Source organism: Streptomyces sp. NPDC055254 (genome assembly GCF_053606025.1).
The window spans coordinates 1-50316 of sequence record NZ_JBSGQV010000047.1; the positions used below are offsets into that span (position 1 = coordinate 1).

Below are 50316 nucleotides of genomic sequence, written 5' to 3' on the forward strand. Positions count from 1 at the left end.
CAGTCAAATCCTCCACCAGGACAGTGTTTTGCAGCTCGCGAGCCCCGGTCATCGACCGGGGCTCACCTGCTATTACGCCGAAAACGGCACCGCCGAACGCGCCTGCGTGGAGAAGCTCAACCGGGTACGGCATCGAGTTGTCGACCCCGCCCGCACTGATTCGGCGCCGAACATAGCTACGCCCCCGACGCGTCCGCCGAGGGCGTAGCTGGCCACTCCCGGCCGCCTGGGGGGCAGGGCTGGGAGGGCCGCATGTGGTTCGGGTCTGATGCCCGATTCTCCCAAGATCACACAATGTAGGATACAGCCAACAGACTTTCGATCATGGCTGCCCCAGCGTGGACAGGTGCCGCGCTCCGTACCACCCTCCGACGACGTCCTCGCGCGTCGGCGCCGCATTGGGGCCCGAATCAGGGCCGCCCGGGAGCACCGCAATCTGACTCAGGAGCGGGTGGCGAACGAAATGGGGATGGACCGGCCGTCGTACATCCTGGTCGAACAGGGCAAGGTCAGTCCCATGCTGGACACTCTCCTCCGGATCTCCGACGCGCTCGGCGTCCCGCTCTCCGACCTCGTACGCGAGTAGCCCGGCGTAAGCGGAGCCTCGCGTTCAGGTTCGGCATGGGCACCACCGTACGGGCTGGTAGCGATACCGAAATGTGCATCCTGGCCAACATCGCAGCTCAACCCTTCCGCAAGGGAGCCTCGACCAGCGGCGCCCGATGTGAGTAGCCCCGGCCGGAAGGGGTGTAGCCGGCCGGGGCTGAGGCGGACTGTCTCTACAGTCAGCAGTTGCAGCAGGGCACGCTGAACGGCTGCTTCGTCACGTGATTCACCATGACGATCGTGCCGATGCCATGGCAGTTGTCGCACGGCGTGATGCCGCGGCGGCGCGCCGCTTCTTGGACGGTCGTCGTGAAGTACTCGACGACATGGGCCTGTTCGGGGTCGGTCCAGTCTTCCCGCATGGTGCCTCCTTGACGATGCAGGCCCCAACGGTACGCGGGGGGCGCAGAGTCGGGAACTCCATCAGACGGTTGTCGGCGTTCCGTCCGCTTCCGCCGCAGCCCTGGCAGGCGCCAGCGTCGCGGATCTGCCCGGTCTCCGGGTCCTGGTAGAGGGTCCTGCCCGCGCCGCCGCAGTTCGTGCAGTTGGCGCTCATGCTGAATCCGATCATGTGACTCTCCTGGGTGGTTGCTTCCCGGCAGGGTGGGAGTTCAGTGGGCGGAACCGATGACGACGGCGGCGAAGGCGGCGGCCATGGCGACGATGATGAGGACGTGCTTGGCAAGGTCGCTCACTGGCCGGCCGCCTGTACGTTGGCGGCGGCGGTCGTGAACTCCCGGCCGTCGGCCTTCCTGATGTACGCGATGTCGGTGACGCCCTCGGCGATGACGGCCATGAGCTCGCCCTCGACGCCCGAGGCGATGTCCCGGACCCGCTTGCGGAGCAGCCCGTGAGGTTGGTACTCGTGCACGTCAGCCATTGGACGGCTCCTCGCCCGTGGGGCTGTTGAAGCGTTCGAAGCCGGCCTGCGCGCGGTCGAGGAGTTCGGGGCTGGGCTGGTGCACCGCGGCGAAGCCGACGCCCGGGCTGTCCGGGGTGTCGAGGCTCCATACGCCGCGCGGGGTGGGGGTCGTCACGGGGTGCTCCCTACCGTCGTCAGCGGGTGGTGTGACCAGGGTGGAGGCACGACAAGGCCCCAACTATCACGACTTGTTGATAGTTGGGGCCAAAGCCTGACGCTACGTTAGTTACCCAGCCAGTTGCCGTACGAAAGGAACGAATCAGGGAGCTGCCGACGTGCAGCCTCCAGCCCCGCGTACGTCTCCCGGACAGTCTGGTGATAGCGGGCCTGCTGCGGAGCCGCCTTCCGCGCGGACAGCAGGTTCTTGAACGACGCGTCGAGATCGCCCGTCCACATCTGCGCCCGCGCGAGCTCCGCAAAATGGTGCGACCGGCGGGACTTCGGCCAGTCCTCCGGGATGCGGACCTCCCGGCCCGTCTCGGCGGCCTGCCCATACTCGTCCAGCTCGGCCAGGACCGAAACGCGGTGCACCGCGACGTTCGTCGGGCCGAACGCGAGCCAGTGCACGCTCACAGCCTCGCCAGTGCCGGCCGCGATCCGGTCGGCCTCGTCGAGGTGCCCCTCTGCCCGGCCCGCGTCCTTCGACCGGCCCGCCATCACTGCGGCGCCGAGATGCAGCTGCCCGGTGACGACGTCCCGCTCTCGGCTCGGCTCGGCCTGCGCGAGCGTACGCAGCCCGAGGCTCACGAGGCGCTCACCTGTGCGGTACTCGCCGTCGCGGAGGTAGGTGAGGGCCCGCATGTAGCGGTACATGCCGCCGAACACGGCGTCGGAGCCGCGCTCTGCGGCCCAGTCCATGCGGGCCAGGGCCAGTGCCGCGAGGTCGTAGTAGCCGAGCTTCGACGCGACGTCGTAGGAGGTGCGGTACAGGCTGGCCAGCAGTATCCACCGGTCCCGGCCCGGCGCCGTGTGCGCGGCCGTGGTGGCCTCTTGGATGAGCCCGGGGAGGCTGGCGGCGGTCTGCTTGATCTCCCCGGCTCGGACCGCGACGAGGAGACTCTCTGCATCGTCGGCCAGGAGCTGGTGGGCGCGGGGGGTGATGTCCGGGTCGGCGCCGAGGTCGTAGACGTCGAGGGCCTGGCGGATGGGCCGGATCAGGATGTCCAGCTCGTCGGCGCGGAGTTCGGTGGCGTACGGCTGGCCGGTGACCGTGGCGACGTCGACACGGAAGGCGCGGGCCACGGCGGCGATCAGGTGCGGGGACGCCGGGATGACGCCTTGTTCGGTCTTGGTGTAGGTGCTGTACGGGACCTGGGCCAGGTCCGATACGGCTCTTTGCGTGAGGTGGCGTTCCAGGCGCAGGCGCTTCATGCGCGCGCCGGTGTGGTCGTGAGGTAGAGAGTGCATACTGGCTCCCAGTTCTGACTCGACACCAGAACCGTACCGGTACACGACAAAATCGCCCCCTCCCAGCCCGCAGGCTGAGAGGGGGCGTTGTGCTGTGCGGTGGTCAGGCGGGCATGAGCTCGCGGATCGCCGCGGTGATCCGGCGGGCCAGGTAGACGTGACCGGCGTCGGTGGGGTGGACGGAGTCGCCGCCGATGTAGCCCGCGACGAGCCCGGCCGTGATGAACGGGCCGTGCGTGGCGACCAGGGCGCCGGCTGCGTCGTAGCAGCCGCCGGTGATCGGCGAGATGAACGGGATCGCGGCCGCCGCGGCCTGCAGGCGCAGCGTCGTGTCGGTGTTCGTGAGGGACGCGCCCGGGGAACCGGTTGGCGCCCAGCAGCCGATGACGTACATCTCGCACGCGGGCAGCCCGGCCTTGAGCGCCGCGTAGAGGCTGCTGGCCGCGGTACCGATGGCGCCTTGGTCGCCGGCGGAGTCGTTGTACCCGGCCCAGATGATGAGCCGGGTCGGATTGTGGGCGATGACGTCGGTGGCGGCCCGGTTGCCGAGGGTGGTGGTACTGCCCGCGGTGATGTACCCGGTGGAGCCCAGAGCCTCATTCCAGGCGTCGTTGCAGCCCAGGAGCTGGGCGACGCGCGGGAACCAGGTGCCCTGGCCGCTGCCGGCGTTCATGTCGCTGCCGCCCGGCAGGCTGTCACCGAGGACCATGATGCGGCCGCCCCGGGATGGTACGGCCCACATGGTCGCGGTGGGGGGGAGGAAGATCCCGCCGAACGGCACGGTGGCGAAGTCGATCCGGATCACCCGCGCGGCGGCCGAGCCGAGTTCGATCGTCAGCAAGTGCGTGCTGCCCGGGGTGGTGCCGCCGAGGGGCTGCATCTGCTCAGTGACCCGGCGGCCGTCGACCCACAGCCGGTAGTGAGCGGCCGTCTGGTGGTTGACACGTACTTGGAACGTCTCGGCGTTGGTGCCGAACTCCAGGCTCCACAAAGCCTGTGAGCTGCTGAGTGCGCCGCGGGTGTTCGGGTAGCGGCTCGTCGGTAGAACGTAGGTGGTGCCTGGGGTGCCGGTGCCGTTCTGGAAACTGGTGGCGCCGCGGTAGGAGAACGGGCCCGTGACGTCGCTGCCCGTCAGGGCCACGCCGGGCGGGGACCAGCGTAGGTAGCCGGGGGAGGGGGTGCTCGTCTGTGCGATGCCGATTACCGGGGGCGTCCCCGCGTACAGGGATTCGGCGAGGACCGGATCCGGTAGGTCCCGCCGGCGCCAGGCCGTGGCTACCGGTCCGGCCGGCCCGGTAGCGCCCGTGGCGCCGGTCTCCCCCTGGGGCCCGGGCGGGCCTTCGACCGGGGTGTACCCGGGCTGCGCCGGGTCCGCGTCGATGATGCTCGCGAGGTTGATCGGCGCGCCCGCCGGGAGTTCGAACACGCGCCTCCGGTAGGGCCGCCCGTCGATGCGTTCTTCGACGACCCAGTACCGGCCTGTTGCGGGCTCGACGCCGGCCGCGTCCGTTGTGACGAGGGGATGCGACAGCACCCCGGCGACGAGGGCCACCGTGCCGGACCCGGTGAGGATTTCGCCGTCTGCCGCATCGGTCCATACGGCTGGGAGGGTCGAGAAGACCAGGCGCCCGCTGGCTGGCTGCTGAGTCGCCGGGTTCGTGTAGGTGCCGGTCACGGACCGGGTGGGCTGGGGCATGACGGCCTCCTACGGGTACTGGCGCCGGGCCGGGTCCAGCGCGGCGGTCGTGGGCTGCCCAGATGGCGGCGGCGCGCTGCCGCGGCGGCAGACCAGCGCGTCCGGGTCATCGGCGGGCGGCTGGAGTGTGTAGCCGTCGGGGCAGGGCTGTCCGTCGCGGCCGTCCGCCCCGGGCGGGCCTTGCTCCCCCTGCGGTCCGGCCGGGCCCGGAACTCCTTGCGGTCCCGGGGGGCCGGTTGGGCCGGCGGTGCCGACGCCGGGCGGGCCCGTGGGTCCGGCGGCGCCGGGACTTCCCGACGGGCCGGGCGGGCCCGTCGGCCCCGGGGACCCGTCGGCGCCGTCGGTCCCCGCGGGGCCGCGCTCGCCGCGCGGTCCCGCGGGGCCCGCCATTCCATGGCCCGGCTCACCGCGGCTCCCCGGGGGCCCGGCGACCGGGGACGCGCCGAGCCGCTGCACCTGCGCGGCCAGCTGGTCACGGGCCTCGTTCGCGGCGCGGAGGTCGTGGCCCAGGCCCTGCATCAGGATGACCAGGAACGCGAACCCCGCCAGGGTGAGCGCGGCGACCGCGGCGAACGCCAGGTCCGTCCGCCGGTGCTGCCGCGCCCGCACCGCTCCGTGCCTCATGCTCCGGCCCCCCGCGCGTTGAGGTACACGGTGAGGAGCAGCATCAGCACCGGCGCGATGATCGCCGTGAACGCCAGGCGCCGGTCGGCGGCCCGTCGGTCCGCCAACTTCTGTGCGTCTTGGCGGGCCGTGTCCGCTTCCTGCTCGCGCGCGGCCTCGATCGTCTTGACCCGTTCCAGGATCACAGCGGCCTGCCCGTCGCGGGCGGCCTGCTCCAGCTGGTAGCGCTCCATCGAGACTTTGCTGTCGAGCCGCAGGCCCAGCTCTCGGAAATCCTCCTTCAAGTCCTGGCGGACGTCTTCGAGGCGACGCATCACCTCGCCGAGAGTCGGGTCGTCGGCCACGCCGGTAACCCGCTCAGACGGCGGTCGGCCGGGGTGCGGGTGCGGCCGGCGCGACGGTCTCGGTGATGCCGGGGCCCTCGGTGCCGCCCGAGGTCGCCACGGCGGTGAGGACGGCCAGGACCGCGGCGAGACCGCCGATGGATGCAGCCTGGCCCCAGTCGACGTCGAGGATGCCGAGCTGGTCGGCGCCGATGGCACCGATGGTGCCCTGGGCGAAGGTCCGGATGGTCCGCTCAGCGGTGGCCTTCCAGAATGCAAGGGTGAACATGGGGTGATCTCCGATCAGTTCAGGCGGGTGTCCATTGCCCGGCGCGCACGAAGCCGTGCAGGCCGCAGCAGGACCACAGCAGGGACGGTTCGAGGTGCAGCGGGTCGCGGGAGATGAGGGTGTGCGTGCTAGTTCCTGCGGCCACCCAACGGCCGGAGACCGTGCGGTCCGCAGGCACCTCGGCCAGCGCGGCACACCAGTGCCAGAACACCGGGGCGGGGTAGCCGGCCAGCCAACCGAAGTAGATGTGTCCGTCAGCTTGGCCATCCCGGTCATCTCCAGGCCGGGCCAGTCCGTGGGCGGGGTGCTGCGGGGATGGCCCATCAGCCGACGGTCGGGGTTCCGGTTACGGTGACGTCCACGTCGATAACCGCGGCCGCGATGGCGCGCTCTACCGCGGCGACGATCGTCTCGGTGTCGACGTCGTCGCGCTGGCCGAGCAGACCAGCGAGGGTCTGCACGGTGGCGGAAAGACCGGCGAGCTGCGCCTTGACGTTGGTGAGCTCGACATACAGGACGTTGTGCCGGGCGTCGGAGTATCCGAGGATGTCGGCGGCCGAGACCTGCCGACCGTCAGGGATCTCGATGCGGTGGGACCAGAGGTCTGCGGGCGTGGGCATGTCGTCCTCCTCGGACGGGGGGTCGGTGGCGCCGGGCGACCAGGACGGCTCGTGCTCCAGCCGCTCGGCGACATCCGCACGGAACTGGGGCATGGAGAACGCCGGGTCGATCTTGCGGCGGGTGGCTTCCTTGTGGCCGATCACACTGTCGGCGGACCAGCCGTGGAAGCGGCAGTGCGCGGCAGCCCAGCGGACCGCTTGGTCGTACTGATCGACGGGGAACGGATCGTCGCCGTCCCCCTCGTTCTCGATCTCCAGGCCGTAGAAGTGCCTGTTGCCGTCGATCGGCTCCGCGGCGTCCGGCCGGGGGTGCACCGCGTCCTCGTTGACCGCGGCGTCGAAGGCGTTGCGGGCGATCGTGCCGGCGTGGTTCGCGCGGCCGTGGCCGACGAGGTAGGTGCGCGCGGACTTGGCGAGCATGGCGTGGCAGACCGGGCCGGGTAGCTCGGCGTACCCGTCGTAGCAGATGTCGACCATGGATTTGCTGACGCCGGCGGTGTGGTGGATGTAGACCCCGTGGACGGGGCCCCACGCACCCTTGTGGTTGCGGTTATGCGTGCGCCAGGACCGGTATTCGACGTAGCGGACACCCTCGGCGCGGAGAGCCGCGACGAGCTGATCGGCGCTCATGGGTGTGGCCATACGGCCCTCCAGGGCATGAGGAAAGCCCCGGCCGGCGGCGCGGGGCGTTGGGGGCGAGGTGCTACCAGCGGGGTGGCTTGCGCTTCCTCGGCGGGCCGCCCGGGTGGTCCTCCTCGGTGAACGGGAACTCCGGGGTGCCCGGCGCCGGGCACCGGCACGCGCCGTTCTTGTCCGGGCCGGTGCAGTCGGCCGCGTGGACGTACCCCGCGGCCTCCGGCACCAGTGCGTGGTCCATGCAGGCGTACACCGGCTCGGTGTCCTGGCTGTTGGGGCGGCGCCGGCGCCACTGGACGACCGCTTCGGCGCCGCATCGGCAGGTACTCATGCGTGGATCCACTCCACTTCCATCCGGGACCCGGCCTCGTTGACGTAGGCGGTGGACAGGGCCCCGCCGCTGTTCTGGCCCCCGGCACCCTCGATGTAGTCGCCGGGGACGAGGTACAGGGTGTGGGTGGACTGGGGGCAGCCGGTGAGGGTTCCGGCGCCGCCCAAAGTGGCGCCGCCCCTGATGTAGTTGCCGTTGAGGTGGATGCGCGCGCCGCGCGATCCGGTCGCGTTGACGTCGAAAGCTGCTCGGACGCTCACGCGGTACCAGCCGGCGTACTGGCACGTGTACCTGCTCGTGTTGACGCTAGTGGAGTGCCCGCTGTAGGTGTCGACCTCCTCGGAGTCGAAGGTGATCACGCCCCAGGTGCCGTTCGGGACGGACTGGACGACGGTCTGGTAGAGGATCGCGAGCGGCGGCCGCTCCAGCAGGGTGAGCAGCTCTGCCTCGATGACGGCTCCGACTGCTGTCACGGGATCTCCCTCCTACAGGGCGGCGATGGCGGGCTGGGCGAGGCCGATGACCGCCCCGGCCGCGTGGGACTTGCTGACCTGGTTGGTGGCGCGGGTGACGGTGATCAGCTGGGGGGACTCGGCGAGGAAGTCGTCGAATCGGCACTCCGGCGACACGTTCGTGTTGCCGGTGAGGGAGGCGCCGGCCATGCCGACGGTCCCGGACGTGATCGGGCTGGTGACGATGGTCCGGTCGATGTGCCAGGTGATCGGCTCGGTGGTGCCGGTCGCCCAGGCGCGCGCGAGCATCCGGTGCCCGATGAGGCGCACGCGGACTTGGATGACGGCTCCGGGCGTGTAGGTGAGGCCGGGGACCGTCTCACCCGCGTCGACTTGCACCGCGACCCGGCATACCGACAGGCCGATCGTGCCGCCGGTGTTGAAGTGGACGCGAAGCCGGTAGTGCTCGGACGCCGACACGAAGCGTGTGACCACGGCCGGTGCCAGTGCGGCGCCGGTCGCGGTCGCGGAGACGGAGATCCCGACCCGGATGTCGGTGTCCTGGCAGGCCTGGGAGAGCGTCTGGATCCGCGCAGTCGTCGGTGTAGAGGTCAGGGTGATGACGCCGCGGCCGGAGGACACGGATCGTTCGGATGCGCTGCCGGAGGTGAGGGTGTAGGCGTGCCCGTCGCTCGCGGTGCCCCAGCCGCCGGCGCCCACGACTCGGCCGAAGTCGTCGGCAGCGAGCGGCGCGGCTCCCGTCGCGGTGACGACCTCGCCGCCCACCTCCAGCTCCATCGGGAACTGCGCTGGGTCCTCGGTCCACAGCGGCGCGGTGCGGGGCACCTCGCTCTGCGGGGTCCGCACGACCAGGGTGGTCGCCGAGCTGGTGGCGGCCGCGCCCAGGACGCTGCCGGTCCCGCTCGCGCGCCCGGAGACGGTGCTGTCGGCGAGCGCGACGGTCCAGGGCCCGGCCGGGCTGCAGTTGAGGACGATGTTCCAGTCGTAGGGGTGGCCGATGGTTTCGGTGTAGCCCTCGACGATCAGGTCGATCGGGCCGGGCGGCAGCCAGTCCGGGGGGTTGATGATCTGGATGCGGTCGCCGATGTCCAGGGCCAGGACGGCCGGGATCAGGTGGGGCGCGGCCGCCAGGTCGATGTGGACGGTCGGGTAGCGGGCCTCGTCCCAGGTGCCGAGGTGCAGCAGCCACTCGGCGATGCCCTGCGGCTGGCTGTCGTCGAACAGGTTCAGGGTCCGCGTGTCGTCGTAGATGCCGACTCCTGCGGGTGGGGCCTGAATCGACAGGGACCCCGACTCCAGCACCGCGCGGGCGGACGAGCCGCCCGTCCGGGAGACGGTGCGGTCGTTGCGGGTACGCTGGTCGTCGTCGACCGGCTCCAGCGGCGGGGCCACCTCCCCGGCCGCCGCGTAGTCCAGAGTGAGGGCCACGGGCTGGCTGTAGTAGCTGACGCGGGGCCGGTAGCGAAGGGCGAGCCGTTCCCGATCCTCGTACAGCACCCCGCCGTCGGCTGCCTCGCACTGGGCGAGGAGGGACAGCAGCGTGTCGGGCCGCTGGGGGCCCATCCGGGTCGCCGCCAGCCCGGTGCTCATGGGTACGGCCTCCTCTTGGCCGAGGCGGAGCAGGCGGGCGGACGCGGTCTCGCCGGAGTAGCCGCCGTCGGACCCTGCCCAGATGACGGCCTGGTCGGAGAAAGGGAACACCGCGACATGGCCGATCTTCATGCCCTCGAAGTCCGGCCCGAACACTGATTCCAGGCGGGTCACGTTGCCGACCGTGCCGGCGGCAGACCAGTCCCAGATGACGCCGCTACCGGCCACGTCGAGCCAGCCCGCGTGGTAATCGACGGTGCCGCCGTTCTGCTCCGCGGAGATGTCGAAGCGGAACCAGCGGCCGGGCCCGTAGGTGGCGTCGTTGAAGAGGAGCTCGTTGAAGAGCAGGGCGCCGGCGGCGCTGTATCCCTCGATGGCGGTGACTGCGGGTCCCACCCGGACGACCACACCGGCGGTCGTCCCGGCAGTGCGGAACGCCAGCCAGGCCTGGGCTCCCGCCGGCAGCGCGTCGAGCTGATAGACGAGCGAGAGGTACCAGCCGGTGGCCGTGGTGTAGACGGGCACGGGGCCCGCCATGATGGCCGCCGCGCCGAGCTCCGGCAGGGTGTCCGAGCCGGGGCAGGAGTCGTCGGCCCCGAAGGTGAAGTCGACCACGGGGAGCGGCTCGCATCCGGGGACCGGGGAGTAGGCCTGGGTGGCGTCGCGGCCCTCCTCCATCGGCCAGTACGCGACGGGCCCGGCGGACGCGATGCGGCGCCGCAGCGTGGACGCGAGGGGCTTCGCGCCCTGTCCGAGGCGGCGCAGGATGCCGGACGCCTCGACGGGTACGTACACGTCCTGGCCGGAGACGTCCCAGCGGGAGGGCCAGGACGACACCTCGGCGTGCAGCCGGTATTCGCGGTCGCTGATCTCGGCTCCGGCGCCGACGGTCCACAGTCTGCCGGCGGAGTCCGTCCAGGAGGTGGTGCCGGGGGCCAGGGCGCGGATGTCGGGGGCCGCGACGACGGAGCCGCCGATCCCGGAGCGGACTTCCGCGCGGTGGTGGCGGCGTGCGACGCGCAGGAAGCCGAGGGCGCCGATGTCGCCGAGCTCCAGCGGCGCGGTCCCGGCAAAGATGGACGTGGTGCCGCCCGTGGTGACGATGGCGTCGCCGAGCTGGACCCACGGATCGTCCATCGTCGGCGCGGTGTAGAAGGTGAGCGTGTAGCCGCCCGCGCCGTTGTTGACGTCGAGGGTCGCGCGGATTGCCTGCCGGCGGGCCCCGCTCGTGGCGGCCGGGACCGGCACGGTGGACTCGTGGAAGAGCAGGTTCGTGCCGTCCGCGGACCACCGCAGGTAGGCGTGCCCCGCCTGCGAGATCATCATCAGCCAGGAGCGCTGGGCGCCGGCCGTGCGGTACTTGCCGATGACCTCCCAAAATCCCGTGCTGCCCGTCGTGAGCCAGCTGGCCGGGGTCACCTCGGCGCGGACGTCCAGGTCCCCGGTGATGTCTAGGGAGGCGTGGTCCGGGGTGGAGGCGTTCACGTCCAGGACCGCGGGGATCGACAGGTAGGACTCGGTCCCGGGGAGGGAGAAACGCACCGGCGTGTTGCGGCCGATCAGCCCGTAGTTCGCGCTCCGCGGGTTCTTCGGGCTGTACTTGTTCTGCCGGTTGTCGAGCTGGAACCCGGCCTTGGACGGGTCGACGCGGGTGGCCTCGTCCGGGCGGCCCCGCTCGATGGTGAGGGGGCTCCGCGCGTACAGGTCGGCGGTGATGTCCGTCCACACGCCGCCGACCTGCATCTCGGCGAGGAGCTCCACCGGGGTCTCGGGGAAGGCCATGCGGGGCCCCCTTCCTACTGTCCGTATGCGGTCTGGACGGTGCCCTGCCCGATGACGCGGGTGCCCTTGCGGATCGCGGCGGTCAGGGCGGACTCGGCGCCGGTCACGTCGACGACGACCCGGATCTGCTGCGGTCCGAAGCCGGGCCGCGTGAGCGGGCTCCCGGCGGCGCCGCCTGCGAGCTGCTGCCCGGCGAGCATCGACTGTCCGGCGCCCGGCACCGGCACGAGGGTGGCCATCGCCTTGGCGACGTCGCCCTGGCGGGCCTCGATGCCGAGGACGACACCGGCCGGGATCCACTGGCCGATCTCGTCGGCCATGACCTGGGACGGGCTCGCGATACCGAGCGCCTTGGCGATGGGCCCGGGCACCAGGTTCCGGGCCCAGCCCATGAGGGTGGAGCGGAGCCAGCCGCCCATCGACTGGATGCCGGACCACAGGCCGCGGACCACGTCGGCGCCCTTGTCGACGAGGAGCCGGCCGAGGTCGCCGACTCCGGCGGAGATCATGCCGGGCAGGCCGCGGACCCAGTTGACCAGCTCGGTGGCCTTGTTGACGGCGCCGTCCTTGATGGCCTGCCAGTGCTGGATCATCAGGCCGATCGGTGTGAAGTTGAGGAACGCGTTGTAGATCATTCCGGGGATCCCGGACAGCCACGCGATCAACCCGTCCCAGGCCGTGGTCGCGGTGGTCTTGATGCTGTCCCAGTGCTGGATGAGCAGGCCGATCAGCGACCAGTCCATGAACAGCTGCACGATCCCGGAGATGAAGCCGGCGACTTTCTGCCACACCCAGTCCCAGGCGGCGCCCGTCCATGCCTTGATCTGGTCCCAGTACATGACGATCAGCGCGACCAGCCCCGCGACCGCCAGGATGATCCAGCCGATCGGGCCCATCGCGATGAGCCACTGCGCGGCCATCGTCGCCGCCCAGATCACTGCCCGGGCGGCCATCATCACGAACTGGCCGACCGCGACCGCGCCGGCGCGGAGCACGGCCAGGACCCATGTGCCGATCGAGGTGAGCGCGGAGCCGACCCACGCGGCGGACGTCGTCGCGGCCGAGACGACCGCCGCCCCGGCGATGCGCAGGTAGACCATGAGGCCCATGCCCATCATGCGCAGCCAGTTCCCGATGACCGTCCACGCGGACGCGGAGATGACCGCGTTCGCGCCGGCCACGACCGCGGAGACGGCGGAGTAGACCATCATGGCGCCGCGCACCACGAGGACCGTGGCAGCCAGTCCGAGGAGCGTGTACGTCAGCGGCTCGAACACGCTCTGGTGCTTCATCGCGAAGGACACCATGGTGCCGCCCACTTCGGTGAGTTCGCCGATCGCCTTCCGCTTGAACTCTTCCAACTGCGAGCTGGCCGAGCCACCGACCTTCGCGACGAGCCGGTCCGTGGCGCCAGCGGCCTTGTCCATGCCGGCCGCGGCTGCAGCACCAGCGGGATCCAGTGCGAACAGCGATGCGCCCATAACCTTGCCGGGATCGCCGAACAGGGCGCCGGCCGCGTTCAGCTTGACCTGTTCGTCCTTTGTGCCGCGCAGCGCGTTCATGGTGAGCTGCAGGGCCTTCTCCGCCGAGTCGCCGCCCTGGCCGATCATCGTGGCCATGGTCTTTGAGCTCAGCCCGATCGACTTGAAGGCGTCGTCGACCGGCTTGCCGCCCGCGAGCGCGATCTCACCGAACTGGCCGATAGCGTCGGCGACCTGGTCAGCGTCCCGGGCTCCGGCCTTGAGTGCCTGGACAAGGAGTCCGGTCGCGGTCTGCCCATCGAGTCCGACCCGCCGGAACTGGGTCGAGTACTCGTTGAGGGTTTCGAGGAAGTCGCCAGATTTGTCCGCCGCTGTGCCGAGCCCCACGGTGATGATGTCGAAGGCCTCCTCGGCGCTGGAGGCGAGGCCGGTCCTCATGAGCTGGCCGACGGCGGCCGTTGTCATCGTCAGGTCCTGGTCGAAGGTCTGCGCGAGCGCGAGGGCCTTCTTCGTCACGCCTTCCAGGCCGCCTTGCACCTTCGATGTGTCACCGATGTTCTGGTATACACCCTTGATGGCGAGGTTCACCGTGTCGACGCTGTCGCCCCACGCGCCCGCATACACCGACGCGGACACCTTGGCGACCTCTGCAGCGGCGGCCGGCCCCATGCCGAGCTGCGCGGCGAGCTTGTCGTTCGCGGCCTCGACGTTCAGCGCGTTGGTGATGCCGGCACCGAGGGCCATGCCGACCCCGGCGCCGATCCCGGCGGACGCGGTGGTGATCCGCTCCTGGAACTGGGAGATCTGGCCGGACGCTCGGTCGCGGGCGATCAGGTTGAAGACGAGGGAGGTGTCGGACGCCATCGCTCATCGCCCCCTCTTCATTTTCTCGTTGGCCTCGGCCTGGGCCGTCTCGTAGGCGTCCAGCCAGTCCAGCGCGTGGTCGGTCTCCTCGACCGTCATCAGCGCCCACTCCCACGGCCGGATCCCCAGCAGGTGCGCCGCGTCCCCGAGCCGTCTCAGGCGACGACCGGCAGCTGGGCTTTTCCCTCGCTCTCCAGGTCGTCCTCGGCCGCGGCGATCTCCTCGTCGAAGCGCGCGAGGAGCTGCTCGCGCTGCTCCGGCGGCGCGTTCTCGGCGACCTGCTCGCGGATGAGGAGGAGCTCCCCGCGGCTGTGCTCCAGCCGCAGCTCGTCCCACGCGAAGTCGACGTCCTCGAAGCGGGTAGTGGGGTGCTCCCGCTTGAGGAAGACGAAGAGCAGCGCGCGCCGGCAGAGGCTGTTGCCCTTCACGACGGCCTGTGTGAAGTCGCTCCAGTCCCGGCCGGTGATCTTCTCGATCCGCTCCCGCTCGGCGGACATGATCCGCCGGGGGTTGTACGCCCACCGCTTCGGCTCGTCGCTGCCCTCGGGCTGGTACACCAGGTACATCCCGTCGTCCCCTTATCCGGCCCGGGACGCGATGCGCCGGGCCATGTTCTCCATGGCCTCGTGCACGGCCGCGGTGTAGGTGTTGGTGTCGCCGTCCATGGCGTGGTCGAACCAGAGGGTGTGGCCGTGCTGCTGGACCCAGGGCTCCCGCCCGTAGGTCAGGTGGCGCCAGCCGCGCGCACGGTTCGTGCGTTTCGGCGCGTTGGCGAAGCCGCGCACGTTGCGGGTCTTGAACGCCTTGACCCGGGCCCCGCTCCAGTTGCCGCCGAGCTTGACCTCGGGGCGGATCTTCTTGGCGATGGCCGAGCGCAGGGCTGGTGCGGTGCCCGGGCCTGCGCTGGACATGGCCATGATCCCGCTCTTGGCCTGGACGGCAGCGGGCCGAAGCGCGTCCCGCATGCCCTTGGCGAGCTCCTTGCGGAGCTCCTTGCCGTCCTGCTCCGCTCGGATCGCGCGGACCAGCGCGTCGAGTCCCTCATGGGTGACGGTGACCTCGAACGGCGGCCCGCCGGCCATCAGGCGACGGCGCGGGTGACTGCGCCGGACGTCGGGTAGCTGACGGACACGCTGGCCTCGTCACCGACGCTGCCCTCGATGGGGTTCCACTGCTTGATCAGGCAGCTGCCGGTGTACTTCGGGTTGGACGCGCCGACCACGGCCTGGTCGGCGCGGATCTCGAAGGTGACGACCGTGCCGAAGAGCGGCCACATGATGCTGTCGATCGCACCCCCGGCCACGTCCTGCAGGAACTCGATGCCGAGCTCGCCCGACTTGAGGCCGCCCTTGACCTCTTTCCAGCCGAGGCTGCCGTAGGTCGTGACGTCCTTGTCTTCCACCTCCATCGCGAGCTCGGCTTTGCGGGTGTAGGTGGACAAGTCGCTGCCGTTGAGGGCGAGGTACTGCGCGGTCAAAACCATCTTGGGCATGGGGAGCTCACCTGATTCCGAAGGAGGAGGCGAAAAGGAAGGAGGGGGTGGTGCCGGAGATCGTCCACGCGACCCGGAACCAGGTGTCGGTGATGGCCGTACCGGTGGTGCGCAGTGCCTCTCCGCCGGCGGCCGTGGCCGCGGTGAACGTCAGCTGCGTGGTGGGGCTGGCGAACGTGTTGTCCGCGTCGGACTCGATCCGCGCGGTGATGCTCGGCGTCGTCCCGGCCACGGACAGGACGTGGAGCGCGGCGTACAGCCGCTTGCCGGTGGTGACCGCGCCGAGCTGGACGCCGGTGCCAGTGCCGGTCGAGGTTCGCGCAGTGCCGGCCGGGTGGGCCATCTGCCCACGGACAAGCGGCCAGGATGAGGCGCCCTTCCCGGACCAGGGGGCGACGTCACCGACGGAGCCGCCCAGGGAGTAGCTGGAGCGCAGGCACTGGGTGATGTACGCCCGGTCGCCTACGGTCGCGCTGTCCGGGCACGCGGTCCAGGGGCCGACTCCGCCGAGCTGCGCCCAGGACGAGTTGTCGACGAGGGTGGAGTCACCTGCCTCCCACTGCCCCTCGGCTGCGACCTCGGCCGAGCCCAGGCCGCCGATGAGCTCCTTGTGGCCGTTGCTGTAGTAGTTGGTGGTCTCTTTGTCCTCATACTCGGCGGTCAGTTCGATCTTGTTTGAGGCGCCGGTGAGGTCCGCGCCCACGGCGAACAGCCTGCAGTTGAGCAGGATGAACTTGCTCATGGTCAGCTCCTTCCGTCGCCGATGATGCGGATGAGTAGCTCGGCCCCGATGTACTGCGTGCCCTGGTGCTCGTACCAGCGGTAGCCCTGGATGCGCTTGATGTGGAAGTCGTCGGCGAGGCCACCCAGCGCGGCTTCACCGGGCGCCCCGCGGGCTGCCTCGATGGCGGCCTTCAAGCTGGCCGGGCCGAACCCGGCCAGCAGCGCGTCGAGGGTGCGCTGCGCGGACTGGTCATCGGCCCGGCCGACGAGCACGCGGCACGTCAGCTCGGCCTCGTCGAGCGCGCGGCCCATCGCTTTGTCGAAGTCCAGCTCGTACTCCCCGGCGAAGAAGTGCGGCGCGACCACCGAGTCGGGGGTGTAGCCGGAGCAGGTCAGCTTGCCCACTCCGGCTGGCAGAACGACCGCGCGGGCCGCGTCCGCGATGGCCTCACGAATCGGCCCCAGCTGCATCGCTGGGCACCTCCTTCGCTGCGGCCTTGCGGCGGCGCGGCGCCTCCTCGACGACTTCCTCGGCGACGCCGGCGGCGACGAGGTGCGCGCCGTCGGCGGCCGGTACGTCGGTCTCTTCGCCGAGGGCGGGCCAGGGCTCGCCGTTGCGGGTGGCGCCCTCGGGCATGGCGACGGTCATACGGATACGCATGGGTCCTCCTCACCCGAAGCCGGGCAGTACGTAGGGCTCGATCAGATTCCAGACGTCCGGGTCCCGACGGGAGAGACGGACGACGCCCCACTCCGCGGACCCGGTCACCCCCTCCGGGCTGTCCTTCCGCTTGAACAGGCGATTGGCCTGGATGAGGGTGGCCTGGACGATCTCGTCGGGGACGGCCGGCCAGCCGTACCGCGCGGTCACCCGGACCCGGCTGGTGCCGAAACCCCAGCTGCCGGACCACAGCAGGCCGGTGATCGGACGCCCGAGCACGAGTGCGTTGTCGGGGATGGATTCCCACGTGGTGATCACCGACCAGGAGACGCCGGACCCGGTCTCGACAACGAGCCCGGTCGTGCTGCCGATGTCGTCGACGAGCAGCACGGTCCCGTCGTCCTCGACGACGGTCCGCCCCTGCGGCCGGTACACCCGCTCCACGGCGGTGCCGTCCAGCCAGAACCGGCGGCCGGTCGCCCGGTCGATGCTCCGGGAGGCCGCGGTAAGCGCTCGCTCCAGCAGCGCGTCCCGACTGTCGTCCTCATCGTCGAGACCGAGCTGCCGTTTCAGCGTGCCGAGGTCGGCGTACTCGTTGGCCACGGCCTACTCCTTGGCGGGCTCGGCCTCGCCGCTGTCCGTCTTGGCCGCAGCGGTGCCGCGCGCCCGGGCGGCACCCGCAGCCTTGACCGCGGTCTTGTCGGAGCCCGAGGCGTCGGCCGTCTTCGCGGGGGGAGCGGTTCGTCCCTGCGGCTCGGTCTCCTTCGACTCCGGCTTGTAGCCGTGGTACTTGAGCTGCTCGTCGACCTGCTTCACACGGTCCTTCTCGCCGCGCCGCTCGTATCCCTGCCGCTCGCGCAGGAGCGCGGCGATCATCTTCCGGTCTTCTTTCTGTGTCATCGGACCGTCTCCAGTTCAGACGAAGAGGATGGACGCGCTGCACGTGAACGATGGCGTCGTGCCGCCGATCGTGAGCGCGGCACGGACGTAGTTCGCGGTGACCGCACCAGAGGAGACCCGGTTCCCGGCGGCGGTGAGCTGGGTGGTGCCGGACCCGGTGATGGCGCTCCAACTGGAGCCGTCGGCGGACTGCTCCAGCACCGCGTCGAGAGTCGGGGTGGTACCGGACGCGGCCGAGCAGTGAACCAGCAGGACAGCGATCTGAGCGGCACCGGAGGCCGCGACGGGCCCGCTATTGGCGCTGGCGGTGCGAGCGGCCGGGGCCAGGGCGACGTCGCCCTGGACGGGACGGACAGACATGACGAAACTCCAGTCGGCGCAGGGAAGAACGGCCGGCCCCGGGGACGTAGGGCCGGCCGTTCGTCTGGGGGTCAGAAGGTGGGCGTGACCAGGCCGGTGCCGCCGATCTTCTGCATGGCGTTCGGGTACCGGCCGAACGTGTACGCGAAGTACTTGTAGGCGACGAGGAGGACACCCAGGCTGGCGGCCTTCGTCTGCTCCGCGCGGATCATCAGCGGCGCCTCTTCGTCCTCCCAGAGGTGGCACTCCATCGCCGGGACGACGTAGATCTCGTCCTCGTTGGTGCCCGCGCCGAGGCCCGTGCCGATGTTGTTGTCGACGATGACCTCCAGGCCGCACGGAAGGACGCCGCGGACGCCGGATCCGTAGGAGCTGGAGCTGTTGCCCTGCCCGATGGACTGTGCCGGGATTCCCGTCCAGTTGATCATCGGCCAGGTCGACGACATCTGGCTCGACAGCCAGTACCAGCGCCGCGAGTGCATGACCGCGTGCGTCGGCCGGCCCATCGCCAGCATCGCCGCCTCGACCCCGGCCGCCGCGGACAGGATCTTCGGGTACGCCTCGGCACCGGACGGCGACGCGTCGGTGTACGCGTTGGCCTGCGCCACGTTGGTCAGGCCCGTCGTGGCCTGGTTGATGAGGGTGTTGTCGAGCACGGTGTGGACCCGGTTGAACAGGTCCTGCATCGTGACGTCCTCGATGCCCTGCCCGCGGTCGATGGCCTGCCGGGACACGGTCTGCTGGCCGGCCGCGGTCTGCACCGGGATCGTCAGCAGGGTGTCGTCCATGTCCGTCTCGGACACCGCAGCGTTTTCCGAGGCCTGGAGCGCCGCCGAGGACGCGGTAGTGATCCGGGAGATGTTCACGGACATGCCCGACTCGGGCAGCGCGTGCCGGTTGCAGATGTCCGCGAACGGCCGCAGGGCGGCGGTGGCCGGGGCGTACAGGTCGGTCAGGTACTGCGGGACGACGAGCCCCGTGAACGCGCCCGTGTTCGTGGCGCGCTGCATGAACGCGGCGCGCTCGACCCGCTCCTCGTGCATGTGCCGGGCGAGTCGGCCCTGAGCCTCGACGTCGCTGAGGAGGAACTGGCGGGACACGTCCATGAGGAACTGCTTGCCGTGCGGGTCGTTCTCCCGCGTGTAGGTTCGCTCCTCGCTGGTGACCCGCATGACCTTGTCGTAGGCGGGCTTGCGCTGCTCGGTCGAGGTGGGCTTGACGTTCCGCTGTTCGGCGGTCCGCTCCTCCTCCTCGAACTTGATCTTGTTGGCGTTGTCGAGCTTCACGAGGATGCCGTCGATGTCCCGCTTGCTCTGGTCGCGGGCCGCGAACAGCTCGGCAACGCGGTCGTCCTCCTCCGGGGTGAGGTTGGACCGGCCGTCCTGCTGCGCGGTGTCGAGGATCAACTTGACCTCGGCGTTCGCCTTCTTGCCGCGCTTCTTCGCGGCCTCCAGCTCGACTTCGATGCTCGCGACGAGGTCGTCGATGGTTCCGGGCATGGTGATGCCTTCCGGGAGATCGGGATGGTGGTGGGTTCAGCGCGACTACGCGGCGGGCCCGGGGCGTCTGCCGGGCATGGCGTGTCCCGCCTCCGGGCGATCTGCCGGACGGCGTGCTGGAAAGTGCAGTTCAGGGGTGGAACGGGGGTGGGTCAGTCCTCGCTCTGCGCGACGAGGAGGCGGGTCCGCAGCATCGACACCGAGCGGCCCTTCTTCGGTTCCGGCTCCGGTTCGGAAGCCGGGCCGGCCTCGGGCTGGGTCTGCTGCCGCAGCCCGACGAGGTCGTCGCGGCGCCCCAGGCGCTCGTACGCCTCGCGGGCGACGAGAGGGGACAGGCTGTCGATGCTGGCGAGGAACTCCCCGCTGCGGGCGGACACGCTGGTGTGAGGGTTCGCCCCGTAGGTGACCGGCCCGACGTCCCCGCGCTCCAGGTCGAAGCTGTTGATGCGGTACTCGGTGTAGTCCGGGGACCACTGGCCGTCGGTGATGCGGAACATGAAGCTCTGCTCGCGCACGTCGCTGTCCTCGATGGCCTGCACGAGGAGTTGCACGTCCGACCTCTTAGGGTTGAGCCACGCACGCTGACCGAGACCCGAATCGTCGGCCCACAGCTGGAGCCGGGCGTTCCTCGTCGACGCCATCGGGGTGCCGCCGTGGTTAAAGCGGAACACCACCTCCGGGTCCGCGGAGAGCGTCACGTCCGCAGCACCCTTGGAAACGATCTCGGTGTACGGACCGAACATGTCCCACATCTCGTAGCCGCGCTCGAAGCTGGAGGCGTAGCCCTCGACCTCGAACCACTCCATGTCGTCGCGCATCACCTTCTTCGCGCGGAGCTGGGATGAGAACCGTACGGGCTGTTCCGCAGGCCGGTCACGCGGGACCCGCATGTCGGCAGAGCCCGCGGCTGAACGGCGGGCGGCTGCGGCCTGCGCCCGCAGGCTGGCCGGATCGGTCATGTCGATGCTCCTGTCGGTGCGGCCGCCGCTGTCGGGGCGGGGTTCTTCGTGCCGAACAGCCGGTCGAACTCGGCGAGCTGCTGCTCGGTGAACGGCTGGCGGTCTTCCAGTTCGCGCGCCTCGGACGGGGCGAGCTGCCGGGACTCGATCTGCGTGCGCAGCATCGCGGCCCTCGTCTGCGGGTCCATACGCAGCAGCGCGTCCGTGTTCAATTTCACGAACCGCGGGCGGGAGGTCAGCGAGGACAGGGCGTCCTCGCGGCGGATGACCGCAGGCCCGAGGTGCATGACCAAGAGCTGCAAGTTGCGCTGGGTGATGTTGGCGTAGGTCATCGAGCCGCCGACGGCCGCGTCGATGAGGTCGCCGGGGCAATCGAAGAAACGGGCGATGTCGCCGATGCCGTACCGCTTGGCCTCGATCCAGTCGGCGCCCGCGGCGTCGGCCTGGATCATCTTGTACTCCCAGTCGGAGCCCGTGACGAACAAGTCCTGGCTGCTGGTCGCGGCCTTGAACCGGCGCTTGGCCTCGTCAGCCGCCACCGGGTCGATGACCTTGGCGGTGTTCTTCAAATGGGCGCTCGGCACCGCTCCATTGCCGAACCAGTCCAACGCGAACTGCTGGATGCTCAGGTACTCGCCGATCGACCACGCGGCGTAAGCGATCGGGGAGAGGCCGACCGGGAGGCCAGCCATCGTGTACTGCCGCTCGTGCCACACCTCGTGGGCCGCGTACTCCTGCTGCCCGATCCTGTAGGTGACCACCCCATCCCGCTGCCGGACGGTGACGTCGGCGAGGGGGACGAGGTCGATGCGGGCCGGGAGACCGAGGCCGTCGCGGGCGGTGATCAGCCCGAAGCAGTTGCCCGCGCGGTCGAGGTCGAACTGCGTGGAGTACAGCCACTCCATCATCCCGACCCGCTCGCCCCCCGGGTTGACCAGGACGGGCGGCTTGGGCACCTCCACCTTCATCTCGCCGACCCGCCGGTACACGTCCACCGGCATCGTGCTGACCAGGTTCGCTCGGAGCCGCAGGCACGCCCACACCGCGCTGTGCCGCAGCGCAGTCTCGTTGGTAACGGTCACCCCGCCCGCGCGCTGCACAGGGCGCGGGGGAATCAGCTCACCGGCGGTGGGGCCCGCGATGCTGCGGCGCTTGAACAGGCTCATCCGCTACCCCCGCCCCTCGCAGACCAGAGCGAGCCGGCCAGGATGACGGCGCCCGCGACCGCGAGCGCGAACCCGCCGATCCACGGGGCCAGCCCCCACGCTGCGCCGGCCGCGATCAGCAGCAGGGCGAGCGCGTCGAGCAGGGTCGTCACGACACTGCGCACGGCGCCTCCTCAGTAGATCGAATCGAGTACGTCGTAGTCGGCGCGGACCAGCGGGCCGCGGGTGAGCAGCGCCCACCGCGCCTGGACACACGCGATGAACGGGGTGGCGTCCGCCAAGGACTTGGTGCGGTCCACCACCCACGCATCACCGACGCGCCGGGTCATCGCCCCGTTCACCGCGGCGGTGAGCGGTGCCTGGTCGATGTGCCGCACGGTGCCCTGCGTCATCGCGTCCGCCATCTGCCCGGACGCCTCGACCATGTCGCCGGTCCGCATCACCACCAGGTGGCCCGGCAGCGGGCTGTCCTTCTCGTCGCCCTCCGGCGCGCGGATGCCGGCGGCGACGAGGTCGTCGATGAGCGAGCTGGACGGGGACCCGGACGCGGAGATCGCCACGGCCACCGGGTCGTGCAGCTCCCGCAGCCGGACGACGGCGGGGACGACCCAGGCCGTGCCAGCCCTGCGGTCGACGACCTCCAGGTGCACGCGGCCGTCCGGCCGGAGCCCGGCCATCGCGATCGTGGACGTGGCCCGGTCCTGCGACACCTCAACCGCCAGCGCCAGCTCGCCGCCCGGCCGGGACCGCTCGTCCGCGAGCCCGGGCCACGCGGCCTTGGGCACGTTCGGGTCCGACGGCGGCGCGGCCTTCCGCGTGCGGTTCAGGTAGGCCCGGTCGAACTCGCCCGGGTCGAGCTTCTCCAACTCCGAGCGGATCACGGCCTCGGTCACGGTGTGGCCAAGCGCGGGCAGCGTCGCCGCCCATGTGGCCGGGTCGTCGCGCGGCAGGTCGTCCGGAGCGAACCACTCGAAGTACGCGACGGACGGCCGGGGCCCGCCAGCCCACAAGCCTTCGATCAGCTCGCGGCCCGCGGCCCGCTTCTTGTTCAGCCACACGGACTTCTCGGTGCCGCCCGCGGACGCCCACCACAGCTGTGCCATCGGCCGGGTCAGCATCGCGGGCGAGAACGCCTGCTCCAGCCGGTCGTCCTCGTGGGCGAACGCTTCGTCGATCACGCCGAGGTCGAGGGCCGGGCCGTGGCCGGCCTTCTCCGTGTTCGCGGTGATGCCCAACTTGCTGCGGGTCCGCGTCCAGATGAGCGCCTCGTTGCCGTTGGACTTCCGGGCCCGGACCCGGGGCGCGAGCGACGATCCTTCCAACGTCACGAGGAACTCGTCCTCCCACCGCTGCCGGGCCATGCCGCGGGTCTGCGCCGCGTACACCACGTTCTGCCGCTGCCACGCTGCGATGCGGTGCGTCATCAACGCGAGGATCTGCTGCGTCTTGCCCTGCTGCCGGGGCACGGACAGCCCGACCTCGCGGTGCGCAAACAGCCCGGTCTCGGGGTTGATCTCCAGGCCGACGTCCAGGACGTACCGCTGCCACGGCATCGGGGTGAAGCCGAGCGCCTCCATCACGGCGCAGGCCCGCGGCCCGAGGCTCGGCCACTCCGGCCGGCGCGGGGTGCCCCACAGCGGCGGGCATTCCAGCCCGTACAGCTCGCGCAGCTGCTCAGCGAACTCAGATGGGGGCCGCCAGATCCCCGAGGCCGTCGTCGTCGTCATCGGCGGCCCGTCCCTCCAGGAGTTGAGCGAGGGTCTGGCGCAGCTCGCGGGAGAGCAGGGGGAGCAGCTTGTTGTCCTCGGTGCTGATGCCGTCAATCTCCTCGGCGAGCCTGTAGGCCAGCTCGGTGAGGGACGGCTCGACGCCGACGAGATCGCCGAGCTGCTCGACGTCGTCGCGAACGGCCTTCTCGACGGGGCCCATCCGGCCTCCTCCAAGATCGTCTCGGTGGCATTGGGGCCGGGGGGAGAAAAATAAAAGCTGGGCGCGGGGCTGGGAAGATGATCTCCCCAAAAAATCGGGGCGGCTCGCTGACCTGCAACTTTGCGATCACGGCATTTATGCAGGTCAGAGGCTTGCCATATTGCTACGCGTACCAGTCTCGCGAGGTTTTCAGCCCGCTGGTCAGCGGCTTGTTGCTTCGCTCGCCGTTGCAGTTCCGCCCGCAGGTCGCACACCGGTTGATGCCGTGCGCCGGCGCCTGGTTGTCCGGGTCGAGCGGGTCGCCGCCTCGGCTCACCGGGGTGAGGTGGTCGACGACGTCGGCGCCGGGGTGGCCGCAGAGGTGGCAGACGTCGGACTCGGCGAGGAGGCGGGCGCGTTGCTTGCGGTAGGCGTAGGTGGTGAGGTCGGTGCGCTTTGCCATGCTGGCGCCTCCTCGTCTGCGGGTTGCCGCCCGGGGCCCTTGTCCCGGGCGGCCGTACCCGCACCCACCCGCCCCGGGTGGTTTGTGGCCCCGGGGTCAGGGCGCGGCCGGGTCGGGGCACTCCATGGTGGTGTGGGGCCAGGACCCCGACTTGACGGTGCCGTTGCTGCGGAGCTCGGCGGTCTTCTCGTCGGCGTAGTAGGTGGCGCGGCAGACGATGGCGCCGGCGTCCTTGGTGCGGACTACCTGCGCTGTGAACGTCTTGCGGTCGCGGATGTTCTTGCCGATCCAGTCGTGCAGTGCCGCGGTGGCGCTGTCCTTGGTGGCGTCCGGGATCAGGAGTTCGCCGAGCTTGTCGGTGTCCTTGATGACGGTGTAGGCGGGCGGCTTCTTGCCCTCGTCGCTTGTGACTGCGTGGTCGGTGTCCGGGTCGGCGCATCCGGTGAGGGCGAGGATCCCAGCGGCTGCGAGCAGGGTGACCGTTCGGTGTGTGCGCATCGGGACAGCCTCGCTGGGCGGTGGCTTCCGCGGTGTGGTCGTGACGCACCCGTGACATGCGAAAGCCCCGCACGGTGGCGGGGCTTCGGTGTCCGGGCACGCCGGAGATGCGCCCAGGATGAGGCATGGCGGCCGGTTTTGCAACTAGGTGCAGAAGAGCCCCGCCCGCAGGTGAGTGCGGGCGGGGCTCCAGGGGCGGGCCCACCGTCAGCGCAGGGTTCACGCTACGCCCGGGATGGCCGGAACAACACCCCTCGCGCGCGACTGGATTCAGCCGGTCTCCGGCCGCCACTCGTCGCGGTACTTGGGATGGTCGGCGTACGGCAGGGCGAGGAGGCGGAGCGCCCCGATCTCGTTGGGGTTGGTCTCCTCGCACTGCCCGGCGGCGATCTGGTCTCCGCTGTGGCAGCAGCCCCACTCGCTGTCGATCTTGGCCTCGTAGCGGAGGATCACGCCGAGCATCTGCCGCTTGGCGTCGACCTCGGCGAGGACGCGCGCCGGGTTCCAGCGAACGACGTGCTCGGCCTGAATCGGCTCGTGGATCATCCCGACGTGCGGAACGATCGTCGTGTGGTGCTGGCCTTCAGGCCGGAACGCGCCCCAGCCGTTCTCGGGGTCGTCCTGCCGGAGGGCGAGCTGCGCGCGTTCGGTCTCCTCGTCGTAGCGGTCGCGGAGGAACTGCACGAGGTCGTCCATGCCGCCCATCATCCCTTCCCCGCTACTCACAACAGCTCCTCGATCCACGTATGGCAGTGCTCGTCCCCAACGAACCTCAGGATCGGCTCCCAATCGGATCGGAAACGGTGGCCGCAGGGCCCGATATCGAGGTGCAGCTCGTAGGAGTCGCCCTGCTCCACGACCGACCACGTTGTCGAGTCGGACGGCTCCCCGCACTCGGGGCAGCCAGGAGCAGGAGGGAAGACGGGATGGACGAGCAGGTGAAGCCGTTCGGCTTTGATCTGGTCATCGCGTGCTTCCAAGGCCTGGTGGAGCTCGAACGCACGCTGCTGGCTTAGCTCAATGCGCTGCTGGTCCATGCCGTCCATCATCCCTGCTTCGGTGCCGGCTGCGGCTGGTTCTGCCGGGCCTGCTCGGCGGCAGCGCGCTGGGCGGCGCGGGTCTCCTCGTTCCTACGGAGCAGCTCGGCCTCGGAGATCGTGTTCTGGAACGGGTGGTTCATGCTGGCGGTCCTGTCTCTCGTGAGGTGACGGGGACCCGGGGCGGCCGGTAGCTGCCAGGCGGAGGCCGCCCCGGGGGTTCAGCGCTCTTCGCCGTCGGCGGCAGCCTCGGACGCGTAGCGGGCCTCGTCCTCGGCGTCCTGCCGGAACTCGGCGGTGCGGTCGTCCTCGTAGAGCTCCTCGGCGCTCATGACGTCGCTGATGTCGTAGTTCTGCTCGTGGCTCACTGGGTTCTCCTTCGTGATGTGTGGTCAGACGGTGTACGCGCGCCGCTCGGAGGGGTCGAGGATGATCGTCATCCCCGCTTCCTCCTTGACTCGCAGCGCGTTGTTGTTGCTGTTGTTGGCGCCGTGACCTGCACCAACAACGTCAGCAACCCCTATCGGAGAGGGGGAGGAGAGGGGCGGCACGTCGGCGCCCCGGATACCGGTGCTGGTGCCGCGGCCCTGCATGCGGACGTCGGTGATGGGGATGCCGGCCGTGGTGAGCACCGGTCGGACGGTGCCGCGCGGGACCCCCAGGTACTCCTCGATAGCGGCCAGGTGGACGTGCGGGGTGCCGAGGGCGCGGGCGGCCGTGAGGACGTCGCCGAGGGATGGCCCGGGCGGATGCTCCTTGGCCAGCGAGATCGGGCCGGGCTCCGCTGTCGGATCGGGCCCCTGGGCGGCGGCAGCCGGATCCGGGGCCGTGGGCTTCCAACCGGGGCGCCCGGCCCGCCATGCGGCGGCCACCCACCACACGGCCAGCACCCACATCAACCACGGCCACCGGCGGCAGGACCAGTACGCGCCGTACCCAGCCGCGGCCAGCAGCGCCAGCCGCAGCCACGACCCGAGGGCGGCCTTCCAGCCGTCCAGGTCTTCCCGGCGGCCACGCGCTGCCCACGTGCGCAGCTGCTCCGCCCGCTCACGGCAGACCCGAGCGGACCCGGCGCGCATGCGCACCCCAGCCCGGGCCACGGCGCTCACAGCGAACCGCCTTCGAGGACGCGGCGACCCGCGGCCCCGGCCTCGTTGACCAGCCCGGGCAGCGCGTCGAGGGCCCCGGCGACTCCAGCGACCACGGTGAGGCAAGACCCGACGAGCAGGCCACCCATGAGCCGCTTCTTGTCCTCCTTGGAGGCGGCCTTGTAGGCGATGACGGTTGCGGCCGCGGCTAGGGCCACGACGACGCCGCCTTCCGTGGTGAGGCGGCCGGCGAGGCTGGCGGCGGCCATCGGGGTTCCGGGCCCGGTGCCGGTGAGTCCGCTCACCGCTTTGTCGGCGCCGGCGGAGACGCCTTGTCGGGTGCAGCCGGAGACCAGGCCGAGGACTCCCCCGGCGCAGAGGGTGCCGAGTGCTCCCATGAGGGTGCCCTGGGCCAGGGGGAGGAGGAGTTTCGGGTCTCGGTTGCCGGTCCACCAGCGGCGGAGCTGGGCGTACAGGATGCCGATGCAGACGAGGGCGCCCGCGAGGCTGAGGCCGATGTTCATCGGGTGACTCCGGTGATGATCGTGATGAGGTCGAACCAGTCGAGAGCGCCGTAGACGCCGAAGCCGGTGACGGTGAGGAGGAAGAGGCGGCGGACGCTGCCGCCGTGGCGCAGGATCCGGCTGATGACGAGGGCGAAGGGCAGGCAGCCGAGGGCGTAGGGCTGCCAGGGGCCGATGTCCCGGCCGAGGTCGACGGTGTAGGCCCAGGTGGTGGCGATGCTGTAGCCGACGCCGGGAATGGGGGTGACGGCGAGGGTGAGCGCGGCGGCGGCCTGCCAGGGCTGGCCGAAGCGGCGGAGCCAGGTGGCGAGACGCTCCCAGCGGCCGGGCTGCGGCTCCAGGTAGGGGGCGAAGGTGACGCGGAGTTCGATCGGGGCGGGGGCCGGGGCGGGCATGGAGTGCCACGGCGGGTCGGCGGGCGGGACTGGTGGCGTTGGAGGGGCGGGCGGGGGCGGGCGCCAGGGCGGGGTCTCCCCGGGGGCCGGCGGCCGCGGGGGCAGCGGCGCGCCGGGCGGGATGACCCGCGTCGGAATGATCGGGGCCTCGGTCATCAGTTGTAGCCCTCCCCGCCCTGGCCGACGCCGGGCGTGCCCTTCTTCCGGGACAGGACGGTGCGGACGTAGGGCGCATCCACCGTGAGACCGGTGTCACGCTTCACGCGCTTCACGATGTCGGCAGCCTTCGCATCAGGGCCGAGCAGTGATGCGGCGTCCACGATCGCGTCGCTCTTGTTCAGCGGTGCCGACGCCTTGACCTGCGGCGCATCAGGTGCATCATCGCGTTCCAGGGTGATGCGGGCCGGGGTCTGGCCGAGTACGAGGGCGACTTGCACGGCCGACACGTGAACGCCGTACGAGGTGAGTTCGGCCGCGAGGTCGGCTGGCGGGGTGCTCGGCTTCGCGGAGTGCGCGAAGCGGATTGCCTCGGCAGGGTCCATGTCGGCGAAGTGGCTTCGGAGGACTGCTGATGCGCTGTGACGCTTGGGCTGCTGCGGCTGGGGCGCGACTGATGCGCTGCTGGTCACGTGCGTGACGGCGCGCTTCTTCGTTGCCTCCCAGGCGTCTTCGGTGGCGAGGAGCCAGCCCCACAGCCCGTATCGGGGCAGGGTCACGGGGGTGTCGCCGACGGCGGCGCGGTGACGAGCGCGGACGGCGGACCATGCGAGTCCGGCGATCAGGAGGAGAGCGACGGTAGGGGTGGCGAAGAGGAGTGTGGCGCCGAGGCCGCCGTCGATGTGCTGAGCGTGGAGCCGGTTGAGGTAGATGGAGGCTGTGGCCATGCCGAGGGTGGCGAGGTGCGGGCCGAGTGCGGAGCGGTTCTCCTGGACGGCTTGTCCGGCGAGGTGGAGGGCTGCGATGGCGGTGCCGTCGAAGACTGCGGCGGTGAGGATGGCGAGTCCCTTGGGAACGCCGTAGATGTCGTGGGCGACGACGTAGAGGGACCAACCGGTGATGCCGGCGGCGGCTCCGCCGATGAGGGCGAGGCTGGCCCACCAGGTGATGCGGGTGCGCACGGGTGCTCCAGGGCGTACGGGGGCCGGGCGCGCGAGGGCGGGCCCGGCCGGAGGGCGGCGTGGGTCAGGCGTGGAGGGCGCAGGCGCGGGGTTGGAGCCGCTCGCATACGCGGCACGCCTGCGGTTCCAGGGATCCACCAGCGGCGCGGTCAAGGATGAGGGAGTACTCGCCTCGGGTGATGGGCTCCGTGATGCGCGGGGCGTGGCCGTGGAACTGACGCTCGGCCTCCTCGGCCATCGCAGTGCCGACGCCGAAACGGCGCTCCGAGTAGGTAAGGGCGAGCGCGTCGATCGCGGTGTTGCGCATCGGGTCGGTGGGGCGTTCGTCGCGGAGGCGCTGGGCGACGGCGCGTAGAAGGCAGCGGGCGGCTTCGGTGGGTGCGTCGCCTCGGGCGCGCTGGAGGGCTTCGTCCGGCTGGCTGAGCTGGGTACGGTGTGTCATGGCCTGCTCCTTCGGTGAAAGGGATGAGCGGGCTGGCCCCGGCCACGTGGCGTTGCGAGCGCCGGCCGGGGCCGTTCTGTATCAGCAGCGGGTGCTACTTCCATCACTGTAGGGGGACCCCCTACAGTTTGGGAAGTGGGTCCGCCCAACCGGAGGGACCGCGTGTGAGCGAGGAGGTGCAGCGGGTGTTCGAAGCCATCGATGCGCTCGAAGGGATTGCCGACCCGACCGAGCGTGCGCGGGCCCTGGGCGCAGTGCTGAAAGGTCTGCCAGACCAGAACCGGAAGCTCAAGACTGCGCGGCAGGCAGCTGTGGCCGAGCTGCTCGCGCGGCCGGGTGCGACTCTGCGGAGCGTGGGTACCGAGTTGGGCATCTCGTTCAGCACGGTGCAGGACATCGTGCGGGGCTACTCCGGCTCGGGTTCGAAGCGGCCGAAGGTGAAGCCCCCCGAGTAGTCACGGGCACGGCAAGGCCCCCGACCGCCAGGGTCTGGGGCTTCGTGCTGTCCGGATGCCGTGCCGCCCGCGCTCCCCCAGTCTGAATCCATGGAGCGTGCGCCGATCGTCGTGCACCGGATCTCGCCGAGCGGGGGCCGGCGGGTCACGATCCGCGTCCGGGGCATCGACACCGTGCTGGGGGTGGCGTACTCGGACCAGGACCTGATCGAGTTCCTGCGACGGATCGACATCCCCGACCCCGACGAGCTGGTCCTTGGCGACTCCGAGGTCATCGCCTGGCAGGGCGGGCAGCCGCACGTGTACGAGGAGCCCGGCGAGGCGTAGGCGCGCGGCAGCCCTCCCGTGGGGAGCCGGGAGGGCGACGGGCCCGGGATGATCCGGAACCACACCGTAAACCCGCAGGCCGGTGGGGCGGTAGGCATATGACAGAGCGAGATTCCGGACAGCAGAACGCCCGCCCCCGCTGAATGCGGAGGCGGGCGTCAGGTTCGATCAGGCCGCGGCGCGCTTCTCCCAAGCATCGACCACCATGTCGATACCCTGTGCGGTGGCGTAGGCCACCGGGAAGTTGACGCCGTTGGTCGTCTGCTGCTTGACGACGAAAGCGCCTGAGTCCTGGAGCGGCTTCCGCGGCAGGTTGCGGTTCCCCCCGAACCTGGACGTCTGCTTCCGGAACCAGCCCACATCGACCATCCACCCGGTGAGGGTGCGCACGTCGATGTGAAGGAGGTCGGCGAGCTCAGTCATGCCGCAAAGCCCCTCGGCGTTCAGGAACTCGTCCCACTTGCCGGCCTTCGGGGCCAACACCTTGTTCTCGGCGGCGAGGGCCTTGTTCTCCCGGACCTTACCGAGGAGTTCGACAAGCGCCTCCTCATAGTCCTGCGGTAGAGCGGGTGGCGCCGACTGGGCCGCCACCTCTGCCTTCCGCGTCTGGACGGCGAAGTAGGTCTGGGCGGCTGCCACTTCCGGCTTCCGGGGGTCGCCGTTCATGGCGATCATGTAGGCGCCGTAGCGGCTGAGCCTGTAGGTTCCTCGCGATATCCCGGAGCTGACCTCTTCCCGGCGCCGGGAAATGTGCAGCTCAGCGTGCTGTCCCGTGTTGCGGATGGACACGACCGCGCGGTCCACTGCATCTTCGAAGCGCTCGTATTTCACGTAGCCGAGGAGAGGCTGCAGGTCGCGGGCGTCCCAGTGTTCGCCAGTCGCGTCCTCGCGGCGGATCCGATCGAACGGGCTGGACCCCGGCGTGGCACCCGCGGGGTCGGGCAGGTTACTGTTGGGGCGAGACATCAGGAGTGGTACCTCCTTGATCCATGGCCCTCGGCGGACGCACATCCGCGCGGGGGCCGATCTCGTTCCAGGGCGCATATGCGTCCCGGCAGCTGAGATTCTACGCCGACCGGGTGATGACATCGGGATTTGCCGGTCAAGTCCGACGGGCCAACACTGCAGCGCCCGCTACCAGTTGGTAGCGGGCGCCAAGGCGGGCATGAATCAGACTGGGCCACTGGCTGGCGCTGGCTTCCATCCGCGCTGGCCACCCGTGGGGACGGTGACAGCTCGTGCAACTGCAGCAGCCTGCCGCCGGGCGAAGCGCTCCCCGTACTCGTACTCCTCACGGGCTCCCACCTCGCTCTGCAGCAACGCAGGGTAGGCGTCACAAGCGGCTGCGACGGCGGCCTGCGCATCGTCGTGCCGTGAAATCGGGAAACCGCTGTACTCCCAAGCGAGGTACCAGCCTGCCGGGGCATCGCCAGCGGCAACGTACCCGATCCGGCCGATGCGTTCGTTGTCATCGTGGTGACGGATGGCGAGACCGCCATCTACCCACGGCACGAACGTGGGCAGGGGCGGCTTCTTCCGGCGGGGCATGTGGTTCTCCCTCTCTGCCGACGAGTGCCCATTCAACAGGGGGCCGGGCCAGCGCGGTAGAGCGACGTACCGCGGGGTTGTCCGGGCCTTGCTCCGGACAACCCCCGAACGTGGCGGGTTACGCGGCGGCGGCTGTGGCGCGGACGACGATCCCGTCCGAGGTCCAGGACCGGCCACAGCTGTGGCATTCGGCGATCGGGTCGAGGCCTCCGCCCGCGGTCATGATGAGGCTGCCGGTTGTGCAGGCGGGGCACGGCCGGTCGAGGGTCTGCTGCTGTTCGAGGAGGCCGAGCGCGGTCCGGATCCGATCGGCGCATCCTCCGGCGATGACGGTGATCTTCTCGTGGTGTTCCAGGGTGAGCGGGCGGAACGGGCCGTCCTCGCCGGTGACGCGGGCGTAGAGCCAGCCGGCGGCGTACTCGACGGTGCGGAGTCCGACGTACCGCCAGCGCCGGGGGTCGGCCTGCTCGAAGACGGCGGTGGTGTCGCGGCGGCGGCGGTCGGTGTCGGTCCAGCCGCGGGTCTGCCAGTCCGCGGGCGCGTGGGTGGATGCGGTCTCGGTGATCTGGGGGGCGATCTCGTCGGCGAGGTCGACGAGGAATCGCTCGACGATCCGCCCGGTGTCGAGGATCCGCAGGTTCAGCGGGGCGCGGGTCTCGCCGATCTGCTGGGGGTCCCGCTCCAGCGCGCGGATGCCAGCGGCTTCGGCTGCGTCGGCCGCGTCGAGGTGACGGAGCAAGTCGCCCTTCCCGGCGGGCGGCCAGGTGTCGCCACCGTGCTGGTCGAGGGCTGCGTCGAGGTGGGGCCAAAGGATGCCGATGGTGGCGAGGTGGAGGGCGGCGGGGCTGGTGGTCATCGTGTGCTCCGTGGGCTGTGGGGCGGTACGTTGGGACCACCTGGGGGCGCGCCTGTCCTGGTCAGACATGAGGCGCGCCCCTCGCGCTTGCTCAGGCGGGGTCGGAGGCCGAAACGGTGTAGCTGGCCACGTCCTTGGTGAGGAGTCGCCGGGCGGTCCGTTCGGCTTTCGCTCGTGCACGGCGCTCGGTAGACGCGAATCCATCTCGCCGGTCTCCGTACGGCACGCGTGCTTCCCACCCGTAGCGCCAGGGGATGAACCAGCTGCTCTCTCGCGTGATGGTGATGACGACCTCCATGGCTATTTCCCCTTCGGCTGGTGCTTGGTGCTGGCCCCGATCATGGTGATCAGCAGGGCGGTGACGCAGATGACGATGACGCTGGACAGGCTCATGAGCGATGTCCTTTCCGGGGCGACCCGTACGGGGACTGCCAGGCCGGCCGGGACCGCGGCGCGCGGGCGGGCGGGGGCGGGAGCTGCGCCGCGGTGCGGGCGATGGTTTCGCCGAGGGCCTTCATCGCGGTGGCGATGGGCGCGAACGCCTCGATGAGTCGCTGCTGGAGCTCGTCGATGATTGCGCGGGCTTCCTGCCGGACTAGGGCTTCGTGTTCGGTCGGCAGGCCGCAGTGGACGCGGGTGACGGCGATGTGGGCTTCGAGGGGGTCGAGGTCGTGGTGGGTGATGAGTCGGGCGGCGACGTGGTTGCGGGCGATCAGGCTGCCCGGTGTGCGGGTGCTCACGGGGTGGGCTCCTGGGGCTCGTCGAGGGCGGCGCGGACCATGGCGAGGGCGTGTCCTCCGGCGGCTTCTCCGGTGGCGAGGAAGTGCATGCGCCACTGCTCTTCGACCTCGCGGCCGCGAGCCAGCGCAGCCTCGGCGGTCCGGGCGCGGGCGGCCCAGCGGCGGGCCTGAACGATCGTCGAGGCGAGGGCGCGGCCGTCGTGCGCGGAGTAGTCGCGGGCGAGGCGGGCCTGATGGGACCAGTAGCTGATCGCCTCGCGGTCGCCGAGCTGCTGCCGCTTGGCCTGTTCCAGTTCCATGACCTTGGCGTTGAACGCGGTGCACGCCTTGTCGCGTTCGGCCTCGGCCTTGTCTGCGCGCGCGTTGGCGTTGTTGATGAGCTGGGCGCTGGTCTCCCTAACCCTGGCGAGAAGGCTGACGGCCAAGTCACGTTCGCCGTACAGCGCGGCGAGTTCGGCGTCGCTCATCTGGTCGAGGAGTTTCCGGGCGGGCTGCGCCTGGCCGCGCTGCTCGGCCTGCTGGTTGGCCCAGTCGATCGGGCCGTGCGGCTTCGGCTCGGTCATGTGGTCCACCTCCGGGTGGGGATGCCGGCGCGGTCGGCAAGGCGTGCGGCGTGGGTGGCGCCGCGGCTGCCGTTCTTGATGAACGCCAGGCAGACGTCGGCGCCGGCGGCGACCATGCGGGCGTTGCGGATCGGGCCGGCGGCGCGGCCTTGGGTGTCCCATTGGGCGAGGAAGATGTCGATGCTGATGGCCGGGTGCTTGCCGGCCCAGGTGTGGGCGATGGCGTCGGCGCCGGTGGGGCATCCGCCGTGTACGAGGATCACGTCGCGGTCGGCGGGGGTGAGGGCGTATTCCTCGTCGAGGGCGGCTGTGATCACCTCGGGGGTGGGCCAGTCGCGGCTGCCGGTGACGAGGATCCGGTAGGGGGCGGTCACGACTGGCTCCCGAGGATCGCGCGGGCCACGGCGAGCGCGGCGGTCCAGGCCTTGGATGTTCCGCCGTCGGGGTGAAGCGCGTACTCGGTGCCCTCCACGGCGGCCACTTCGGCGGCGGTCTCGTTGAGCCAGTCGGCGAGCGCAAGTCCGGTGGCCGGCCCGAGCAGGGCGAGGTAGCGGTTCACGGATTCGAGGCGGGCGGCGTAGGTCTCGATGAGGACGCTCGGCTTCTCCTGGTCGTCGACGACGACGGGGGACCGGCTCCCGAGCGTGTGTCCGGTGGCCCAGGTGAGGCGGTCTTCGTGGATCGCACCGGCGGCTCGGTCGAGGAGGAGGCGGGCTGCGGTGCAAAGTTCTTCGGCGGGTGTCATCGGCGGTGTCTCCTCATGCGGCGGCGGGACGGGGCGGTGTGGGCCCAGGACGGGCGGTGGATGGGCGCGTGACGGCCTGCGCGGGGTTGGCGTTCGCCGTGGCGTAGGGCGTAGCTGAGGAGGGGGATGGCGGCGATCTGGACGGCTAAGGCTGCGCCGGCCCACGCCCAGCCGTTCACCGCGGGTCTCCGGGCTCGGGCGGCCAGGGCGTGACGAGCACGGGTGCCGGGCTGCGCGGCGGCGGCGGGTCGTTGCGGGTCCGCCAGGCGCGCACGGTGGCGCGGGGCCGGGTGGTCAGGAGTACGGCGATCTGGACGGCGTACACGGGCTGCGCGGCCCACCAGCGCCACTCGCGGCGGGAGAACCCGGGCCGCCGCCAGGGGAGGCGGTCGGCCCAGTCGGAGATGCGGTGCGCGGGTCGGGCGCGGCCGGTGAGGTAGCCGGCCACGACCGCCACGGCCAGGAGGACGGCGGTCATGATCCGTCCTCGTCTTCGGTCGGGGTCCAGCCGGCGATCGTCGGGTAAAGATCGGCGAAGGCGCGGCAGGCGTCGGCCACGAGGAACACGACCTGCCGGTCGCCGGGGTACTTGAGGTCGTGGTGCCGCATGCCCTGGACGTAGCCCATGACGGCGGCCTCCTTGATGAGGGCCAGTTCGCGGTCGGTGAAGCGGCTCATCATCTGGTTGACGGCTCGGGCGCGAGAGGCTTCCTGCTCGGCGAGGTAGCTGACGATGGCGGCGGGCAGGGCGGGTGTGAACTGTTGGCTCATGCTCCGGACTCCTCGGTGGTCATGCGGCGGAAGCGGTCCAGGGCGGCGTGGTCCTCGTCGGTGAACTCGCCGCGGCTGGCCATGTGGTCGGCGGCGAGGTCGAGGGCGAAGGTGAGGAACTGGCGCTCGGCAGCGCTGAACGCGGCGGCCTGGGTCGGCTCGGGTGCCGTCGTCGAGGCGCGGCGGAGGAGTTCGTCCAGCATCCCGGCGGTCCCCGGGTAGCCCTTGGCGAGGATGAAGTTGCGGAGCTGCGCGCTGGGGAACTCCGCCTCGCAGGTCGGACCGCAGTACCCGTGTGCGCCGCGTGTGTGCTGGGCGGCGGTCTCACGCTGGTCGGCGGCGCGTTCCAGGTCGACGTCGGTCGGCTCGGGGGCGGGGGTCGATTCGTTGAAGTGGCGGTCGGCGGTGGCGAGGAGCTGCCAGAGCTCGCGGGCTGTGCCGCCGGCGGGGCGTGTGAGCATCTCGCGGATCTCGCCGTAGGTGATCTCGATGTGGATGCGTTCTTCGCCGGTGCGGCGGTTCATGTAGACGCGCTCGGGCACGGGTCCTCCAGGGTGAGCTGGCCGGCCGCGGTGATGGCGGCGCGGCGGGTAGCGGCGCGGGTCTGGGCGTGGTGCTGGCGGTCGTAGTGGAGGTGGCAGCCCTGGCACATGGCGCGGAGGTTGGCGGGGTCGCAGTTCTCCGGGGTGTGGTCGAGGTGTGCGGTGGTGAGGACGACGGTGGAGCCGGTGCCGTAGGCGGGCAGGTCGTGTTCGTTGGGGCAGCGGCCGGTGTGGGTGCCGCGGCCGCATTCGCCGACGCATTCGCAGCGGCTGCCAGCGCGGCCGAAGCGGATCGATGCGCTGATCTCGGGCCAGTCGTGCGGGTAGCGGGCTCGGTTCTCGGGGCGGATCGGCATGTGCTGCTCCTGGTGGCTGGTGGGGTGGCCGCCCCGCGGTGGTGCGGGGCGGCCGGACGGCGGGGTCAGGCGGTCGGGTCCGGGGCGAGGCCGACGGTGAGCTTCAACGCCTTGTGGTCCTCGTCGTCGGACTGGCATAGCGGGCGGCCGTCGGCCAGGACGACCCAGTCGAAGCTGCGCAGGATGGAGTGGGCCTCGGCCAGCGATTCGAAGTGCACGGTGGCGCCCTCGTCCTCGTCGTGGAAGTAGCCGCAGAGCGCGCACTTGGCGCTGATGCAGGTGTGGGCGGTGAAGCCGTCGGGGAGGGGTGCGGGCTGGTGGGTCATGGTGTGTTGCTCCTGGGGTGTGGTGTGCTGGGGGTGGCCGGCCCCGATTGCCGCGGGGCCGGCCGCCTGCGTGGTCACGGGGCGGCGTGCGGGTGGGCGGCGGCCCAGGTCTTGTACGCGCGGACCGCGTTGGCAGCGCGCACCTCGTAGGGGCATCGGCTGGGGTCGCCGTACGGGCAGTCGGGTTCGAGGGCGAAGTGCACGGCGCGCACCGGATCGTTCAGCGCGAAGGGCCAGGGCGGAGGCGGCTGCTCGGCTTCGAGGCGGGCGGCTTTCTCGTCGAGGGTTTCGGCGGGCAGGGCGTGATCGTGCGGGGGCGGAACGGTCGGCATCAGGACTCCTGGGCGGTGCTGAGCGGCGGAGTGTGCGGGTCCTGGCTGCCGGGCGGCCGGTGACCGGCGGGCTTCGAGCAGCTACCGCCGCCTACGAACTCGACGTCGCAGCGCTCCGTGGGCGGCCGCCGGTCGATGTCGGACACCCAGGCCGCGCAGACGGCGCCGATTTGGATCAGCTCGGCGCGCAGCTTCGCCGGGTCGGTCTCGGCGAGGGCCTCGTAGACCTCCTCCAGCAGCACGAAGGACCACAGCGGGGCGCCGGCGTTGCGCTCGCAGGCGGCCTTGAAGCGGCTCGCGGCGTTGGCGTACTCGGTGGTGCCGGTGCCGTCGGGGTGCCGCTGGTCGCCCCACTTCTGGAGCTGCCGGGAGCGCTCGGCGTCGATCTCCTCGGCGAACCGGGCGAGGCCGGGGGTGGTGAACAGGCTGGGGTACATGTCGGTTCCTCTGGTCGTGTCGGGTGGTCAGGTGCGGGAGGCGGGCGGCTGCATCGCGAGGAGTGCCTGGATCACAGCGCGCAGCGTGGCGGCGGACTGGCGGGACGGGTGCCGGGCGACCTGCGCGGCCAGCACCTTCCAGGCGTTGCGTTCGTCGCGGCGGGCCAACCAGCCGGTGAGGCAGCGCTCGTGGACGAGGCCGTCGGTGGTCTTGGCCATGAGGTCGTCGTATTCGCTGCGGCAGTGGGGGCAGGCGGGCAGGCCGTAGGGGGCGCCGTGTTCGTCGCGGCCGCCGTCGTCGTCGGCTCCGATGGTGATGTCGGGGAGGTCGATGGTGATCTTCACAGGGTGGTTCCTCCGGTCGTATCGGGCGGTGGTCGTGTCAGTCAGGCGGCGGGGCGGGGTGCGAGGCCGAGGATGAGGGCGGTCGTGCACGGCCAGCGGACGGCCTGCATGCGAGGCCCGAACCATCGCGGCGGGACGGGCAGGCGGGTGGCGCAGCGCTCGCAGACGTTGCCGAGGGCACGCCCGTCGATGAAGCCGAGCGCGGGCCGGTGGCCGAACGTCTCGGCGGCCGTCACGCGGCCCACCGAACCGCCGCAGCCGACGCCGGCCCCGGCGGCAGCGAGAACGGCCGCAGTTCCCGCGTCTCGACGAGCCCGTACGCCAGGCACAGGGCGACCGCGTGGCAGCGGTTCCGGGCCCGCAGGATCTTGAACGCGCGCGACATGTGCGTCTTGACGCTGTTCACGCTGAGGTGGAGGAGTGCGGCGATCTCCTCGTTCGTTCGGCCCTCGGCGGCGAGCTTCATGATCTGGAGGAGGCGCGGGGTGAGCTTGGGGACGGTCCGGAGACGGGTGGGCGGCTGGGTCACGGGGGGTGTCCTTCCTGGGCGCGAGGGCGGTCTGGCACCGGAGTGGCGGTCAGGGGGTCGGGTCGTTGTCGTGTCCGACGTAGCGGGCGTAGACGCGGTATTCGCCGTTGACGGTGCGTGAGGTGGCTTCGAAGGTTCCGGCGGGGGCGTAGGCGTTGAGGTGGCCGTTGCGAACGGCGTATGCGGTGGAGGCGGCGGAGGCGCGGGTGCTCTTGGAGTCGATGTGCGCCCACTGCCCGGGCTTGGTGCGGAGTTGGGTGGCGATGGCGGCGTTAATGCCCCACTGGCCCTTGGCGGTGGCTTGGGGGAGCGGTTCGAAGGAGATGACGTGTTCGGTCATGGGGGTGCCTTTCAGGCGGCGTCGGGGTGGCTGCCGGTGGTGGGGTCAAACCGCGTCGTCCGGGCGCGCTGGCCTTTGCGTCGTTCGGCGAGCCGGCGAATGTTGACCTCGCGGCACGTGTCGCAGGGGGGTTCGCCGAGGGCTTTGTGTGCGTGGTAGCCGATCATCGAGCCGCCGTGTTCGGTGTGCTCGCGGTCGAGTCGGGCCCGGCGGTCGGCCGTGAGCTGCTCGGCGCGGCGGGCGTAGCACGGCTCGCAGGTCTCGCCGCGGCGCCGGTGCTGGAAGTACGCGGTCGGGTGGTTGCAGTCGACCGGGACGCCGGTCTGGCGCTTCGGCTCGCGCGGCTCGTCGGCGCCCGACCGGCGGGCCCGCGGGGTGAGGCCGCCCCAGATTCCGTACGGGGGCCGCTGCTCCAGCGCGTACTCCCGGCACGGCACGAACAGTGGGCAGCGCTTGCACAGCTCCACAGCGGTCTGCCGGTCCTTCGCGACCTTGGAGAACCAGCGGTCGGGTGCGGCGGCACAGGGGCGCGCGACCGGGGCGGCCATCCAGGTAGGGCTGGTCATGATGCGGTCCTCCACTGGAACGCGGCGAACGTGGCGCTGTCGACTTCTTGGATGTGCAGGGAGATGCGGCCGCCCTTCACCACGGGGCCGATGCGCATGTCGGGGCCGACGACGCGGGTGTGGTCGTCGTCCTCCAACACCCGGGCGTCAACGAGGCCATCCACCGCGGCCTTGAAGCTCGGGTACCAGTTCGCCGGGTCGGCGCGGCGCCGCGACGGAGGGTGGAGCACTCCGAGGATGTAGGCGCGCTGCAGCGCCGGGCCGTCACCGGCGGCGACGAGGGCCGCGCGCATGGCCGGATCTTCGGAGCAGGCAGCCATCGCCGCGCTGCGGATGGCTGCGGTCATCCGGGCCTTGACCGCGTGGTGGGGGCGCTGGTTGCTGTTGAGCAGGGCCAGGCCGGCCGGCAGGTGGATGGTGAACAGACGCGAGGTCACAGCAGGGCCTCCTGGACGGGGCGGGGTGGGCAGCGGTGGTCGCGGAGCACGGGGTGCTTGTTGTGGGGGACGGCGAGGGGCTCGCGCCAGACGATGCGTCGGACGCCGAGCCCGGTGGCGAGGAGCCGCCAGGTGAGCCGGCCTTCGAGGCGGGCCTGGATCTCGGTGGCGAGGTCGATCGGCTCGGCGTCGGCAATCACGTGGAGGGCTGCGGTGCGACCGGCCCACGCGGTGAGCACGGATGCTCCGCAGCGGGGGCAGGTGCGTTCGATCGCGTGGTCCGCGGCGGCTGCGATGCGCGCGGCGATGCCCGGGTTGGTCATCGCGGGCCGCCGAGGGGGAGTGCCCGCAGTGACAGCAGTGACCGATGTAGGGCATTCCCAGGTTGAACAGCCTTGTGTGCGCGCGAGGCTAGAAGCGGTGAATTACTGTCACTGCGGTCACTGTTCGCAGGACGGTGCAGGTCAAGTACGGTTTTCGCCAGTGACAGTAGGGGGTTGGCGTCGGTCACTGGACGGTCACTGCTGTCACTGTTCACCGCGGCACGGGGCAGAGTTATGGGCGAAATGTCGGATGCGGTGGGCGCCGTGCCGTACAAGGTGATCACTTGCCACCTCGCGCGTCTTCGTCGCCGTCCTCGTCCAGTGACCGAAGCAGTGCCACCCCCACGTAGAAGCGGCGGCCGTTGGAACGGATCTGTTCGATGCCGAATCGGGTGCGCAGTTCGCGCCCGAACACCTGCGGCTTGAGCGGGGTCTCGCCCTCCGCGCGGCACCAGTCGTCGTAGGCACCGCGCAGCTTGGAGGTGTTGATCGTGACGTGGGTGCCGCCGCCGAGGTGGCAGCAGTCCCCCATGAACCGGGCCAGGGAGTCTTCCTCCTCGGCGTAGTTCTCGGTGAACGCCATGACGGCGGCCGGCTCGCGCAGCCCCCCGGCGAACACGTCGACGGCGCCCGCGACCATCCACGCCAGGATCCCGGGGCCTTCCTCGTCGGCGAGGATGCGGGCCAGCCCTTCGATTTTCCGTTCCGCGGGGACGCTGCGGGTGAAGGGGATCAGGCGCAGGCGCCGCCAGAAGCTATCGCCGCCGGCCTTCACCGCGGGGAGGTGGTTGCCCATCAGCCAAAGGTGGTGGGTCGGCTCGAACGTGAAGTGGTCCTGCCGCATGAAGCGCGCGGTCAGCGCGTCGCCGCCGGTGGTGAGCTTCATCTTGGCCTCGTCAAAGCGGGCGTCCTGGTTGACCTCGGACACGATGACCAGGCGCAGGCCTTGCAGCCGGGCGACCTCGGTCTCGTGCTGCTGCTGGCCGGCCATGAGGAACGTGTTCGGGGCGGTTGCCGCGTAGTCGCCGAGGAGGATGCGGAAGACGTCGAGGATGACGGACTTGCCGTTGCCGCCGGGCCCGTTGAGGAACGGCAGGATGTGGAAGCGGGTGTCGCCGGACGCCGAGTATCCGGCGAGGCGCTGGACGAACGCGGCGATGTCGGAGTGCTCGCCGAAGGTGTCGGCGAGGAACTGGAGGAACCGGGGGATCGGCATGTCCGGGTCGGGTGCGACGGAGGTGGAGCGGGTGTGCATCTCGGTCGGGTCGTTCGGGGTGACGGTGCCGGTGGTGAGGTCGACGATCCCCTTAGGGGTGTTGAGGTGCATCGGCTTCGCGTCGAGGCGGGCCATGGGGGCGACGATGCGGGGGTCGGTCTGGGCCACGGTGACCATGGAGGCGAGGCCGCCTGAGGACAGGGACCGCATGCGGTGCTTCGCCTCGCCCTCCCCGTTGGGCAGTGCGCGCGCGATGGCTCGGGCCATCTCGCGGACTTCCCCGGCCTCGTCCCATGCCCAGCGGTGTCCGTCCCAGCGGAGCCAGCGGCCGCGCTGCGGGACGTACCGGATCTCGTCCTCGTGCTCATCGATGAGGCGGAGAGCGTTCCCGTCGTCGGTCCGGGAGTACGTCCCGGGGCCCGGGACCGCGGCGGCCGCGGCGGTGGGGTGCTGCACCACGTTGAGCGCGGCCGTGCCATCGGTCGCGGTGCGCTGCGCCGGCACGGACGCGAGGTGTCGTACGGGCTCGGGCGCGGGCGCCCCGAAGCCCTGGCGGCGGAGGGCGCTGGCCGCGGCCGAGTGGTCGCCGCCGTGGTTGAGCAGGGCGTACGCCCCGAACTTCGTGTACGGGCGCTCGGCGACGAACTCCGTCGAGGTCGTGAACACGTACAGCCGGTCGCGGTCCATGCGGTGCCCGGTGGTCGCGGACGGTTCGCGGCCGTCCTTCCCGGGGCGCTGCCAGTACGAGGTGCCCCCTGACTGGAACAGGGACCGCCAGCCGTGCGGGGTGAGGATGTCCGCCCAGGGGGTGCGCTGCTCGAAGTCGTCCCCGGGGGTGAGCCCGGTCTCGCCCCCGGCGGGGGCGACGGCGCGGTCGCCGCCGAAGAGGAACGCAGCCGCCTCGTCGACGGGGGCGACTGCCTCGGGCCGGTCCGTGGCGTGGTCGGTCGGTTCCTCGGAGGGGACGGTGTCGAGCATGCGGCACACCGCGTGCAGCGCCTGGTGCTCGGCCGCGGTGACGGTCGGCATGGACCCGGGCCCCCCGGCGAGGAGCTCGTAGGGCCGGCCGGTCGCGTGCACGGTGCCGTGGCTCGGCGCGGTGACGACGAAGCCGCCTTCGCCGCGGGTCTCGATCAGGCCGCGGAGGATCTTCTTGCGGGGGTGCCGGACGAGGAGGTCGCGCTCCTGCTCGGTGAGCTCCTCGTCGCGGGCAAGGCGGCTCGCGAGCTTCGTGTTCCCGGGGGCGCCGCCGGCCACGCGGTAGTGGAAGTGCAGGCCGCCGGACGGGGAGCGCTCCAGCCACCCGGTGGCGAGGCGCTGCCACAGCTCGGCCATCCCCGAGTTGGCGAGGATGTCGACGAGCTGCGCGAGGACGCCCTCCTCGACGGCGCGGCCCTCCAGTTCGAGGAGCTCCATGCCGCCTGAGACGCCGCCGCAGACGACGCCTACGCCTGGGTGCCCGTTGGCGAACCAGGCGCGCACTTCTTCTTCTGTGGCGCGCTCAGCCTGCGCTGCTTTCCAGTCGCCCAGTGGGCGCTTCGAGCCGTCGGCGCGGACGCTGACAACGGAGAGTCCAGCAGCGTGGAGGGCCAGCGCGGCGTTCAGCATGTCGTTCATGCGGCGTCCGCCTGTCGTTGGCGCCACGCTCTGACCCGGCCGCGCTGGCAGGTCTTGCACTGCCGGGTACCGGCAGCCGTGACGTAGGTATTGGTCTCGTCCAAGGGGTGGCCGTTGAGGCACTGCTCCTTGCGTGCGTTGCAGGCGGTTATGCCCTGTCCGCGGAGCACGTTCTCGGCGAGGGTGACGGGCTCCAGGTGTGCGGGGTTCACGCAGGCGCGGTTGCGGCAGAGGTGATCGATCTGGAGCCCGGCGGGGATCGCTCCGTTGGCGATCTCCCAGGCGACTCGGTGCGCGACTCTGCTTGCGCCCTCAAGCCAGAAGCGGCCATAGCCGTTGTCGAGCTTGCCCCGCCAGGTCCAGCAGGCATCCGGCTGGCGGGCGGCATAGCGCCTGACGAAGCGGGCCACCACCTCCGGGCTGTGGAGCCTCTCCGGTGACATGCTCAAGGCTGCTCTCCTTGGTGCGTGTGCGGTCTGGTTCAGTGCCCCGGGCGGGAGTCGATCCCGCGGCGTCACGCCGGGACCGGGGCAGGGTTGGGTCAGGGCATTTCGACTTCCGGGTCGATCAGGTCGGCGACGGCGCCGCGTGCCTGGCGGATGGCCTTGCAGCTCTCCGACATGTCCGGTGTGACATCGACGCCGACGGAACGGATCTGTTCCGCCAGCTCGTGGGCGACCGACTCCCTGAACGCCTGCAGAGAGTTGGAGATCTGGACGTCACTCCATCCGGCGCCTCGCAGGCCGTACCAGAAGGCGCCCTCGCCGGCCTTGCGAAGCTGGACTGCGCGCGGCTCGGCGGGGTCGACAGGCTCGGGGCCAAGGACGCGGGTGGTGATGGTCATGTGCTGCTCCTGGTGAGGGCGGTGCGAGGGCGGTGGGCTGGTCCGTCCGGGGCTGCGGAGGGGAGGGCGCGCAGCCCCGGACGGCGATCGGAGGGCGGGCTTAGAAGGGAGGCGGACTCAGCGGGGGCGCCGCCTGCTGGGCCTGCTGCTGTGCGACGAGTGCCTGGATCGCCGGGTTGGCGAGCTGCTCGGCCGGGGGCGCGGCGGCTGCGTACTGCGGCGCGGGTGCCGGGGGCGCGGCGGCCGCGTACTGCGGCGCGGGTGCCGGGGCCGGGGTCGGCGCCGGGGCGTACTGCTGGGGGGCCGGGGCCGGGGGTGCCGCGTGCTGCTGGGCCGGTGCGGCCGGCGGCGCGTACTGCTGCTGCGGGGGCGCGGCGGCCCACGGGTCCGCGGTCTGGAGCTCGGCGGCGGCCGCGGCGACGTACTGCGCGGTGTACTGCTTGATCGGGTTGAAGCCGCGCTGCTTGTGGGGGATCTCGTGGGTGAAGGTGACGGAGAGGATGCCGCCGACCTCTAGGCCGCGTGCGCCGGAGGCTCGGACCGCGTCGGCGATCGCGTTCTTCATCTGGTTCTTGACGAAGAGCCGCCGCGTGCCGTTGTCGTCCTCCACCTGCGGGTCTCGGTCGTCGGTCTGGACGGTGACGACGAGCTGCATCATCGGGTTTCCGTCGGGCCAGAACTTGTTCTCGCCGGTTTTCATGTCGCGCTGCTGCTGCACGGTGGGGCGCTCGGTGATCCGGCCAGCCACGATGGTGCCGATGGTGAGGAAGCTCGCGGAGGGAGCGCCGCCGCCGCCCATGAGGAAGTCGTCGGCGGAGGGTGCCTGGTAGGACTGCTGAGGTGTAGTCACTTGATGCTCCTGCTTGTGGGTGTCAGGCGATGAGGGATTCGAGCGAGGCGCCCGGGTTGGTGCTGGGCTGCCCGGGACAGCCGGCCGCGAGGTTGTCGCTGCCGGGCTTGAGCCAGGGGCAGAACCGGCAGTTCGGTTTCTCGGGGATGGGGATCATTCGCCAGTTCTCCGGGTGGTGGTCGAGTTCCAGGGACTGCGCGGTCGCGGTGATCCGGTCGAGCCGGGCGAGCGCGTCGAGGGCGATCTGCGGCTGGTACGGCTCGGACCACACGTGGACCATCAGCTCGTGATGCCGGCCGATGAACGTGACCGCGACCCTCGCGGGCCGGTGCCCCGCGTTCTCCTGGCCGAGGCCGTAGAGGTGGGCCTGGATGCGGTACTTCTCGCCGGGGCCCTGCCGCCGGTACTTGTCGTGGCTGCTCTTCCCGACGAGCTTCCAGTCGTTGTTGAGCATCGCGAGCCGGTCGTACAGGTCCGAGCTGCCCGCGAGGGTGCCGGCCGCGGTGTGGCCCTGCCGCACGGTGACGCGTTCCTCGATGCGGTACCGGGGCTGCCCGTCGGACATGGGCGCCTGCCGGGCCTCGAACTGTTCGGCCATCCACATGTGGAACCCGGTGCCGATGATCGCCGCGATCGGATCGCGGTTCGTGTTCGTCTCGGGCCAGTCGAGGATCTTGTACGAGAGCTGTCGCTCGCACGGCTCGCCCACCTCGGACGGACCGATGGCGCGCTGCTTCGACCGGCCGGAGTTCTTGTCCGCGTCGATGATGAACTGGCCGATGCGCTGTGCGAGGAGCTCCCCGTACTCGTCGCTGCCCGTGGCGATCACGCGGCGGTCACCTCCCGGCGGATCGCCGCGCGGGCGGCCCGCTCAGACACGGCCGGGTCGTCGATCGTCTCGTCGTCCCACGCGGCCGGCGGCGGCCACGACGATGCGGCGGCCGCGTTGCGGGCGCGGCTGAACGCCTGGTTGTCGACACCGTGCGCCCGCGGGTCCTGGCCGGAGACCGCGGCGTAGAGGTCACGGACGGCCAGCGCGGTGCGGACCAGGGTCCGGTCCGCGCGGATCAGCGTTGAGAAGTTCGCGGGTGTCCAGCCGAGCCGAGCCGCCAACCGGGCCTGGGGCCAGCCGCGCGCGACGAGGGCCTGGAGGCGGCGGCGCGTGCCGACCGCGTTCACCGAGGTGGACGGGGCGAGGTTCTCCAGCGAGGCCTCGACGGCGAGGACAGCCGCGGCGAGCGCGGGCCGTACCTGCTCCTGCGGGCCCGTGCCGCGCTCCGGCCGCCCGGTCAGCACGGCCTGGAGCCGCTTACGGTCGACCTTGGCGAGCTCGGCAATCCGCCGAAGGCCGAGGCCGCAGGACTGGAGACGGCGCAGGTGCTCGCGCACCGGGACCGCGTCGGTCCAGGGCTGCCACGTGCCGTAGGCGATGGCCCGCTCACGGGCGTCGCGGTAGGCGGCGGCAGCGTAGCCGCAGGTGTAGCAGCGGCATCCGTCAAGCTTGTAGCGGGCGTACCCGTGGTCGCGGTCGCTCACTTCGCCACCACCCCGGTGTACGGCTTGTCGGGGCGGCGCTCCTGCCACCGCTCCCCAGCCTGGACCTGGTCGGAGTTCAGGCCGAACACGTCGTCGAGCTGCCCCTGCAGCCGGTCGATCTGGCGCTGCTTCCGGGCGAGCGCCGTCTGGTGGCCGGCGCGCTGCTCGGCGAGCTCGGCCCGGTAGCGCCGGCAGGCCCGGGCGAGCCGCTCACGGCGCTCCGCGGCCGGGACGGCCTTGCGGTGCTCGGCCCGGCGCGCGGCGACGTAGGCCTGGGCGTACGCTTCGGCGCGGGCGACGAGCCGCTGGTAGGTGCTGCGGCGGATGAACATCAGCACTCCTTCGGATAGTTCGGGGTGTAGGAGACGCGGCCCGGCTCCCGGCGCTCGATCAGGTAGCCGTGCGCGGCGAGGGCCTGGAGGGTGTGCCGGGTGAAGTGCAGAGCGGGCGCCGGGGTGACGACCGAGGACAGCCAGCGGTGGGCCTTCCCGGACGTCCAGATGCCGCCGGTGTTGAGGATGTGGTCGGCGAGCTTGAGGGCCCGCTCGTCGCCGATACCGGCAGGTCCGGGTTCGACCGCGGGAGCCGCCGCGATGAGGGGCTTCCCCAGCTCGGTCCACCCCTCGAAGTCGCCCTCGTCGACGAAGTGGCCGTGCCACCGCGCGCCGGGCGCCCCGGACCGCACCCAACCGATCGCGCGGAGGTGGCCGCGGTCCGGATGCCGGGTGACGTGCTCGACGTGGAAGTAAGCGGTGATCTCGGGGGCGCGGTAGCCGTTGCCGTCGGTGTAGGTCCGGCCGGCCTGGAAGAAGCCGGTGGCCGGGGTGGGCTCGCCGCCGGTCGTGCCGGTGCCCTTCCCCTCCGCCGCGACCGTCCGCTCCGGGACCGGGGCCCCGTCCAACGTCGGCTCGATCCGTCCCCGCACGATGGCGGTGGCCGCGTCGCACTCGGGGCAGCAGCCGGCGAGGGCGATCGCGCACCGGTCCACGAAGTCGGCCAGCGCCTCGGCTCGGCAGGCGTCGAGCTTGTTCCGCAGCTCCGCGAGCGTCCCAAGGGGCGCCGTGTCCGCCCGGCCGTACTCGTGCAGCAGCTCGTCGCGGGCGCTCATGCGGCACCTCGCTGCCCGGGCACGGTGCCAGCGGAGGACGCGCGGCGCAGCTTCGCGATCAACGCCAGCACTGCGGCCGGCCCGTACAACGGGACCCGGGACGACGCCCGCTCGGCGAGCGCGGCCACCAGCTCCTCGTACGGCAGACGGCCCTTTTCGGCCTCCGCCCGCGCGGTCTCCGGGGTGAGGTCGGCGACCTCGTGGAGCTGGTCCCACAGCCCGGTGTCCGGGCCGAGGAGCGCGTCGAGGACGTCGCACACGACCCGCTCGGTCAGCGCGGCCAGGTCGAGGACGACACCGCCCGGGATGGCCTTGACGTAGATCGGGACGGGTCCGGTGGACGGGGTGGTCTGGTCAGACACTGGGGGCCTCCGGGAGGTCGAGGTCGTGGCCGAGCCGGTAGTCCGTGTGCAGCGGGGAGACGTACGTGTCCTCGCGCTGGCCGGCGATCAGGTCGCGGAGCTTCGCGACGGACTCGTCACGGCGGGCGTCCGGCTGTACGACCGGGGCGAGGACCGGCGCCGGGCGGGACCGTGCGGCCTCCAACTTGGCTACCTGGGCCAGCAACTCGGCAACGCGCTTGCGATGCCACTCCATCTCGTCCCACGGCGGGCTCAGCAGCCAGCAGTGCCCGGCGTGGGTCTGGGGCGTGTCCTTCCACGGCTCGCCGCAGGTGCAGCCGCTGTGCTGGGCGGCGAACTCGCGGGCCCGGGTGCACCACGAGCTGTGGGGGAGGACGCATCCCTCGCCGTCGCAGCCACGAGCGGAGGTCTCCAGCTCGGCCACCCGGGCCGCCGCCGCACCGGCGCGGGACTGCTCCTCCCGACACAGCCGGTCCAGCGTGTCGGCCCGGGCCTGCTGGGCAGCGACACAGTCGTGCAGGTGCCGGATCTGCTCCACGGGGCTGAACAGCCGGGCCTTGGCGTCGCCGTAGGCCGCAGCCTCCAGCTCGGCCACCCGGGCCCGCAGTCGGTCGACCTCGGCGAGCAGTACCACCTCGTCGGCGTCCGGGTCCTCAGCCCACTTGCGTTCGGTCGTGCAGCGCTGGCACATGTCACGACCGGGGTACTGCGACGGGCCCCAGACGTGCAACGGGCGCTCGTCCTCGGTCTCGAACCGGGTCACCTCGCAGTGCGTGCGCCGCTTTCGGATCAAGGCGATCCGCTCGTCATCCACGGGCGGCCGCTCGGCCACCCGAGCGATCAGCCACTGCACCGCCGGGACAAGTGACTCACCCAGCTCGAACGGCACCGCACGCTGGCCGCCCGACGGGGACAGCTCGCCCCGCAAGGCCATGTCCTCGTTGCGGCGCACCCGCAGCTCCTCGCGGTGCCGCGCCGCCCTGTCAGCCTCGGCCGGGGCCCGCATCGACTCCCACACGCCGATCACAGCCGCCATGCCGATGCTGAACGCAGCCGTGTCCCACGACCCGGCGAAGTAGTTGCCGCTGCTCGCGCACCCCTTCGGCCAGTCCGAGCAGGCGCACAAGTCCTCGTGGTAGTGGTCGTTCAGCGCGCGGTTACCGGCGTCCGCCAGCGCCTCGGTCTGCGCCTCGGACAGTTCGGCCGGCTGCGCGTTCTGGAGCAGCCGCAGCCGCACCAGCTCGGCCGCCGCCTCCGTCGTGTTCAGCCAGCCGCTCGCGTCCAACGCCATGGCGATCGTTGCCGGGACCCGGTTCTTGGCCAACGCTTTGCAGATCACACGGGCCGCGCCCGCGATGCTCCTCGTGTTCACGCCGCACGCTCCACCGGGTTCAGAGCGCCGCACGTCTCGCTCAGCTCGCCCTCCCGAGCCCACGCCAGCCGGGGCACGGCCGACGGGGCCATCGCGGCGGGCACGAACCGGCGCGAGCCGACCGGACCGTCCTCCGCGAGGCGCCACAGGAAGCCGCGGCCGTCGACGAACAGCTCGAACGGCGACTCGGCGCGCGGCCGGACCGGAAGCGGTACGGGGACTTGGTGCGTGATGCCGCTCTGGCCGGAGGGGCCGGTGGCGGTAGGCTGGTGGTTCATGGTGTTCCTCGTCTTTCGGTGTTGGTGAGGAATGCCGGGGTCGTTTCGGATAGCCGTCCGGGACGACCCCTTTGGGGTTTGGTCAGGCGGCCAGCGGTAGGGCCGGCAAGCTCGCGACGCCGGGCCGGAACAGCCCGCGGATGCGGGCTTCCTGCTCGGGGGTCAGCGGCGGGGCAGCGGCCACGATGGCGGCGATGTGCGCTTCGTAGGCCGAATGCGACCCGGCGGGTTCGACGGTCAGCAGCGGGGGCGCCGCGTTGGGCTGGGCGGCGCTCATCCGGCGGCCCGTACGACGGATACCGGGGTCTCGCGGTGGGGGACCGGCACCGATCGGCCGGCCGGGGTGAAGAGGATCAGCACGTCGACTCCGATCGCGTTGGCGATGGCGTGGGCGTTGCTGGCGACGATGCACTCTTTCTCGCCACTGACGAGGCGGCCCACTGTGGTGCTGGAGCAGCCTGCTGCCGCGGCGAGTTCACGGATGGTGACCTTCTGGCCGCTGCCCGTGCGCTCCATGAGCAGCTTGAGTAGGTCTGCGTTGAGCAGCCGGTATAGGGGCTCGCTCGGCGACATGTCCACCTCCTTGGACTTGATGTCCACCGAGGTGGACACGAGAAGCATGGCACGGGGGTGGACATCTTGTCCACCCCCGTGGACAACGTCTCCATGTCGACTTCGCAAGTGCCTCGATCCGGTCAAAAATCCCCGTCGGTATGGCGCCCGTGCCCTCCAGCGTGGACACTCTGTCCATGCTGGAGGGCATCTCTGCCCACGCCACCAGCGCGTTTGCAGACCAACTCACGCTGGCACCAGGGACACCTACCGGCACAGCGCCCACTGGGGAGTGGCAAGATGACCGTCATGGTCGAGGACAACAGCGCGCGCACGCCCGCACGGACGGATCTGTCCGACCTGCTGCGTGACCGCCGAATTGAGCTACGCCGTTCCCTCCGGCAGGTCGAGGAGCGCACGGGCCTGCGCGAAGACGGCACGCCGGTCATCAAGCGCTCCACGCTCGACAACCTTGAGAAGGCCGTCCCTCGCATGTCCTGGACGCCGCGCTTCCCCGAGCTCCAGGCGCTTGCGCGGGCGTACGAGCTCCCCCTGGTGCGCGTGCAGGACGCAGCCGGCGCCCAGTTCATGGGGATCGACTCGGTATGGAGCAGCTCTGGCCGGGCCCGCGCGCTGGTTCAGAACGCGGAGAAGCTCACTCCTCGACAGCTGGAGTTGCTGGAGGAACTTGCCGAAACGTTCGCAAATGAGGGACCTGATGGGACATCAGTTACTCAGGATTGAACAGTTTCGATTTGTAGTAGTTATGCGCTGTGTGTAGCTCCCCGCTAACGCAAGTGGCATGCTGGTCTTTCCGCCTGGGGGGCGTGAGGGTCAGATAGCCTGTGCCTGCCACTCGATCGAACGTGTGATCGAGCTGAGGTGCACCCAACGCATGGGGGTTTTCATGGCAGACGATGAGGTCTCACAGACGGATACGCATATGCCCCCGGCATACATCCCCATGGTGCGAGACCCCCGTGTCCCCAACGGCATGGCCGCCGTGCTACTACAGGCCGAAGACGGTCGACTGCGCCTCGCGGTACACCCCCTCGAAGTGAGCCAGCAAGCCGTCGACGAGTACAACAACGCCATGGAGCACGTCGGCCGACACGGCATCGGCACCGAGGCCCCCGCGCGCCCGCATCCCGCCGTGTAGCCCTACT

General features: G+C 71.0%; 78 protein-coding genes and 1 pseudogene (1 of these 79 only partly in view). 4 read left to right on the forward strand and 75 right to left on the reverse strand.

The genetic code is table 11. From position 1 onward, the window contains the following. Positions 1-268: 268 nt before the first annotated feature. On the forward strand, positions 269-586 hold the full coding sequence (locus tag ACWFQ8_RS29680; RefSeq protein WP_453789368.1) for a helix-turn-helix domain-containing protein: 318 nt from the start codon (positions 269-271) through the stop codon (positions 584-586). Positions 587-785: 199 nt separating this feature from the next. Here ACWFQ8_RS29680 and ACWFQ8_RS29685 read toward each other — a convergent pair whose 3' ends face one another. The 40 genes from ACWFQ8_RS29685 to ACWFQ8_RS29880 all read right to left on the reverse strand — a co-directional run bounded on the left by ACWFQ8_RS29685 (position 786) and on the right by ACWFQ8_RS29880 (position 28877). Then, entirely contained in the window at positions 786-968 is a 183-nt protein-coding gene (locus ACWFQ8_RS29685) for a hypothetical protein (protein WP_453789369.1), read from the reverse strand. A 329-nt stretch (positions 969-1297) separates the two neighbouring features. After that, the gene (locus ACWFQ8_RS29690) at positions 1298-1486 is read right to left on the reverse strand and encodes a hypothetical protein (RefSeq protein WP_453789370.1); all 189 of its coding nucleotides are present in this window, start codon (positions 1484-1486) and stop codon (positions 1298-1300) included. After that, a complete protein-coding gene (locus ACWFQ8_RS29695) occupies positions 1479-1643 on the reverse strand; it encodes a hypothetical protein (RefSeq protein WP_453789371.1) in 165 nt (54 codons plus the stop codon). Before ACWFQ8_RS29695 ends, ACWFQ8_RS29690 begins: the two co-directional genes overlap by 8 nt. 107 nt (positions 1644-1750) lie before the next feature. After that, the gene (locus tag ACWFQ8_RS29700) at positions 1751-2935 is read right to left on the reverse strand and encodes a helix-turn-helix domain-containing protein (protein WP_453789372.1); all 1185 of its coding nucleotides are present in this window, start codon (positions 2933-2935) and stop codon (positions 1751-1753) included. Positions 2936-3038: 103 nt separating this feature from the next. Beyond that, positions 3039-4631 carry an SGNH/GDSL hydrolase family protein gene (locus tag ACWFQ8_RS29705; RefSeq protein WP_453789373.1) on the reverse strand — a complete coding sequence of 531 codons (1593 nt, stop codon included), beginning with the start codon at positions 4629-4631 and terminating at the stop codon, positions 3039-3041. Between the two features lie 9 nt (positions 4632-4640). Further along, a complete protein-coding gene (locus ACWFQ8_RS29710) occupies positions 4641-5255 on the reverse strand; it encodes a collagen-like protein (protein ID WP_453789374.1) in 615 nt (204 codons plus the stop codon). After that, positions 5252-5599 (reverse strand): hypothetical protein, encoded by a 348-nt coding sequence (locus tag ACWFQ8_RS29715; RefSeq protein ID WP_453789375.1) that lies wholly within the window; start codon positions 5597-5599, stop codon positions 5252-5254. The genes ACWFQ8_RS29710 and ACWFQ8_RS29715 overlap by 4 nt, the downstream gene beginning before the upstream one ends. Before the next feature lie 13 nt (positions 5600-5612). Beyond that, positions 5613-5867, reverse strand: a complete 255-nt coding sequence (locus ACWFQ8_RS29720; protein WP_453789376.1) for a holin — start codon at positions 5865-5867, stop codon at positions 5613-5615. 19 nt (positions 5868-5886) lie between these two features. Then, positions 5887-6078: a hypothetical protein gene (locus ACWFQ8_RS29725; RefSeq protein ID WP_453789377.1), complete on the reverse strand. Its 192-nt coding sequence runs from the start codon at positions 6076-6078 to the stop codon at positions 5887-5889. Between the two features lie 112 nt (positions 6079-6190). Further along, complete coding sequence (locus tag ACWFQ8_RS29730) at positions 6191-7129, reverse strand: peptidoglycan recognition protein family protein (RefSeq protein WP_453789378.1); 939 nt, start codon at positions 7127-7129, stop codon at positions 6191-6193. A gap of 61 nt (positions 7130-7190) precedes the next feature. Continuing rightward, the gene (locus tag ACWFQ8_RS29735; RefSeq protein WP_453789379.1) at positions 7191-7454 is read right to left on the reverse strand and encodes a hypothetical protein; all 264 of its coding nucleotides are present in this window, start codon (positions 7452-7454) and stop codon (positions 7191-7193) included. After that, positions 7451-7927 (reverse strand): hypothetical protein, encoded by a 477-nt coding sequence (locus tag ACWFQ8_RS29740; protein ID WP_453789380.1) that lies wholly within the window; start codon positions 7925-7927, stop codon positions 7451-7453. Before ACWFQ8_RS29740 ends, ACWFQ8_RS29735 begins: the two co-directional genes overlap by 4 nt. A 12-nt stretch (positions 7928-7939) precedes the next feature. After that, positions 7940-11299: a hypothetical protein gene (locus ACWFQ8_RS29745; RefSeq protein ID WP_453789381.1), complete on the reverse strand. Its 3360-nt coding sequence runs from the start codon at positions 11297-11299 to the stop codon at positions 7940-7942. Positions 11300-11313: 14 nt separating this feature from the next. Further along, positions 11314-13644, reverse strand: a complete 2331-nt coding sequence (locus tag ACWFQ8_RS29750) for a phage tail tape measure protein (RefSeq protein WP_453789382.1) — start codon at positions 13642-13644, stop codon at positions 11314-11316. A 155-nt stretch (positions 13645-13799) separates the two neighbouring features. Continuing rightward, complete coding sequence (locus ACWFQ8_RS29755) at positions 13800-14210, reverse strand: hypothetical protein (RefSeq protein ID WP_453789383.1); 411 nt, start codon at positions 14208-14210, stop codon at positions 13800-13802. Positions 14211-14222: 12 nt separating this feature from the next. Next, positions 14223-14726 carry a hypothetical protein gene (locus ACWFQ8_RS29760; protein WP_453789384.1) on the reverse strand — a complete coding sequence of 168 codons (504 nt, stop codon included), beginning with the start codon at positions 14724-14726 and terminating at the stop codon, positions 14223-14225. Further along, entirely contained in the window at positions 14726-15136 is a 411-nt protein-coding gene (locus ACWFQ8_RS29765) for a hypothetical protein (protein ID WP_453789385.1), read from the reverse strand. The genes ACWFQ8_RS29760 and ACWFQ8_RS29765 overlap by 1 nt, the downstream gene beginning before the upstream one ends. Before the next feature lie 7 nt (positions 15137-15143). Next, positions 15144-15878 (reverse strand): hypothetical protein, encoded by a 735-nt coding sequence (locus tag ACWFQ8_RS29770; RefSeq protein ID WP_453789386.1) that lies wholly within the window; start codon positions 15876-15878, stop codon positions 15144-15146. Positions 15879-15880: 2 nt separating this feature from the next. Beyond that, positions 15881-16330, reverse strand: coding sequence for a hypothetical protein (locus ACWFQ8_RS29775; RefSeq protein WP_453789387.1), 450 nt, complete (start codon positions 16328-16330; stop codon positions 15881-15883). Continuing rightward, a complete protein-coding gene (locus tag ACWFQ8_RS29780; RefSeq protein ID WP_453789388.1) occupies positions 16308-16520 on the reverse strand; it encodes a hypothetical protein in 213 nt (70 codons plus the stop codon). Before ACWFQ8_RS29780 ends, ACWFQ8_RS29775 begins: the two co-directional genes overlap by 23 nt. A gap of 9 nt (positions 16521-16529) precedes the next feature. Continuing rightward, on the reverse strand, positions 16530-17123 hold the full coding sequence (locus ACWFQ8_RS29785; RefSeq protein ID WP_453789389.1) for a head-tail connector protein: 594 nt from the start codon (positions 17121-17123) through the stop codon (positions 16530-16532). Between the two features lie 3 nt (positions 17124-17126). Beyond that, entirely contained in the window at positions 17127-17420 is a 294-nt protein-coding gene (locus ACWFQ8_RS29790; RefSeq protein WP_453789390.1) for a hypothetical protein, read from the reverse strand. Positions 17421-17435: 15 nt separating this feature from the next. Further along, a complete protein-coding gene (locus ACWFQ8_RS29795; protein ID WP_453789391.1) occupies positions 17436-17780 on the reverse strand; it encodes a hypothetical protein in 345 nt (114 codons plus the stop codon). A gap of 71 nt (positions 17781-17851) precedes the next feature. Further along, complete coding sequence (locus ACWFQ8_RS29800; protein ID WP_453789392.1) at positions 17852-19279, reverse strand: phage major capsid protein; 1428 nt, start codon at positions 19277-19279, stop codon at positions 17852-17854. A gap of 152 nt (positions 19280-19431) precedes the next feature. Next, complete coding sequence (locus ACWFQ8_RS29805; RefSeq protein ID WP_453789393.1) at positions 19432-20238, reverse strand: HK97 family phage prohead protease; 807 nt, start codon at positions 20236-20238, stop codon at positions 19432-19434. Next, positions 20235-21404, reverse strand: coding sequence for a phage portal protein (locus ACWFQ8_RS29810; protein WP_453789394.1), 1170 nt, complete (start codon positions 21402-21404; stop codon positions 20235-20237). The genes ACWFQ8_RS29805 and ACWFQ8_RS29810 overlap by 4 nt, the downstream gene beginning before the upstream one ends. Continuing rightward, positions 21401-21568 carry a hypothetical protein gene (locus tag ACWFQ8_RS29815; RefSeq protein ID WP_267841091.1) on the reverse strand — a complete coding sequence of 56 codons (168 nt, stop codon included), beginning with the start codon at positions 21566-21568 and terminating at the stop codon, positions 21401-21403. Before ACWFQ8_RS29815 ends, ACWFQ8_RS29810 begins: the two co-directional genes overlap by 4 nt. A gap of 9 nt (positions 21569-21577) precedes the next feature. Further along, positions 21578-23131 (reverse strand): terminase large subunit domain-containing protein, encoded by a 1554-nt coding sequence (locus tag ACWFQ8_RS29820; protein WP_453789395.1) that lies wholly within the window; start codon positions 23129-23131, stop codon positions 21578-21580. Further along, a complete protein-coding gene (locus tag ACWFQ8_RS29825; RefSeq protein ID WP_453789396.1) occupies positions 23088-23333 on the reverse strand; it encodes a hypothetical protein in 246 nt (81 codons plus the stop codon). Before ACWFQ8_RS29825 ends, ACWFQ8_RS29820 begins: the two co-directional genes overlap by 44 nt. Positions 23334-23496: 163 nt before the next feature. Then, on the reverse strand, positions 23497-23775 hold the full coding sequence (locus ACWFQ8_RS29830) for an HNH endonuclease (protein WP_453789397.1): 279 nt from the start codon (positions 23773-23775) through the stop codon (positions 23497-23499). A 96-nt stretch (positions 23776-23871) separates the two neighbouring features. Further along, the gene (locus ACWFQ8_RS29835) at positions 23872-24273 is read right to left on the reverse strand and encodes a hypothetical protein (protein ID WP_453789398.1); all 402 of its coding nucleotides are present in this window, start codon (positions 24271-24273) and stop codon (positions 23872-23874) included. A gap of 270 nt (positions 24274-24543) precedes the next feature. Next, positions 24544-24999: a DUF6221 family protein gene (locus ACWFQ8_RS29840; protein ID WP_453789399.1), complete on the reverse strand. Its 456-nt coding sequence runs from the start codon at positions 24997-24999 to the stop codon at positions 24544-24546. Beyond that, the gene (locus ACWFQ8_RS29845) at positions 24996-25310 is read right to left on the reverse strand and encodes a hypothetical protein (RefSeq protein ID WP_453789400.1); all 315 of its coding nucleotides are present in this window, start codon (positions 25308-25310) and stop codon (positions 24996-24998) included. The genes ACWFQ8_RS29840 and ACWFQ8_RS29845 overlap by 4 nt, the downstream gene beginning before the upstream one ends. Before the next feature lie 8 nt (positions 25311-25318). Beyond that, a complete protein-coding gene (locus tag ACWFQ8_RS29850) occupies positions 25319-25453 on the reverse strand; it encodes a hypothetical protein (protein ID WP_453789401.1) in 135 nt (44 codons plus the stop codon). A 78-nt stretch (positions 25454-25531) separates the two neighbouring features. Further along, positions 25532-25678, reverse strand: a complete 147-nt coding sequence (locus ACWFQ8_RS29855; RefSeq protein WP_453789402.1) for a hypothetical protein — start codon at positions 25676-25678, stop codon at positions 25532-25534. 24 nt (positions 25679-25702) lie between these two features. Then, entirely contained in the window at positions 25703-26419 is a 717-nt protein-coding gene (locus ACWFQ8_RS29860; RefSeq protein WP_453789403.1) for a hypothetical protein, read from the reverse strand. Beyond that, entirely contained in the window at positions 26416-26922 is a 507-nt protein-coding gene (locus tag ACWFQ8_RS29865; RefSeq protein WP_453789404.1) for a hypothetical protein, read from the reverse strand. The genes ACWFQ8_RS29860 and ACWFQ8_RS29865 overlap by 4 nt, the downstream gene beginning before the upstream one ends. Then, positions 26919-27473 (reverse strand): hypothetical protein, encoded by a 555-nt coding sequence (locus ACWFQ8_RS29870; protein ID WP_453789405.1) that lies wholly within the window; start codon positions 27471-27473, stop codon positions 26919-26921. Before ACWFQ8_RS29870 ends, ACWFQ8_RS29865 begins: the two co-directional genes overlap by 4 nt. Further along, complete coding sequence (locus ACWFQ8_RS29875; protein WP_453789406.1) at positions 27473-28435, reverse strand: hypothetical protein; 963 nt, start codon at positions 28433-28435, stop codon at positions 27473-27475. The genes ACWFQ8_RS29870 and ACWFQ8_RS29875 overlap by 1 nt, the downstream gene beginning before the upstream one ends. Positions 28436-28499: 64 nt before the next feature. Beyond that, positions 28500-28877 (reverse strand): hypothetical protein, encoded by a 378-nt coding sequence (locus tag ACWFQ8_RS29880; RefSeq protein WP_453789407.1) that lies wholly within the window; start codon positions 28875-28877, stop codon positions 28500-28502. Between the two features lie 164 nt (positions 28878-29041). Between ACWFQ8_RS29880 and ACWFQ8_RS29885 the strand changes: the two genes are divergently transcribed. Beyond that, positions 29042-29332, forward strand: a complete 291-nt coding sequence (locus tag ACWFQ8_RS29885; protein WP_453789408.1) for a helix-turn-helix domain-containing protein — start codon at positions 29042-29044, stop codon at positions 29330-29332. A gap of 90 nt (positions 29333-29422) precedes the next feature. Beyond that, positions 29423-29659: a hypothetical protein gene (locus tag ACWFQ8_RS29890; protein WP_453789409.1), complete on the forward strand. Its 237-nt coding sequence runs from the start codon at positions 29423-29425 to the stop codon at positions 29657-29659. A 168-nt stretch (positions 29660-29827) separates the two neighbouring features. Here ACWFQ8_RS29890 and ACWFQ8_RS29895 read toward each other — a convergent pair whose 3' ends face one another. From ACWFQ8_RS29895 to ACWFQ8_RS30060, 34 genes and pseudogenes are all read right to left on the reverse strand, one after another. Beyond that, positions 29828-30625, reverse strand: a complete 798-nt coding sequence (locus tag ACWFQ8_RS29895; protein WP_453789410.1) for a phage antirepressor KilAC domain-containing protein — start codon at positions 30623-30625, stop codon at positions 29828-29830. A 700-nt stretch (positions 30626-31325) separates the two neighbouring features. Then, on the reverse strand, positions 31326-32063 hold the full coding sequence (locus ACWFQ8_RS29900; RefSeq protein ID WP_453789411.1) for a hypothetical protein: 738 nt from the start codon (positions 32061-32063) through the stop codon (positions 31326-31328). Positions 32064-32154: 91 nt separating this feature from the next. Then, the gene (locus tag ACWFQ8_RS29905) at positions 32155-32361 is read right to left on the reverse strand and encodes a hypothetical protein (RefSeq protein WP_453789412.1); all 207 of its coding nucleotides are present in this window, start codon (positions 32359-32361) and stop codon (positions 32155-32157) included. Between the two features lie 91 nt (positions 32362-32452). After that, positions 32453-32803 carry a hypothetical protein gene (locus ACWFQ8_RS29910; RefSeq protein WP_453789413.1) on the reverse strand — a complete coding sequence of 117 codons (351 nt, stop codon included), beginning with the start codon at positions 32801-32803 and terminating at the stop codon, positions 32453-32455. Next, positions 32800-33366, reverse strand: coding sequence for a hypothetical protein (locus ACWFQ8_RS29915; RefSeq protein ID WP_453789414.1), 567 nt, complete (start codon positions 33364-33366; stop codon positions 32800-32802). Before ACWFQ8_RS29915 ends, ACWFQ8_RS29910 begins: the two co-directional genes overlap by 4 nt. Then, positions 33363-33740: an SLOG family protein gene (locus tag ACWFQ8_RS29920; protein WP_453789415.1), complete on the reverse strand. Its 378-nt coding sequence runs from the start codon at positions 33738-33740 to the stop codon at positions 33363-33365. Before ACWFQ8_RS29920 ends, ACWFQ8_RS29915 begins: the two co-directional genes overlap by 4 nt. Beyond that, a complete protein-coding gene (locus ACWFQ8_RS29925; protein WP_453789416.1) occupies positions 33737-34111 on the reverse strand; it encodes a hypothetical protein in 375 nt (124 codons plus the stop codon). The genes ACWFQ8_RS29920 and ACWFQ8_RS29925 overlap by 4 nt, the downstream gene beginning before the upstream one ends. Before the next feature lie 175 nt (positions 34112-34286). Next, entirely contained in the window at positions 34287-34589 is a 303-nt protein-coding gene (locus ACWFQ8_RS29930) for a hypothetical protein (protein WP_453789417.1), read from the reverse strand. Continuing rightward, complete coding sequence (locus tag ACWFQ8_RS29935; protein ID WP_453789418.1) at positions 34586-34882, reverse strand: hypothetical protein; 297 nt, start codon at positions 34880-34882, stop codon at positions 34586-34588. Before ACWFQ8_RS29935 ends, ACWFQ8_RS29930 begins: the two co-directional genes overlap by 4 nt. After that, positions 34879-35424 (reverse strand): hypothetical protein, encoded by a 546-nt coding sequence (locus tag ACWFQ8_RS29940; protein ID WP_453789419.1) that lies wholly within the window; start codon positions 35422-35424, stop codon positions 34879-34881. The genes ACWFQ8_RS29935 and ACWFQ8_RS29940 overlap by 4 nt, the downstream gene beginning before the upstream one ends. Then, complete coding sequence (locus ACWFQ8_RS29945) at positions 35403-35780, reverse strand: hypothetical protein (protein ID WP_453789420.1); 378 nt, start codon at positions 35778-35780, stop codon at positions 35403-35405. Before ACWFQ8_RS29945 ends, ACWFQ8_RS29940 begins: the two co-directional genes overlap by 22 nt. 65 nt (positions 35781-35845) lie before the next feature. Continuing rightward, positions 35846-36106, reverse strand: a complete 261-nt coding sequence (locus ACWFQ8_RS29950) for a hypothetical protein (RefSeq protein ID WP_453789421.1) — start codon at positions 36104-36106, stop codon at positions 35846-35848. 74 nt (positions 36107-36180) lie between these two features. Continuing rightward, entirely contained in the window at positions 36181-36438 is a 258-nt protein-coding gene (locus ACWFQ8_RS29955; RefSeq protein ID WP_453789422.1) for a hypothetical protein, read from the reverse strand. Continuing rightward, complete coding sequence (locus ACWFQ8_RS29960; protein ID WP_453789423.1) at positions 36438-36875, reverse strand: hypothetical protein; 438 nt, start codon at positions 36873-36875, stop codon at positions 36438-36440. The genes ACWFQ8_RS29955 and ACWFQ8_RS29960 overlap by 1 nt, the downstream gene beginning before the upstream one ends. Positions 36876-36902: 27 nt before the next feature. Beyond that, complete coding sequence (locus ACWFQ8_RS29965; protein WP_453789424.1) at positions 36903-37220, reverse strand: hypothetical protein; 318 nt, start codon at positions 37218-37220, stop codon at positions 36903-36905. 41 nt (positions 37221-37261) lie between these two features. Beyond that, positions 37262-37456: a hypothetical protein gene (locus ACWFQ8_RS29970; protein WP_453789425.1), complete on the reverse strand. Its 195-nt coding sequence runs from the start codon at positions 37454-37456 to the stop codon at positions 37262-37264. After that, positions 37453-37749: a response regulator transcription factor gene (locus ACWFQ8_RS29975; protein ID WP_453789426.1), complete on the reverse strand. Its 297-nt coding sequence runs from the start codon at positions 37747-37749 to the stop codon at positions 37453-37455. The genes ACWFQ8_RS29970 and ACWFQ8_RS29975 overlap by 4 nt, the downstream gene beginning before the upstream one ends. Positions 37750-37798: 49 nt before the next feature. Next, entirely contained in the window at positions 37799-38089 is a 291-nt protein-coding gene (locus ACWFQ8_RS29980) for a hypothetical protein (RefSeq protein ID WP_453789427.1), read from the reverse strand. Positions 38090-38448: 359 nt separating this feature from the next. Continuing rightward, a pseudogene (locus ACWFQ8_RS29985) lies at positions 38449-38655 on the reverse strand (WhiB family transcriptional regulator); the annotation flags it as partial. Then, positions 38652-39092, reverse strand: a complete 441-nt coding sequence (locus ACWFQ8_RS29990) for a hypothetical protein (RefSeq protein WP_453789428.1) — start codon at positions 39090-39092, stop codon at positions 38652-38654. The pseudogene ACWFQ8_RS29985 and the gene ACWFQ8_RS29990, both read right to left, overlap by 4 nt. After that, a complete protein-coding gene (locus ACWFQ8_RS29995; protein WP_453789429.1) occupies positions 39089-39415 on the reverse strand; it encodes a hypothetical protein in 327 nt (108 codons plus the stop codon). The genes ACWFQ8_RS29990 and ACWFQ8_RS29995 overlap by 4 nt, the downstream gene beginning before the upstream one ends. A gap of 280 nt (positions 39416-39695) precedes the next feature. Then, positions 39696-42248: a phage/plasmid primase, P4 family gene (locus ACWFQ8_RS30000; RefSeq protein ID WP_453789430.1), complete on the reverse strand. Its 2553-nt coding sequence runs from the start codon at positions 42246-42248 to the stop codon at positions 39696-39698. Beyond that, entirely contained in the window at positions 42245-42691 is a 447-nt protein-coding gene (locus ACWFQ8_RS30005) for an HNH endonuclease signature motif containing protein (protein ID WP_453789444.1), read from the reverse strand. Before ACWFQ8_RS30005 ends, ACWFQ8_RS30000 begins: the two co-directional genes overlap by 4 nt. A 98-nt stretch (positions 42692-42789) precedes the next feature. After that, a complete protein-coding gene (locus ACWFQ8_RS30010; RefSeq protein WP_453789431.1) occupies positions 42790-43092 on the reverse strand; it encodes a hypothetical protein in 303 nt (100 codons plus the stop codon). A gap of 100 nt (positions 43093-43192) precedes the next feature. After that, entirely contained in the window at positions 43193-43942 is a 750-nt protein-coding gene (locus ACWFQ8_RS30015) for a hypothetical protein (protein WP_453789432.1), read from the reverse strand. Between the two features lie 22 nt (positions 43943-43964). Beyond that, entirely contained in the window at positions 43965-44771 is an 807-nt protein-coding gene (locus tag ACWFQ8_RS30020) for a hypothetical protein (protein WP_453789433.1), read from the reverse strand. Further along, on the reverse strand, positions 44768-45478 hold the full coding sequence (locus ACWFQ8_RS30025) for a hypothetical protein (RefSeq protein ID WP_453789434.1): 711 nt from the start codon (positions 45476-45478) through the stop codon (positions 44768-44770). Before ACWFQ8_RS30025 ends, ACWFQ8_RS30020 begins: the two co-directional genes overlap by 4 nt. Next, entirely contained in the window at positions 45475-45810 is a 336-nt protein-coding gene (locus tag ACWFQ8_RS30030; RefSeq protein ID WP_453789435.1) for a hypothetical protein, read from the reverse strand. The genes ACWFQ8_RS30025 and ACWFQ8_RS30030 overlap by 4 nt, the downstream gene beginning before the upstream one ends. After that, entirely contained in the window at positions 45810-46586 is a 777-nt protein-coding gene (locus ACWFQ8_RS30035; RefSeq protein WP_453789436.1) for a hypothetical protein, read from the reverse strand. The genes ACWFQ8_RS30030 and ACWFQ8_RS30035 overlap by 1 nt, the downstream gene beginning before the upstream one ends. Next, positions 46583-46948, reverse strand: coding sequence for a hypothetical protein (locus tag ACWFQ8_RS30040; RefSeq protein ID WP_453789437.1), 366 nt, complete (start codon positions 46946-46948; stop codon positions 46583-46585). Before ACWFQ8_RS30040 ends, ACWFQ8_RS30035 begins: the two co-directional genes overlap by 4 nt. Beyond that, positions 46941-48320, reverse strand: coding sequence for a hypothetical protein (locus tag ACWFQ8_RS30045; RefSeq protein WP_453789438.1), 1380 nt, complete (start codon positions 48318-48320; stop codon positions 46941-46943). The genes ACWFQ8_RS30040 and ACWFQ8_RS30045 overlap by 8 nt, the downstream gene beginning before the upstream one ends. Further along, a complete protein-coding gene (locus ACWFQ8_RS30050; protein WP_453789439.1) occupies positions 48317-48598 on the reverse strand; it encodes a hypothetical protein in 282 nt (93 codons plus the stop codon). The genes ACWFQ8_RS30045 and ACWFQ8_RS30050 overlap by 4 nt, the downstream gene beginning before the upstream one ends. Before the next feature lie 82 nt (positions 48599-48680). Continuing rightward, positions 48681-48875 (reverse strand): hypothetical protein, encoded by a 195-nt coding sequence (locus ACWFQ8_RS30055; protein WP_453789440.1) that lies wholly within the window; start codon positions 48873-48875, stop codon positions 48681-48683. Further along, a complete protein-coding gene (locus tag ACWFQ8_RS30060; protein WP_453789441.1) occupies positions 48872-49219 on the reverse strand; it encodes a helix-turn-helix domain-containing protein in 348 nt (115 codons plus the stop codon). The genes ACWFQ8_RS30055 and ACWFQ8_RS30060 overlap by 4 nt, the downstream gene beginning before the upstream one ends. 231 nt (positions 49220-49450) lie before the next feature. Here ACWFQ8_RS30060 and ACWFQ8_RS30065 point away from each other — a divergent pair, with 231 nt between their 5' ends. Continuing rightward, on the forward strand, positions 49451-49894 hold the full coding sequence (locus ACWFQ8_RS30065; RefSeq protein ID WP_453789442.1) for a hypothetical protein: 444 nt from the start codon (positions 49451-49453) through the stop codon (positions 49892-49894). Between the two features lie 417 nt (positions 49895-50311). On the opposite strand, the gene ACWFQ8_RS30070 is transcribed toward ACWFQ8_RS30065, so the two are convergent. Further along, on the reverse strand, positions 50312-50316 hold the 3' end of the coding sequence (locus ACWFQ8_RS30070) for a recombinase family protein (protein ID WP_453789443.1). The gene runs 1474 nt beyond the window's last position; only the last 5 of its 1479 coding nucleotides appear in the window; the start codon falls outside the window, past its right edge; its stop codon occupies positions 50312-50314.

Excerpts from the sequence above, each read along its gene's own strand:
- ACWFQ8_RS29770 (WP_453789386.1), bottom strand. The coding sequence starts at position 15,878 with ATGAGCAAGTTCATCCTGCTCAACTGCAGGCTGTTCGCCGTGGGCGCG.
- ACWFQ8_RS29690 (WP_453789370.1), bottom strand. The coding sequence starts at position 1,486 with ATGGCTGACGTGCACGAGTACCAACCTCACGGGCTGCTCCGCAAGCGG.
- ACWFQ8_RS29685 (WP_453789369.1), bottom strand. The coding sequence starts at position 968 with ATGCGGGAAGACTGGACCGACCCCGAACAGGCCCATGTCGTCGAGTAC.
- ACWFQ8_RS29865 (WP_453789404.1), bottom strand. The coding sequence starts at position 26,922 with ATGAACATCGGCCTCAGCCTCGCGGGCGCCCTCGTCTGCATCGGCATC.
- ACWFQ8_RS29905 (WP_453789412.1), bottom strand. The coding sequence starts at position 32,361 with ATGGAGGTCGTCATCACCATCACGCGAGAGAGCAGCTGGTTCATCCCC.
- ACWFQ8_RS29880 (WP_453789407.1), bottom strand. The coding sequence starts at position 28,877 with ATGACACACCGTACCCAGCTCAGCCAGCCGGACGAAGCCCTCCAGCGC.
- ACWFQ8_RS30005 (WP_453789444.1), bottom strand. The coding sequence starts at position 42,691 with ATGTCACCGGAGAGGCTCCACAGCCCGGAGGTGGTGGCCCGCTTCGTC.
- ACWFQ8_RS29705 (WP_453789373.1), bottom strand. The coding sequence starts at position 4,631 with ATGCCCCAGCCCACCCGGTCCGTGACCGGCACCTACACGAACCCGGCG.
- ACWFQ8_RS29765 (WP_453789385.1), bottom strand. The coding sequence starts at position 15,136 with ATGCCCAAGATGGTTTTGACCGCGCAGTACCTCGCCCTCAACGGCAGC.
- ACWFQ8_RS29955 (WP_453789422.1), bottom strand. The coding sequence starts at position 36,438 with ATGCCGACCGTTCCGCCCCCGCACGATCACGCCCTGCCCGCCGAAACC.
- ACWFQ8_RS29835 (WP_453789398.1), bottom strand. The coding sequence starts at position 24,273 with ATGCGCACACACCGAACGGTCACCCTGCTCGCAGCCGCTGGGATCCTC.
- ACWFQ8_RS29780 (WP_453789388.1), bottom strand. The coding sequence starts at position 16,520 with ATGCGTATCCGTATGACCGTCGCCATGCCCGAGGGCGCCACCCGCAAC.
- ACWFQ8_RS29915 (WP_453789414.1), bottom strand. The coding sequence starts at position 33,366 with ATGACCGAGCCGAAGCCGCACGGCCCGATCGACTGGGCCAACCAGCAG.
- ACWFQ8_RS29830 (WP_453789397.1), bottom strand. The coding sequence starts at position 23,775 with ATGGCAAAGCGCACCGACCTCACCACCTACGCCTACCGCAAGCAACGC.
- ACWFQ8_RS29775 (WP_453789387.1), bottom strand. The coding sequence starts at position 16,330 with ATGCAGCTGGGGCCGATTCGTGAGGCCATCGCGGACGCGGCCCGCGCG.
- ACWFQ8_RS29750 (WP_453789382.1), bottom strand. The coding sequence starts at position 13,644 with ATGGCGTCCGACACCTCCCTCGTCTTCAACCTGATCGCCCGCGACCGA.
- ACWFQ8_RS30010 (WP_453789431.1), bottom strand. The coding sequence starts at position 43,092 with ATGACCATCACCACCCGCGTCCTTGGCCCCGAGCCTGTCGACCCCGCC.
- ACWFQ8_RS29790 (WP_453789390.1), bottom strand. The coding sequence starts at position 17,420 with ATGACACAGAAAGAAGACCGGAAGATGATCGCCGCGCTCCTGCGCGAG.
- ACWFQ8_RS29735 (WP_453789379.1), bottom strand. The coding sequence starts at position 7,454 with ATGAGTACCTGCCGATGCGGCGCCGAAGCGGTCGTCCAGTGGCGCCGG.
- ACWFQ8_RS29820 (WP_453789395.1), bottom strand. The coding sequence starts at position 23,131 with ATGACGACGACGACGGCCTCGGGGATCTGGCGGCCCCCATCTGAGTTC.
- ACWFQ8_RS29900 (WP_453789411.1), bottom strand. The coding sequence starts at position 32,063 with ATGACCACCAGCCCCGCCGCCCTCCACCTCGCCACCATCGGCATCCTT.
- ACWFQ8_RS29745 (WP_453789381.1), bottom strand. The coding sequence starts at position 11,299 with ATGGCCTTCCCCGAGACCCCGGTGGAGCTCCTCGCCGAGATGCAGGTC.
- ACWFQ8_RS29930 (WP_453789417.1), bottom strand. The coding sequence starts at position 34,589 with ATGACCGCCGTCCTCCTGGCCGTGGCGGTCGTGGCCGGCTACCTCACC.
- ACWFQ8_RS29800 (WP_453789392.1), bottom strand. The coding sequence starts at position 19,279 with ATGCCCGGAACCATCGACGACCTCGTCGCGAGCATCGAAGTCGAGCTG.
- ACWFQ8_RS29760 (WP_453789384.1), bottom strand. The coding sequence starts at position 14,726 with ATGGCCGGCGGGCCGCCGTTCGAGGTCACCGTCACCCATGAGGGACTC.
- ACWFQ8_RS29805 (WP_453789393.1), bottom strand. The coding sequence starts at position 20,238 with ATGACCGATCCGGCCAGCCTGCGGGCGCAGGCCGCAGCCGCCCGCCGT.
- ACWFQ8_RS29845 (WP_453789400.1), bottom strand. The coding sequence starts at position 25,310 with ATGGACCAGCAGCGCATTGAGCTAAGCCAGCAGCGTGCGTTCGAGCTC.
- ACWFQ8_RS29755 (WP_453789383.1), bottom strand. The coding sequence starts at position 14,210 with ATGTACCTGGTGTACCAGCCCGAGGGCAGCGACGAGCCGAAGCGGTGG.
- ACWFQ8_RS29810 (WP_453789394.1), bottom strand. The coding sequence starts at position 21,404 with ATGAGCCTGTTCAAGCGCCGCAGCATCGCGGGCCCCACCGCCGGTGAG.
- ACWFQ8_RS30030 (WP_453789435.1), bottom strand. The coding sequence starts at position 45,810 with ATGTTCATCCGCCGCAGCACCTACCAGCGGCTCGTCGCCCGCGCCGAA.
- ACWFQ8_RS30035 (WP_453789436.1), bottom strand. The coding sequence starts at position 46,586 with ATGAGCGCCCGCGACGAGCTGCTGCACGAGTACGGCCGGGCGGACACG.
- ACWFQ8_RS29950 (WP_453789421.1), bottom strand. The coding sequence starts at position 36,106 with ATGACCCACCAGCCCGCACCCCTCCCCGACGGCTTCACCGCCCACACC.
- ACWFQ8_RS30060 (WP_453789441.1), bottom strand. The coding sequence starts at position 49,219 with ATGCTTCTCGTGTCCACCTCGGTGGACATCAAGTCCAAGGAGGTGGAC.
- ACWFQ8_RS29890 (WP_453789409.1), top strand. The coding sequence starts at position 29,423 with ATGGAGCGTGCGCCGATCGTCGTGCACCGGATCTCGCCGAGCGGGGGC.
- ACWFQ8_RS29795 (WP_453789391.1), bottom strand. The coding sequence starts at position 17,780 with ATGTCTGTCCGTCCCGTCCAGGGCGACGTCGCCCTGGCCCCGGCCGCT.
- ACWFQ8_RS29730 (WP_453789378.1), bottom strand. The coding sequence starts at position 7,129 with ATGGCCACACCCATGAGCGCCGATCAGCTCGTCGCGGCTCTCCGCGCC.
- ACWFQ8_RS30000 (WP_453789430.1), bottom strand. The coding sequence starts at position 42,248 with ATGAACGACATGCTGAACGCCGCGCTGGCCCTCCACGCTGCTGGACTC.
- ACWFQ8_RS29980 (WP_453789427.1), bottom strand. The coding sequence starts at position 38,089 with ATGACCGAACACGTCATCTCCTTCGAACCGCTCCCCCAAGCCACCGCC.
- ACWFQ8_RS29960 (WP_453789423.1), bottom strand. The coding sequence starts at position 36,875 with ATGTACCCCAGCCTGTTCACCACCCCCGGCCTCGCCCGGTTCGCCGAG.
- ACWFQ8_RS29825 (WP_453789396.1), bottom strand. The coding sequence starts at position 23,333 with ATGGGCCCCGTCGAGAAGGCCGTTCGCGACGACGTCGAGCAGCTCGGC.
- ACWFQ8_RS29700 (WP_453789372.1), bottom strand. The coding sequence starts at position 2,935 with ATGCACTCTCTACCTCACGACCACACCGGCGCGCGCATGAAGCGCCTG.
- ACWFQ8_RS30050 (WP_453789439.1), bottom strand. The coding sequence starts at position 48,598 with ATGAACCACCAGCCTACCGCCACCGGCCCCTCCGGCCAGAGCGGCATC.
- ACWFQ8_RS29995 (WP_453789429.1), bottom strand. The coding sequence starts at position 39,415 with ATGACCAACCCGGGCATCGCCGCGCGCATCGCAGCCGCCGCGGACCAC.
- ACWFQ8_RS29850 (WP_453789401.1), bottom strand. The coding sequence starts at position 25,453 with ATGAACCACCCGTTCCAGAACACGATCTCCGAGGCCGAGCTGCTCCGT.
- ACWFQ8_RS29935 (WP_453789418.1), bottom strand. The coding sequence starts at position 34,882 with ATGAGCCAACAGTTCACACCCGCCCTGCCCGCCGCCATCGTCAGCTAC.
- ACWFQ8_RS29945 (WP_453789420.1), bottom strand. The coding sequence starts at position 35,780 with ATGCCGATCCGCCCCGAGAACCGAGCCCGCTACCCGCACGACTGGCCC.
- ACWFQ8_RS29895 (WP_453789410.1), bottom strand. The coding sequence starts at position 30,625 with ATGTCTCGCCCCAACAGTAACCTGCCCGACCCCGCGGGTGCCACGCCG.
- ACWFQ8_RS30055 (WP_453789440.1), bottom strand. The coding sequence starts at position 48,875 with ATGAGCGCCGCCCAGCCCAACGCGGCGCCCCCGCTGCTGACCGTCGAA.
- ACWFQ8_RS30065 (WP_453789442.1), top strand. The coding sequence starts at position 49,451 with ATGACCGTCATGGTCGAGGACAACAGCGCGCGCACGCCCGCACGGACG.
- ACWFQ8_RS29925 (WP_453789416.1), bottom strand. The coding sequence starts at position 34,111 with ATGACACCCGCCGAAGAACTTTGCACCGCAGCCCGCCTCCTCCTCGAC.
- ACWFQ8_RS29870 (WP_453789405.1), bottom strand. The coding sequence starts at position 27,473 with ATGACCGAGGCCCCGATCATTCCGACGCGGGTCATCCCGCCCGGCGCG.
- ACWFQ8_RS29720 (WP_453789376.1), bottom strand. The coding sequence starts at position 5,867 with ATGTTCACCCTTGCATTCTGGAAGGCCACCGCTGAGCGGACCATCCGG.
- ACWFQ8_RS29710 (WP_453789374.1), bottom strand. The coding sequence starts at position 5,255 with ATGAGGCACGGAGCGGTGCGGGCGCGGCAGCACCGGCGGACGGACCTG.
- ACWFQ8_RS29680 (WP_453789368.1), top strand. The coding sequence starts at position 269 with ATGCCCGATTCTCCCAAGATCACACAATGTAGGATACAGCCAACAGAC.